We start from the raw sequence: 56,852 nt of genomic DNA on the forward strand, positions 1-56,852 counted from the left end.
GATTATTCCGTTGGCGGGACCTGCAAGTGCAGCGGTGGCTTACAAGTAGAGGCTTGGCACCCGCGCGCAGTTCGCCGGCTACTCGGAACCTGGCAGTCAGAATTGAAGGGCATGGAAGTATAAATCTTGATTGATCGTCGATATCGTTGACCGGTTAGAGGCTTGTTCTGACGAAGCGGTTGGCCTCGGCCGCCTCATTCATGTCCTTGCGCCGAAAATAGATCGCTCGCCCGCAGCGGATCGGGCTGTGGCCTTGGACGATGACAATCTGTTCATCCTTTCGCATCGACTGGGTGATCTCGTGCGGCATGATCAGCGGCCTTCGCTGAAAATTCACACTCTCCGATTGGCGCGACCCCATGGCAGAACTGCTCCAGCCGACATTGCGCGACCTGCCCTTTACCTCGACGGTCATTTCCCCGCATTGGGCCGAGACACTGCGAGCCGTGTCGAGTGCCTTGACTGCGGCATAGGAGGCAAAGGCGCAGCCGTCGATCCATGAGGTCGCACCGTCCTTGCCGAAATGCCGTTCCAACTGTCCGACCGACTGGTACATGAGCATCAGCGTGATCCCGTATTTGCGGCCGCGGTCGCGCGCCTCTTCCAGCATGCGCATGTAGCCGAGCAGCTCGACCTCATCGAGCATGAACAATGTGCGGCGTTCGAATGCGCCATCGGCCTGCACCATGGCCTTGATCAGGGAGCCGATGATCACTCTTCCGATGCCAGGATAGGAGCGCAGGATCGCGGCCGGGATGTTGAGGAACACATCCTTTTTGCCAGAAACAATATCGCGGGATCTGAAGGCGTTGCCACAGACGAGGCCAGCGTAACTGTCGAGCGACAGCCACTGCGTGTCCTTCGAGGCCGTCGAGTACACGCCGGAAAACGTTTGCTCCGTCATGTTGGTGAAAACGCCGAGGGTTTCGCGGATAAAGGCGGACCCTGAGTTCTCCTGAACATCGCGCAGCATGGCGAGCACTGACGGCTCCGGCTCGGAAACGATCTGGCGCAAACTGCGCAGAGTTCGCCTTCCGGCATATTCCGGCGAGAGCATCACATGCGCAAGCAGGCCGGTCAGCAGATTGTGCGCCTGGTTCTGAAAATAGGCACTGCTTGACGATTCGAAACGTGCGCTTTCCGACAACAGCATATGTGCGATGCCGACGATGTCCTCTTCTTTGCGGACGGATGTTTCAATGCCGTCGAGGACGTCGAAGCCAGTTGCCGGATCGGCGGGATCGAGCACCATCACGTCACGGCCGAGAACACGCCGGCGGTGTTCGACCACCATCGGTGCCACTTCTGTCGACGGGTCGAGGCAGATGAGCGGGCCGGTATATCGAAGCGCGGTCGGCACGACATTGCTGGTTGTCTTGAATCCACCGGAGCCGGCGAAGAACAGCATATGCGTGGAGTCAAAATCCAGCTTATAGGTCAGGAGCGGCGCCGTGCCACCCTGTCCCCACGTCGAACGATCGTTCGGGTCGAATGGAAGCTTATGCACGAGCTCGCGATCGACGCGATAACGTTCGCCAACGACGATTTCGCCATCCGGCGGGAAAAGCTTTGCGGCCGCAGGCATCGAGAGCCAGTCGGCGTCGCCAAAGGTTCCGCGCTTGGCGCGTTTGATCGGATCGGCAACGACGACGGAGATACGCGCCGACACCGCGACAATCAGAAAGCCGAGAGCCGATCCAGCGACGGCGAAAGCGTCGAGATACGAGAGCGCCACGTCCCAGGTGACGACGCCGCGCTCAACGGAGGGAGCGAGACGTCCATATTCCCGCAAGGCGTAGAAGCCGGCAGTGACGAGAAAGCCGAGAAGGCTTGCCACCGCGATCGGCCGGCGTCGATGCAACGGCAAGGGCCAGACCGTCAAAAGCCCCGCGAGCGGCCCGAACATAAGTGCTGGCACGGGTATTGACCGCAGGAACCAATATTGCGTTTTCGCCGACATGCCGGAGGCCAATTCTTGCCATCGCCAGCCAGTCACGTAGACGGCAAGGCCGGTAGCGGCGACAGGAACGAGAACAAGCAGAAGACCCGGATGCAATCGATGCGTCAGTGCCATTTCGCTTTCTCCTAAACAGTATCCAGCGAAGAGGCCTTGAACGCGTCGATGCCGATGTCGCGCAGCCTCTGATGTTCCGCAGAGCTCGGAACGATCCGTGCCAGTTCGAGCAGGCCGCCAAGCAGGAACGCCCGGTCGGCCTTCGATAGCCCGGCCTTGACGACGATTCCGCCAAGCAGAAATTTCTGCCGCGCCTCGCGCTTGCGTTCAGCTGCCATGCGAAACCGCCGCCGCCGTTCCAATCCGGCCAGCCTCCGGTCGATGCGGTTGAGGTGATGCGTCGGCTGCGTCCCTTGTTTTCTTTTGAAATCGCGCTGCGATCTCAGTGATGATCTGATCGAGCTCTTCGTCGGGTAAATCCATCTCCGCCAGGCCGGCCTTGGTCGCGGCGCGAGCAAACCGCTCGGCGGATTTAACTATCAAAACTCTTCGGCGTTCCTTCAGCTTCTCGATCTGCGCGTCGAGGTCGGAAATCGATGTTTTGGCGGCCATTGATGATCCTCCGCTTGTTTTGTTACTGTGATGCTCGCGCAGTTATACACTCTAGTATAAGTGAGTTAAATAAGCTAGTTTGCGCAGACGCTAAGAACAAAGGAATTCCCGCCGTTAGCCGTCTTCCGCGAAAACGGTATCACCCAGTCGGGCCGATCGGTTTGTGGGCGCAACGAGCGTCGCTTGCGCGACGTACCCGGAGGGTCAGGAGACAGTTGTGGCGATCATGTTCGTTAGAGCTCAGATGATCAGCAGGGGAGCCGGACGCAGCATTGTCTCGGCCGCCGCCTATCGTCATCGCACGAAAATGACCGATCAGCAGGTCGGAACGACGTTCGGCCGTCGCGGCGCTTTGTCGGAACTGGTGCACGAGGAATTGGCCTTGCCGGATGAGACGCCGGCGTGGCTGCGCGAGGCGGTTGACCGACGCTCGGTCGCCGGTGCCAGCGAGGTGCTTTGGAACGCCGTCGAAGCCTTCGAGAAGCGCGTCGACGCGCAGCTTGCCCGCGAACTGATCATTGCTCTGCCGGAAGAACTGACGCGAGCTGAGAACATCGCCCTGGTGCGCGAATTCGTCCGCGACAACCTCACGTCGAAAGGAATGGTCGTCGACTGGGTCTATCATGACAAGGACGGCAATCCTCACATCCACCTGCTGGTGACGCTGCGTCCTTTGACGGAGGAGGGATTCGGGCCGAAGTATGTGGCGGTAACAGGAGCAGACGGTGAGCCGCTGCGCGTCGTCACACCAGACCTGCCGAAGGGCAGGATTGTCTATCGGTTCTGGGCCGGCGACAAGGAAACGATGAAGGTGTGGAAGATCAGCTGGGCGGACACGGCCAATCGGCATCTGGCACTCGCCGGTCATGAGATCTGGCTCGACGGCCGCTCCTATGCCGAACAGGGTCTTGCCGAGATCGCACAGAAACCTGTCAGTCTGAAAAAAGTGGCATTGGCACGCATGGGCAAGGAGATGTTCTTCGCGCCGGCGGACCTTGCCCGCCGGCAGGGAATAGTAGATCGCCTGCTTGCAGGTCCCGAACTCCTGTTAAAGCAGCTTTCCAACGAGCGCTCGACCTTTGATGAGCGCGATATCGCCCGGGCGCTCCACCGCTATGTCGACGATCCGGTTGACTTTGCCAATCTCCGTGCGCGGCTAATGGCGTCGAACGATCTCGTCACGCTGAAGCCGCAGCTGTTCGATCCGCAAACAGGAAAAGCTGCAGAGCCGGCAATCTTCACCACGCGCGACATCCTGCGCACCGAATATGACATGGCGCAGTCGGCCCGGGTTCTCGCGGAGCGCGGCGGGCACGCCGTTGCCGATCGGCGGATCACTGAGGCGATCGGAAGCGTTGAGACACGTGATCCGCAAAGGCGCTTCCGGCTCGATGCGGAGCACGTGGACGCTGTCCGACATGTCACTGGTGACAGTGCCATTGCTGCCGTCGTCGGTCTGGCGGGTGCGGGCAAATCCACATTGCTCGATGCTGCGCGCGTCGCCTGGGAAAGCGAAGGTTGCCGAGTGATCGGTGCTGCGCTTGCTGGAAAGGCTGCCGAAGGTCTGGAAGGCAGTTCCGGCATCAAGTCGCGGACGCTCGCATCCTGGGAGCTCACCTGGGCCAACGGCCGCGCCAGGCTTGGGCGCGGGGACGTGCTGGTGGTCGATGAGGCCGGCATGGTGTCGTCGAAGCAAATGGCGCGCGTCCTGAAGGTTGTGGAAGAGGCCGGCGCAAAAATCGTCCTTGTAGGTGACGCCATGCAACTCCAGCCGATCCAGGCAGGTGCAGCGTTCCGCGCAATCACGGAGCGGATCGGCTTTGCCGAGCTTTCCGGCGTGCGCCGCCAGAGCGAGCAATGGGCACGCGACGCGTCCCGGCTGTTTGCGCGCCGCGAAGTCGAACAGGGTCTGCACGCCTATGTGGAGCGAGGCCATCTTGTCGAAGCGGAGACGCGGGAGGAAGCCATCGGACGCATCGTTTCCGACTGGACCGATGCTCGTCGTGAGTTGCTTCAGAAATCCGTCAATGAAGGAAGCCTGGGCGGTTTACGCGGCGACGAACTCCTCGTTCTTGCTCACACGAACGTGGATGTGAAGCGCCTGAACGAGGCATTAAGGACCGTGATGACGGCCGAGGGCGCGCTCGGTGATAGTCATGCCTTTCAGACCGAACGAGGGGCGCGCGAGTTTGCCATTGGCGACCGCATCATCTTCCTAAAAAACGCCCGTTTCTTCGAGCCGTACGCCGAGCATCCCGAGGCCCAATATGTCAAGAACGGCATGCTGGGCACAGTTGTTTCGACGACCGACAAAGGCAGTCGGACATTGCTCTCAGTGCGCCTCGACAATGGCCGCCATGTCAGCTTCAGTGAGGACAGCTACCGCGATGTCGATCACGGCTATGCCGCGACGATCCACAAATCGCAGGGTGCCACAGTCGACCGGACGTTCGTTCTCGCGACCGCCATGATGGATCAGCATCTGACCTATGTGTCGATGACCCGCCATCGCGATCGTGCCGATCTCTACGCGGCCAAGGAAGATTTTCAGGCAAAACCGGAATGGGGCGCGAAGAGCCGGGTCGATCATGCCGCCGGCGTCACCGGGGAACTTGTCGATGTGGGCGGGGCACAATTCCGCGAAGGAGGGGGCGCCGATCCAAGCCCCTACGCCGACGTCAAAACGGATGACGGGGTTACGCATAGGCTCTGGGGTGTGAGCTTACCGAAGGCACTACTGGAGGGTGGAGTCGACGTCGGGGACACGGTCACCCTGCGCAAAGACGGGGTTGAGAAAGTCAAGGTTCAAGTTCCTGTCATCGATGAGGAAACCGGGCAGAAACGTTTCGAGGAAAGGGAAGTGGATCGCAATGTCTGGAGGGCCAGACAGGTCGAGGCGGCGGTGGCCCGCCGGAGGCGGATCGAGCAGGAAAGTCACCGGCCCGAACTGTTCAATCAGCTTGTCGAACGGTTATCGCGGTCCGGCGCTAAGACGACCACGCTCGATTTCGAAGACGAGGCCGGCTACCAGACTTTTGCGGGTGATTTCGCGCGGCGTCGCGGGATTGATCATTTCGCGGAGATCGCAGCCGGGATAGAGGAGAACGTTGCCCGACAGCTGGCGCGACTTGCCGGAATGAGGAAGGAACTGGCGATGCTGTGGGAACGGGCAAACGTTGCCCTGGGCTTTGCGATCGAGCGCGAGCGGCGCACCGCTTATGATGACCGGGTCCCTGTACCATCCGTCGAGCGGACCAGTGCCGGGGAGATGCGGTATCTTCTGGCGCCTGTGACGTCCTTCTCGAGGAGTGTGGACGAGGATGCGCGCCTGGCGCAATTGGGTTCACCCGGCTGTCAGGAGCGTGAAGGGATCCTTCGCGCTCAGCTCGGAAAGATCTTTGTTGATCCGGGCGGGGCGCTTGCCTTGCTGAACGACCGGGCTTCACACACTGGTGTCACGCCTCGCCGGCTTGCCGACGACATCACGCGTGCGCCGGCCCAACTCGGACGTTTGCTGGGCTCGGACCGTTTGGTCGATGGGCGGGCGGCGCGTGACGAGCGCAATGCAGCGATTGCCGCTCTTGCTGAACTGAAGCCGCTGGTGCGCGCCCATGCCGCGGCCTTCCGCAAGAACGCAGAACGTTTCGCAGCGCGTGAGCGGACGCGCCGTATGCATATGTCTTTATCGGTTCCAGCGCTATCGAGAGGTGCCCGTGCGCGCCTCGACGAAATCGAAGCCGTTCGCGAAAGGGGTGGCGAGGAGGCCTATAAGACTGCCTTTGCGCTTGCCGCCGAGGATCGTTCCGTGGTGCAGGAAATCAAGGCCGTAAGCGAGGCGCTGACGGTCCGCTTCGGCAGGAGTGCCTTCACGGACAAGGCAAACGAGCATGTCGAGCGCGTCATTATGGAGCGCATGCCGGAGGATTTGGGGTCGAAAAAACGCGAGGAGTTGGTGAAGCACTTTACGGCCGTGAAGAGGTTTGCCGAAGCGCAGCATCAGACTGAATGCCGGGATCGCTCGCGGATTGTCGCTGCTGCAGCTTTTGATCCGACCCGGCAGAAAGCCTCGGCGCCGCCGCTGCTTGCCGCGGTTGCTGAATTCAAGGCGCCGATCGAGGAGGACGCGAAAGCGACGGCCTTATCGACGCAGCATTACCAGCAGCGTCGCGCAGCCCTTGCAGAAGCCGCGATCAGCATCTGGCGTGATCCTGCCGCAGCAGTGACGACGATCGAGGCGCTGGTCACAAAGGGTATTGTGGCGGATCGCATCGCTGCTGCGGTGGCCAGCGATCCTAAAGCTTACGGAGCGCTGCGCGGTTCGGACCGCCTGATCGACCGGCTGCTTGCTTCCGGGCGAGAGCGCAGGGATGCGCTCCAAGCCCTTCCGGAGGTTGCCATTCGCCTGACCGCCCTTGCTTCGGCCTACTCGAATGCGTTCGATGCGGCTCTGCGCACGCTCGGCGAAGAACGGCGACGTATGGGGATAGCCATTCCTGGGTTGAGCAGGAGCGCCCGCAATGATCTCGAGCGCCTCACCCTAGCGGTCGCGAAGAACCCGCGGGCGCTTTCCGGAATGATCAGCGCGCTTGATCCGAAGATACGCGACGAGTTCGCGGCAGTGAGCAAGGCACTCGATGCGCGCTTCGGGCCTGGTGCAATCGGGCGCGATGAGAAGGGCGCCGTCAACATGGTGCCACCGGCCGGCCGAAAGGCGTTCGAAGCGATGTGGGCATCGCTCAAGGTCTTGCAGCGGGCTGTTCGGATCGAAAGCACTCAAAAGATCCAGCGTGAGCGTCGGGCGCAAGCAATCGGTCGTGGGCGCGGCCTCAATCAATGAAGCGCGAAAAAGGATGGCCGCCAGCCAATGTTCCCATCGTCTTCATGGGCACCGGGCGCTTGCGGCCGCCATGACGCGCATTTGGCATCGTCGCTATCACCCGTCGCAAGTGGCTTCCAACGACTGCAAAGTCAAACTTACTGTTGCGTCGTGCCTGCAGGTGGCGTGACGGGAGCTGGCGCGGCATTATTGTCTGCCGGCGCGGGTGGGGCTGCTGGAGCCGGCGCAGGCTCGGAATTGCTCGTCGAACCAGTGGTCTGTGGATCGGTGCCGGGTGCGTTCGGCGACTGGATGAGAGCGAAAGCGCCAATCGCAATCAACCCAGCCGCTGCAATCCATGCGACCCAATTCGTGCGGCGATAATCAATCGGTGAGGTTCGACGGTCGGGATCACGGCTTGAGTTTTCAGGATCATACGTCATTTGCATCTCCTTGTTCCGTGGGAGGAGAATGTCGTGACACGTTATTGGTTCCAGGGATCTGGTCAGGGCGCCGTGCGGTCCTATCGGCGGCGTCCGGATCACCTAGTTCGTTCCCCAGAGATCATGACGGGTTGGAGGCTTATCGCAGGATGGCAAGGCTTCGGGTTCGATCAGCGATTGAATGCTTCGGGCTTCTGCCGGCGTGCGTTGAATGAGACCGCTTTTTCTAGTCGGGACCCCACTTCTGCTAAGCGGGCAAATCGGTCATTCCAGCTAACCCAAGTTTCTTGCCTCATCTAATGAAGCTATTGCACAGGGATTTGTAAGAACAGGGTCGTTGGTTCTAATCCCTTCAGGACCTGGGCTTGGCGGACGATTTTCTGGGTATGAGGGTCGGAGCCGAAATACGGACTCGATCGTCAGCTGAAATGGCGCCGCTTGTGAGCAGATCCAAAGCGTTTGACGCAATCTGCTCGAAGGGGACGCGCAGTGTCGTGAGCGGTGTCGGAAGATGACTGACGATCGGGATATCGTTGTATCCGACGACTGAAACATCGTTGGGTACGGATATTCCGAGGCGTGACAGGCCGGAAAGAGCACCGATTGCGGTGTTGTCGTTCACGGCAAAGATCGCCGTCGGACGATCTTCGAGGCGCATGAGCTGCAGGGCCGCATCCGCTCCGGCGTCGATCCCGAAGGTCGACGGCACAATGCAATCCGGGCGGACCGAGATAGCGGCCTCTTCCAGTGCCTGCCTGTAGCCTTCGACGCGCCCGCGCGAGCTGGAGGCATATGAAGGACCGGCAATTACTCCGATACGACGATGACCGAGGTCCAGGAGGTGGCGCGTCGCCAGATATCCGCCCAGCCTGTCGTCGCCCACCGAAGACAGGCTCCGTCCATCGGTACGCAACGCCAGGACAAAAGGTACACCTCGGGCCCCCAGCTCGTCAGGAAAATCGTCATCCTCGCGTGCAGTCGAAAGAATCAAGCCGTCGACGCCTCGCTTCAGAAGTGACTCGGCAGCAAGTCTGTCGGCCTGGGGTTTATCATCGGTTGTCGCGACAATGGCAAAGCGGCCACTTTTGCTGCACGCTTTTGCCAGGGACTCGTAGAGCATTGCCATGACGGTATCAGTCAGCCGGGGCACGATCACGCCAACCGTCATCGTGTTGCCGCGTCTGAGGCTCGCCGCGGAGACGTCTCTGACATAACCCATGTCTTCTGCGATTTTCCGGACGCGGCGCGAGGTTTCGTTGTCGGATCGGGGAAGTCGCTCATCGAGGATCCGCGACACTGTAGATTTTGAAACGCCAGCAGCCGACGCAACGTCGAGGATAGTCACCCGTGTCTGGCGGTTCGCTTCTTCGGGCTTTGAATCCATTTCACTTTTTTCCATTTACGGCGCTCTCGCGATCAATGCTCCCAAGCATGCATCAAAAAAAATGTTGACTCCAGCAAAATCGGAAACGATAGTGGGAACGTTCCCGTTAACGATCCCATCGCTGATCACGAAGGCGGACAGCGGCTATCAAGGAGGAGACAACCTATGCCAACGATGGATTTGAGGGGCCTGAGCCCGGCACCCGTTACCGCGTTTACCCGCGACGGAGAGGTCGATTATCCGGCCAATGCCCGTATCGCCAAATGGCTTGCCGGCATGGACGGCGTCAAGAGCTTAGTTATCCTTGGTCATGCCGGCGAAGGCACGTTCCTGACCGAGGAAGAGCGCCTGCAGCTCATCCGCACCTATGTCGAAGCCGTCGATGGCCAGGTTCCAATCATCGCTGGTATCACCGGCGAGGGCACTAAGGTCGCCGCTGAAGAAGCCAAGAAGTGCAAGTCTGCCGGCGCGACGGGTGCTCTTGTCTATCCGAACCATGGCTGGCTGCGTTTCGGGTTCCAGAAAGGCGCCCCGCAGGATCGCTACAAGGCCATCTGGCAGGAATCGGGCCTGCAGTGCATCCTGTTCCAGTACCCGGATGCCACCAAGGCTTCCTACGACCTGGACACCCAGCTTGCGATCGCGAGCCAAGATGGCGTCGTCGCCACCAAAAACGGCGTTCGAAACATGAAGCGCTGGTACGTCGAGATTCCGGAACTCAAGAAGGCCAACCCGAACCTGCAGATCCTGAGCTGTCATGACGAATGGCTGCTGCCGACCATGTTCGATGTCGACGGCCTGCTTGTGGGCTACGGCAATATCACACCGGAGCTGCTGATCGACCTGATCAAGGCAGGAAAGGCGCAGAACTATCCGGAAGCTCGCCGGATCTTTGAACGTCTCCTTCCGGTCACCCGTGCCGTCTACCACCGTGGTTCCCATATGGAAGGCACCGTCGCCCTCAAGCTTGGGCTTGTCCATCGTGGTGTGCTTGACCATGCCACTATCCGCGAGCCGCTGAAGAACCTCGGCGAAAAGGCCGAAGCGGAGATCTTTGCAGCCTTTGATGCTGCCGGCATCGGCCGGGTTGAGCAGCTTCTGGCAGCTGAGTGACTGAGGACGCCCTCGCCTCTCAAGCGGGGGCTTCTTACGGAGAGGGGATTGCGGGCGCATCGGGGAGTGATGCGCCGCGGTCGCACCGTCTGTCACGCTGGTGCCTGACTCGCCGATGAGACAGCCATGCCTTCCGGATCCACAGCGACACCATGCCAAAAGGGTCCCGAAGTTTAAGACATCCAACGCGTAGGTTCGATGCCGGGCCGGGAGAGAAGGCCAGGCAGAGGGAGGAAACATGAATATGGAACAACGGATGGCCGCGCCGTCGCCGGCCGTCGATACCCAAGCTGAAATCAGCGCCCGCCTAGAACGGCTACCAGTGACCCGGGAGATCTTCTGGGCTCGAAATATCGTCGGCGCAGCGACGTTCTTTGACGGTTACACTGTCATCGCCATAGCCTATGCCATGCCGGTTCTTGTCCGCGAGTGGGGTTTGACCCCGGGACAGACGGGAATGATCTTGTCGATGGGCTACCTAGGGCAGTTGATCGGCGCCATTTGCTTTGGCTGGCTTGCCGAACGGATCGGCCGTCTCAAAGTGCTGCTATTCACCATCCTGCTATTCGTCAGCATGGACGTCGCATGCCTCTTCGCGGCCGGTGCCGGCATGATGATGGCATTTCGTTTCGTCCAAGGTATCGGAACCGGCGGAGAAGTTCCGGTTGCAAGTGCCTATATCAACGAGTTGATCGGCTCGAAGGGGCGGGGCCGCTTCTTCCTGCTGTATGAGGTGTTGTTCTTGCTCGGCCTCGTCGGTGCGGGCTTGATCGGCTACTTCATGGTCCCGGTCTACGGCTGGAAGGCGATGTTCGTCGTCGGCCTGGTCCCTGCGATCCTCATGATCCCGCTGCGTTGGTTCCTCCATGAATCACCGCGCTGGCTGGCCGCCAACGGTCGCTATGAGGAAGCCGACCGCATCGTCACCAAGTTGGAGAACAGTGCCCGCGCTGCCGGCAAGGAACTGCCGGAGCCGAAAGTCGTGGCCGCCCCCGTCCGCCGCAAATCCGACTGGCGCGAACTTTTCCAGGGCATCTACCTCAAGCGCACACTGTCGATCTGGGCCATGTGGTTCTGCGCCTATATGGTCGCCAATGGAACGATCACCTGGCTTCCGACCCTCTATCGGCAGACGTTCAAACTGCCGCTTGAAACCAGCATCTTCTACGGCTTTGTCACTTCGATCGGCGGTGTGATCGCGGCCGTTATATGCGCACTGCTCATCGATAAAGTCGGCCGCAAGCGCTGGTACACTGGTGCACTTCTGATCGCGCCGATACCGCTTGTCATCCTCGCCTGGCTGGGTGCGACATCGCCGATCCAGGTTCTGATCCTCGCCGGTCTCGCCTACGCCATCGTCCAGACTGTAACCTTCTCGCTCTACCTCTATTCAGCAGAGATCTACCCGACCCGTCTTCGTGCCATTGGCACGGGTACAGGCAGTGCCTGGCTGCGTCTCGGATCCTCTGCGGGGCCTATCGCTGTGGGCTGGGTCATGTCATCGATGGGCATCCAGTATGTCTTTGGCGCTTTCGCAGCGATCCTTCTGGTTGGCGCCCTGGTCACGGTCCTCTTCGCGGTTGAGACCAAGGGCCAGGTCCTGGAGGAACTTTCGCCGTGACGACCTGAAACGTCAGCGATTAAAAAGACTTACGGATCAAAGGCTCGGCTTAAGATCGCCCGGGCCTTGATCTTCTTACTCCTTGGTGGGCGAACTCCGGCGGTCAAGCCGAGGGACATTCATTCCTGAAATTCAAAGCCGGAATACTAAAAATCCAGCGCGATTGGTCTTTGATGGGGGAATTGGTAGTGCGACCGATTCTCGCATACAGCAGGTCCTCCTTACAAAAGTATACTGTCAGAGGCCGCAGTTGTACCGGGTATGGATCAGCGGCTACGCCTTCGATGTCACCCTTGTCGAAAGGATTTGGTTGAGGGGATGGCGATCGTGCGGCAACACGCTGGTCAGGCGGTCGTCCGTGTTGGGCTGACTCAGTATCCCGCTGGCGTGGGAGTCAAGGAACCGGCGGATCTAAAGCAGGACCTCGTCGATGCCTGCCAAAACCTCCGCAAAGGCACGGCGATGTTCGCCAAGGTTCTGAGGATCGTTGCGAAATGTTCTGGCAACCCCACGAACAAAGATGTCTTTCCTCAGATCTGAGGATGCGGTGTATGCATGGAATACTGGCGAGTTCGACAGTGTCGGCGTGTTCTGGGCGGAGGATCCGGAAACAGTGTGACATTGGAGAATGCGACGTCGCCTTCCGATGATCCTGTCAATGGCGATGCCAGTCCGGGGAGAGAGCGCCCAAAGCTCTGAGCAAGGCCAAGGTGTTGGATCGGCAGAGATGCGGATCGATCTTTCAAGGATCGGCGGAAAATGAGCCTTCACTCGGGCAATGCATATCGCGTCAGAATGGCTTCATTTCCTTCAATGGTGACCTCGACCACTTCGTTTACGAGATCTTGTGCGTCTGCGAGTTCCTGGAGAATGAGCGTGAACAATTCCCGTTGTCGCACCGGCAGGACTTGCGGAACGATGATCAACAGGCCGGCATGCAGATCCTCTTTGCTATAGAGTTTTCTGAAGTCGCGGGCATTGTTCGTCACGAAGGTGAAATCTCCCGCAACGATCCGAGGCATCAGATCCCAATCGGTCTCGCCGCTTAAACCCAGCCAATTCACATGGAAGCAATCGTGGCCGTGATCTTGAGCCACGGCCACGAGCGACGTGTGCAGGCATTCATCGATGAGGAATTTCACGAAGCCCTGCCCGAGGGTTTTCGTGTACTAGCGACGCCGAGAGGCAAACGGTTTACCGACTTCACCTTCAAGCCCTGTTCTGACAGCTTGCGAGGCCGCCCCCTGGCAGGATGGGCGGCGACCCAGATTTCGGCGAGATCCACCATGCGCGCTGTGAGTGCCGGATAGCCCTCAACGAGCTCGTCGATGGTAGCGCCTTGCTGTTTCATCGCAGCGATTGTTCGCACTGGTATGCGGGTGCCCTTGAAGACGGGCTCGCCGCCAACCACGCCTTTGACGCTATGGATAATCTTGTCCGCTTCCCGAAGCGCCTCGCTCCGTGCCGCCAGTTGCTCCCTTGCTCGGGCAACATCAACGATCAGATAGTCGTCCGCTCGGACAGTGGCTGCATTGGGATTCTCGTCAATTGTATCGAACAGACGCTTGCGACGCTCCGCGGACAGGATCGAGCCGACGCCATACCAGAGCTTCAAACGAAGCAGATCATCATCTGTGAGCGCTCGGACGGAACTGTGCGACAGTCGGGTCGCGAGGATTCGCTTGTCGATGGCGTTATGGACCGATTTGATGCCGATCTCACTCACGGCTGCCGCCTCGGCGGGTGTGTATTCACGAACGGCGCTGGCCATAATCATTCTCCTTGTGCAGAATATATATAGCAAGTGACGCTTTGCGTAAAGGTCGAGCTCTGAAACTCTATTTGCGACGGCTCGGAAAATAGAATTGTGCTGGTAAAGGCGACTCGTCGAATGACGGGGTCTCAGGTTCTACTCATCAGACCTTTGCAAGTGGTGCGTTGCGGATGTTCGCGCTTGATGCGTTCAACGGCAGCTATGCGCCCCAAGTGGGTGGTCCTGCGAGTGCCTGGCCTGTCTCGGGGTCGCCGACATAGGCCAAGACCCGGTCACCATGGACGACATGGNTCCTGCGAGTGCCTGGCCTGTCTCGGGGTCGCCGACATAGGCCAAGACCCGGTCACCATGGACGACATGGTAGCCCCGCCGCTCCGGTTCGGTAGCGACAGACGTTTTTCCAGTGCCGGAACCGCCTACGATCAGATAGTTCTTAATTCCCATAAGCGCTTTCGTTTGTGAAGCGCATCGACGATCGCGGTGAGGCGATCGTCGGGGATTGGCTGGTAGTCTTTGTCATAGTCCCCCGGCACCTTGGCGGGCGGTGCACCGAGCGGTAAAACAGAAAGCGCTCCCGCGCAGTCCTTGCCCATGTGGAAAAGCAAACCTGCGACGTCATCGCGTGCAAGGTGCTCGCGAGCCATCACCTCTGTGAGCGCACCATCGCGCTCCTGCAAGAGACTGTCGAAGAAGGGGCGAGCGACGAGATCGTCGTAGGGTTCTGTATTCAGGGGCAGAGATAGCGAAAAGGGAATAGCATCTCTGGATGCCACGTAATCCGTGTTGTAGGCGAACGCCAATCCATTCCGCGCGTCACGGATAAGGGCGCCGATAGGATCCGGGTAGCCGTCGAGACTGTCGTCTTCAATAACCCTGCGCAGCTCTGCATCGACATGGCGAAAATGATCAATCCAGATCGAGTTGTCCGCTAGTATCACTTGACCCCTGCGCTCCGGCGGCGCGGGGCTGCCTCGGCATCGGGCGTGGTTCCTCCGAGCGCGACGAGGCGCTTTCCGGACTCCACACGGACAAGCGTCTCCAACGCTTGCCGCACGAGCGCCGCGGTTTCCTTAGTACCGGTTAAGGACCTGGCCTTTTCCATAAGCGTGTCGTCGAGGTTGATAGTCGATCGCATGATCTGGCTCCCTTATGTGGGCATGAAAAATAGACCATTTGTTGAATAAATGTACGCTCGGCTTCCACTGCCGTATATCCGACGCCATGGCAAGGAGCCCCTTCATGGTCGCTACTCCCTTGTGAAGCAGGCACACTTGACTCAGGGCAACGCTATATCGATTCCCTTGGTTTGACCGGGGATGGACAGCATTTGAAATTGAGGACCAGGACGCGCATCGGCTGGTTGCATCTTACGATCGTCTCGACTTTTAGACCAGAGAGAGCCTTCCACTATCACTCATAAATTGCCCTCACGGATCACGCATGATCACGAGAAAGTCAGTGTTCTCACTGTTTGTTGCATTGCATCAAAAAAACGAGCGGCCATTTTCGGCTGAGGCTGACAACTCGAGGATTTCTGATGGAGCATGTTTGTGATGACCGAAACGGGTATGGGCTTGTAACAAGGGTTTTCCACTGGACGATGGCAGCCTTGTTCGCCTGGCAATTCGTAGGCGCCACGCTTCATGCTCTTGCCAACGACACAGCGGTCGCCGATTTCTTCTGGGGCTTCCACCGCGATGTCGGTTTCGTCCTGTTCGTGATGGTGATTGCCCGTGGTGCCTGGGGGCTGATCAACATGCGCCGGCGTCCGCCGCATAAAGGTGTCCTCGGAACCTTCGCGCGCCTGGGCCACCTGGGGCTCTACGCGCTAATGATCCTCGTCCCCAGCGTGGCCTTAATTCGCCAGTTCGGCTCCGGACGCCCATTTGCTCCGTTTGGGATCGCGCTCATTGAGGGAGGCGGCGAGCGCGTCGAGTGGATGACCGCTCTGGGCAGCCTGGTCCACGCCAACGCCGGTTGGGCCCTTCTTGCACTGGTCTTCGGCCACGCCGCAATGGTCGTCATTCACCAGGTCATATGGAAGGACGACACGCTCGCGCGGATGGCGGGAAACGTCGACCGAAGGAATTCCGAGCTGCAAGCTGCCGAATGACTTCGCCGGCTCGAGCGACTGAAGCCGTCCCATTCATTCCGATTTCATTCCGGCCAACATTCCGATTCGAAGGCGGCCATTTATCTTAGAAACCTCGACATGCTTATGGAGCACTTGTGAAAGTGCAAGCATGGTCGTTGCCGCGATGCATCGCAGCAGCTCCTCGATCACGGCAAAGGGTTCGCCTGCATTGGATACCAGGAGATCTCCAGCCGCTTGTCCGACGTTGCGAGAAAGAGACCACTCTCAAGCAGCAGCATCACGTAGACCAATGGGCCAAGCCGCCTTTGGAAATGCCTGCGAGCTCACCCTTCTGTTCGCAATCCTCTCGTCCCGCCACCTCCAGGAAGCCATCCTCACAATGGTCCGATGTGCCGCCATGGGTAGTCCTTGCCCGCAAAGCGCGCTCCACACAGCGCCATAGGGCAAGGGCGGCAGGCCGGGCGACGACGGTGCGTACTCCCGGCATATAGGAAAGGGCCGCTTCACTACAGCGCTATGTGGGAGCGCGTTCCGAGGCCCTTTCCTATCTGCCTAGCCGATCAGGCGAACGCTGGATCGGGCGGCAGGAATGTGCCGGCAAAGCGTGGCTGGTGAAACGCCCAGCCGGCGGGGCCACGTCCTCCACGTTAATCTCAAGATCAGCCAGGAGCGCCTTAGCCGCCTTCAAATCAGCCGGCTTCAATTTCGGCGGCCGACCTCCCTTGCGTCCTCATGAGCGGGCCGCATCGAGGCCGGCGCGGATGCTCTTGCGGACCGCATCGCGCTCGAACTCCGCGAGCGCTCAGAAAATCTGAAATACGAGACGACCGCCGGCCGTCGTTGTGTCGATCGCCTCTGTGAGCGATCGGGGCCTCTGCGACCGCGTATCACAACGGCAGTTTCATGGGCGTTGGCGGTTGAAATCACGAGGCTATCGGCCTCGCGGATCGCGCGAGCGTAAAAGGTGGCATCGCGCTCTTTTTCAAGGATGGCGATGATTGCTGACGAGTCGACGATCATAGTTCGTTGAGATCGTCAGCGATCTCTTGGGGGGATCGCGGATCGAGCAGCGGTAGGGCCGTGACCTTGGCGCCAATGGCGAGCATTTATTCGACCGTCATTCGGGCGACGCTTGGGCTGTGGCTCGTCGGAGGCACCGAGCGCCGTCGCCTCGCGTTCGAGCGCGGCGCGGATCAAGTCTTCGGGTTTGCGACCGACGCGGGCCGCAAGCCTGCGGGCGAGCTGTTCAGTGTCGTGTGTGAGGTGCAACATGGCCTTTCTCTCAGAAATCGGTGTCATTAACCACATTTCGAGAGATTGAAACAAGCAAACAAGCGACTGTCTTGAGAGATGTAACGCTGGTGTCTGCGTGATCGATGCCGGCCGATCGGCTCTTGCAAACGGTCTTTTTTGCCCGTCTTGGACGTAACCACCGTCCTAGCCGTCCCTGACGGGTTTGCTGTAGATGAGATTCCGAAGCGTGACCACGGGCGGTTCGCCGTCACGAAATGGTTCCTCTCCATATCGGATAGCGCTGCGTGCTATGATGTCGATGGCGTCGTCGGGCAGTGCTAGGACGCCGCGCAGGACGAAACTCCGTCGCTTCGCCTTGTCGCGCCATAATTCGGACCAAGCCTCCGCGAGTTCGCTGGTGCGGCCGGCATGTTCGATGGCCCTTACCAGTTCGGCAGCCTGCATGCGGTCCTTGCTATCCTTGCCCGCCTCACCCGATAGGCCCCGCATCTGGCTGATGGTTACCTTGTGAAGCGCATATCGGACCGGATCGGGCACTACGACAGCCACACCGTCTTCGTATAAGAGCGCTGACCGGATCGGGTTCTTGATGAGGAACTCCATCAGGTCAAGCGGTTGAAGCGCGGCACCGGGCATGATCGGGATCGCTACTGGCGCTCTACGGTCCCGGTCTGAGTTCTTGTGAGCCGTCAGGAGGTCAACTTTGTACTTGCTGGCGTTCTCGTAGCGCGTCGGCCCAGCGTTCGGATAACTCGGATTGAGCTTCGGCGCGAATGACGCATCGACCGATTTGAGAATGTCCTGAAAGTCTTCCAGCTTTTGGCCGGTGTGGCCCACGTGAAGTGCGATTTCGCGGTCTTGGGCAAGGTCGATGTCCTGGGTGCGGTGGAGGGCGCCACTCAGCTTGACTCCGAGGATGCCGCCGTAGGCCTGGTATGCCACGGAGCCAACAAGGATAGAGCCGGCTTGAAACAAGCCGGCTCTCTGGAACGCCTGGGTCAGTTTGCCTTCCATGGGATCGGGTGCCGGAAGGCCCGATCGGCGCAGCATGGAAGCTGTCTCCTTTTGAAGCTTATGACGCGCGTGTTCGTGACCATGACGTTCGACCAGCGCGTCCACATCAGGATCGCCGACTAATCCGGCATAGCTCGTTCGTCGGCCGCTGGGCGCGGTCGAGTCACGCATGACGTGATACCAGTACTCCTTCCCCCCGCGCCTCAGCTTGTGAAAGGTCCCTTTCACGGGAAAGCGGGCGTTGAATGCTTTTTCATGCGCGCTTTCCACGAGATCGGCGAACGCGATACTCAACGAAGGAGCTAGAGGTTGCATGCTATTTCCTGCTAGTCAATTGCCATATGTTTAGCAACTCTATTGCTAGACGTTTGGCATATGTTTAGCAAGTCCAATCATTGCCTACCCGGAAAAGTTCCCGTCCGTCTCTTGGTTAAAGCGAGTCGTTTAGACACTGCCGGACGCGCACTATCGTTGACTGACGAAATGCAAAGGGCATGATCCGCTTTAAACGGCGGACTCGGCACTATTCTTGCTTGTTGTCCATGATCACTCACGACAAAAAGGATTTCGCCATGCAGCAGACTGCAACTGTCCAAAGCGCAACTGCCAAAAGCGTGGTGCTATCTGTCAGGGAATTGACGGTCAGCCTACCCAAAAACATGGAGCGGGCGCACGCTGTGCGCGACATCTCCTTTGACCTGAGACAGGGAGAAATTCTCTGCATCATCGGCGAATCCGGCTCCGGAAAATCCGTGACTGCCAATGCCATCATGGGATTGCTCCCATCGGCGATCGCCGTAACCAGTGGCAGCATTTTTTTCAAAGGGATGGATCTTGTACAAACGGAAGAAAAGGCCTTGCGTACACTGCGCGGCCGCGCCGTTTCGATTATCTTTCAAGATCCGCTCTCGGCGCTCAATCCGCTGATGACGATCGGCGATCAGATCGGCGAGGTGATGGAGGCCCACAAGATAGGGACGCAAGAAAGCCGTGCCATCAAGATCCTCGAGCTGCTCGATGAAGTCGGTCTGCCCGATCCGGCGCTGCTACAACATCAATATCCCTTCCGCCTATCAGGCGGTCAACGGCAGCGTGTCATGATCGCCATGGCGCTGGCGCTCGACCCGGACGTGCTGATTGCCGACGAGCCGACAACGGCGCTGGACGTCACCACACAGGCCCAGATCCTGGAGTTGATCCGCAAGATCCAGCGCCGCAAGAATATGAGCGTCATGTTTATCACCCATGATTTCGGTGTCGTCGCCGAGATTGCCGACCGCGTTGTCGTCATGGAAAAGGGCAGAGTCGTCGAAGAGGGGCCGGCGAATGCGGTGCTCAACACGCCGGAACATCCCTACACGAAACGCCTGATTGCTGCCGTGCCGCGCATGACGGCGAAGGACCGCGCAGGTGCCTCCGATACGCCGGTGGTGCTGGAAGTCACGAATCTGAGCAAAACCTACCACACGTCGGGCGGATTCTTTTCAAAGGGCCGGACAGTCAAAGCGGTCAACAAGGTCAGTTTTTCCATCCGCAAGGGCCGAACGCTCGGCGTCGTCGGGGAATCCGGCTCCGGCAAGTCCTCGCTCGGCCGCGTTCTGCTCAAGCTGATGGACTGTGATGACGGCAAGATGCTGTTCGACGGTCGTGATATCGCGCCCATGTCGAGCGATGCCTTCCGGTCGATGCGCCCTTATATCCAGATGATCTTCCAGGATCCATTCGCCTCGCTCAACCCCCGCCACACGATCGGCAAAGTTCTGACCGTCGGACCGATCGCTCATGGTGTCTCGGTGCATGAGGCCAAGGCAAAAGCGCTTCGCACGCTCACGCTGGTAGGGCTGGACGAAGGTGCCTATGACCGCTTCCCGCATGAGTTCTCCGGTGGCCAGCGCCAGCGGATCGGTATTGCCCGGGCGCTGATGTTCGACCCGCTTCTGCTGGTGGCCGACGAAGCGGTGTCGGCCCTCGACGTGTCGATCCAGGCGCAGATTCTGCAGCTGCTGACGAAGATCCAGAAGGAGACCAAGGTGGCGATGGTCTTCATCACGCATGATCTTCGGGTCGCGAGCCAGATCTGCGACGAAGTTGCCGTCATGTACAAGGGCGAGATCGTCGAATACGGCCCGCCCTCACAGATCTTCCGCGCACCTCATCACGATTACACCCGCAAGCTCGTCTCGGCGATCCCCGGCAGCGAGTGGGAGCCGGCTGCCTGACATATCAATTTCGGAGCGTGACTAAACCGTCCTGCTGAAAAGCAAGGCAGTTTTTGTCGTTTCTGCCTCCCCTTCATGGTCTCTTCGCCTATCTGATAGGCATTCTTTTGTCGTGAACAAATTAGCGCCGAAGCCTCAGAAAAAATAGTTGCATTTGTCCACTATCTAGCAAATCATCACCGTCGAAACGACGCCTGACACTGCTGGAGCTGAGACTGAAACACCTGTTTCCTTACCGGAAAACAGGACGCTATCCTTTTGTTTTTCGGAGCGTTAGTGCCGTGCTTGAGCCAAAGAAAACACCACCCATATCGATCGGCGACATCGACCTCGATGTGCTGGAAGATACACTCAGCTTCTATATCCGTACCGTCAATCTGGCGGTGTCACGCGATCTCGACGAGCGGCTGGAGGGCTTAGATGTCGCCCGCGGTACGGGGAAAATCACCACTCTGCTGATGGTCGATAGCCACCCGGGGATCCGCCCGTCTGTCCTTGCGCAGCTCATTCTCAAGGATCGATCCGCAATGGGCCGGCTTGTCGATCAGATGGAAAATCATGGGCTTTTAACGCGCGAAACGTCGGTCGACGATAACCGTGCGCAAGAGCTCTATATCACTGAGAAGGGCGCGCAATTGGCGGTACAGGTGCGAGCCCTCGTCACCCAACAATCGAAGGATTTTTTCGCCTTCATTCCCGAGGACGAGCAACGCCTGCTGATGGATATCCTGCGCAGAGCCTACCGGCGGATCGCCGGCCTGCCGTAAACGACTTCCGGAGATCGTGCCATGCCGGCAAAACGTGTCGTATTAATCTCGGGAGCCAATCGTGGCATTGGTGCGGAGACGGCCCGGCTGCTGAACAGTCAGGGATGGTGCGTGTCGCTCGGCATGCGCAAGCCGATTCAGCCGGATTGGGCAGATTCCGCCTCGGCAGCCGTCTTTCCCTACGATGCCGATGATCCTGAAGGTGAGAAAGCCTGGGTCGAAGCCTCTATCGCCGCGTTCGGCCGCGTCGACGCCATCATCGCGAATGCGGGCATCATGATCCCAAAAACAGTCATCGAGGCAGACGAGGACGACTTCGACCGAACGATGACGGTCAACGTCAAGGCACCGCGCCGACTTGCCAAGGCGGCTTGGGAACAGCTGACAGCTAGCGGTCGGGGCCGGGTCATCATTCTCGGCTCCCTCTCCGGCAAGCGGGTGAAGAGTGCCAATGCTGGACTCTACTCGATGTCCAAGTTCGCCGCAGTTGCACTTGCGCATGGCATCCGCCACGCGGGCTGGGATTTCGGCATTCGCGCCACCGCTGTCTGTCCGGGGTTTGTTGCCACGGATATGGCCCGCGGCATCACCAGTCGCGCCGACGACCAGATGACCGACCCGCGTGATCTCGCCCGTATCATTGCCATGCTGCTGGACCTGCCGAATGAAGCGAGCGTCGCCGAATTCACCATCAATTGCCAGCTTGAGGAGTCCTACTGAATGCCGGGACCTTACGTTGTTCCTGTCCACGGGGACGCTGACCTGCCCAAGGAAGTGGATGTCGTCGTCATCGGCGGTGGCATCATCGGCACCTCGACGGCACTCGAACTGGCCGAACGTGGCCTGCGGGTCGCGCTGTGCGAAAAGGGGGGCATCGGGCATGAGCAGTCCAGCCGCAACTGGGGCTGGGTGCGCATTTCTCGGCGAGATCCGCGCGAAGTGCCGCTGATGGCGGAGGCGCTGCGGATCTGGAGCAGCCTAGATCAAAGAACCGGCCGCGCCACCGGCTATATCCGCGCCGGCATCATGTTCACCTGCGCCAATGATCAGGAACTTGCAGATCATGAACGCTGGAAGCGCAACCTCGAGGGCTATCAGCTCGATTCACGGATGCTCAGCCGCACCGAGTTCGACGCGATGTTCCCGAACGCGAACATGGACATCAAGGGCGCCCTCTACACCACCGCAGACGGTCGTGCCGAGCCGCAGAAAGCGGCTCCAGCGGTCGCTGAAGCTGCGCGCGACAAGGGCGCCACTATTTTGACGGAATGCGCGGTCCGCGGCATTGAAACATCGGGCGGCAAGATATCCGGTGTCATCACCGAGCGTGGTCCAATTGCCTGCTCGGCCGTTGTGCTGGCCGGCGGCGCCTGGTCGAGCCTGTTTTCCGGCAATCTCGGTATCGATCTGCCGCAATTGAAAGTGATGAATTCGGTGCTGCGCACCAAGCCCCTGGAAGGAGGGCCGGAACAGGCCATTTGGTCCAAGGGGTTTGCTGTGCGCAAACGCCAGGATGGCGGCTACACGATCGCATCGGGTCATGAGAATGTCGTCGATATCGTCCCGAAATCCTTCCGCTATGCCAAGGATTTCATGCCGGCGCTCGGCAAAGAGTGGCGCTCGCTGAGGTTCCGTCTGGGAGGCCGCTTCTTCGACGAGGCGCGCATCGCCAACCGCTGGGCGATGGATGAGGCAAGCCCGTTCGAATACAACCGCGTGCTCGACCCGAAGCCGGCAACCAAGCTTTCCGACCTGGCACTCGCCAACCTGAAGAAGGCCTTTCCGGCCTTCGAGAAGGCGGAGATCGCCCAGCGTTGGGCCGGCTACATCGACGTGACGCCGGATGCCGTGCCGGTCATTTCAGCGATTGATAGGATCCCGGGCTTCCATATAGCAACCGGGTTTTCCGGTCATGGCTTCGGCATCGGGCCGGCCGCCGGACGGCTGATGGCCGACATCGTTACCGGCAGGCCGCCGGTCGTCGACCCTAAGGATTTCCGTTTTTCACGCTTCTCCGATGGCTCGAAGATCGAGCTGATCAGCGGCTTCTAGTCTGCCCGGGTAAAGAAGGCAGATCGCATAACGTGCAGAAAACGAAGTGGAACAGTGACTGAGCAACAGCAAAGGGAGCAGACCGATGTCTGACGAAACCAAGAATGCGATTCTCAATCCTACGCGCCGTCAGGCGCTGACCATGATGGCGCTGGCCGGCGCATCCGGCCTAGTCATACCCGATCTTCTCGGCCGCGACAGGGCATTCGCAGCCGCGCCTCCTGCCAAGCCGACCGGACAGATGATTGTAGGCTTTTCGCAGGAGCCAACCGTCTTCAACCCGCATATGCCGCATATTGAAGTCGATGAAGGCATTCATTTCAGCCTTTTCGATCCGCTCTTTGCCATTTCCCCCGAAGGCAAATTTACGCCGGCGCTGGCGCTGGAGGTGCCGAGTGTCGAGAATGGCGGCATCTCGGCTGACGGCCTTTCCTGGAAAGTTAAACTTCGAGAGGACGTCAAATGGCATGACGGAACGCCATTCACGGCCGATGACGTCAAGTTCACGTTGGAGCTGCTGGTCGATCCGGATTTCCGCAGCTGGCGCAAGACGGGGCATGAACTGGTACGCGAGTTGACAGTGGTTTCACCGACCGAACTCACCTGGAAAATGGAAAAGCCATTTGCACCCTATCCCTCGATCCTGGCGTCGACCTTCATCGTGCCGAAACACGCCTTTGGCGCTGAAAAGGACAAGAACACGGCGCCCTTCAACGCGGCTCCGATCGGAACAGGTCCGTTCAAATGGGTGGAGCGGGTCGCCGGCGATCACATCACGCTCGAAGCCAATGCCGACTATTTCGGCGACGGTCCATATCTTGAGCGCGTGATCTACAAGTATATTCCGGATCTCACGGTTCTCTATACACAGTTCAAGACAGGGGACATCGACGTGGTGGGCCTGCAGTGGATCACGCCCGACCACTATGAAGAAGCCAAAGCGCTTGAAGGCAAGGCCGTTCTCGTCGTGCCGGGCTCTACAGTCGAATCCGTCACCTTCAATATGGAGAAGCCACAGTTCAAGGATCTCGCAGTTCGTCAGGCGCTTTATCATGCGCTCGACAAGGCAACGATCATCGACGCCCTCTATTATGGCCTGCCGACGCCGACCGAAAGCTACATGCCGCAGCAGTCCTTTTATGCAAATCCAGACCTGCCGAAGCACGAATACGATCCAGAAAAGGCCAAGAAGATCCTTGATGATGCCGGATGGGTATTAGGTAGCGACGGCATTCGCGCCAAGGATGGCGTCAAGCTCTCCTTCTCCAACTCGACGACGGCCGGCAACCATATCCGCGAACAGGTGCAGCAGTTCATGCAGCAGTCGTTCAAGGATATCGGTGTCGAAATGACCATTTCCAACCTACCCCCCGCCGTCATGTGGGGCGAATACTGGATGATGTCGCAGTTCGATTCCGTCGTCGTCGGCATCGACTTTTTGACCGGCGCCGATCCCGACACATCCGACTATTTCAAATCGACGTCGATCGGCGCCAAGGGCGGCGCCGGACAGAATACATGGCAGTATTCGAATCCCGAGGTCGACAAACTCCTTACCGAAGGCGGCCAGATCTTCGTGCCGGAGGAGCGCAAGAAGATCTATCTCAAGATTCAGGAGATTATGCGCGCCGATCTGCCCTTCATGCCCGTCTTCCAATACGCGCAGGTGCGCGGCCACAAGACGGGTGCCGAAAGCGTCGTTCCGAATGTCAATACGCGCATCGACAGCTGGAACGTCGGAAGCTGGTATTGGGCTTCCTAAGCCGCTTGCCTTTGAGCAACCCTCTCCCGTTTCGGGGGAGGGGCCAACGAAGCGTCTCGACGTCCCTGACCTGATGTCCAATAGCAATCGGAGAGACTGCGATGCTGCGCTATCTTCTCGGCCGTTTATGGCAAAGCCTGATCCTACTGTTTCTGGTGTCCATGATCGGATTTGCGGTTCTCAATCTGGCGCCCGGTGGTCCGCTGTCGCAGTATGCGCTGACACCGGGAATGACCCAAGAAGCGCTGGACCGAATTGCCAGGCAGATGGGCCTCGACCGGCCATTGCCGATACAATATCTCGACTGGCTGCGGCACCTTTTGCAAGGCGACTGGGGCCGCTCCTACCGCGACAGCCAGCCGGTTCTCGGCATCATAATGGGTCACCTCTTTGCCACGCTACTGTTGATGGGGTCCTCGACCGTGCTTTCGATCGCTGTCGGCACCTGGGTCGGGATCAAGGGGGCGACAAAGCGCTATTCCATCTTCGATTATACCGCCACCATTGGCGCAATGGTGGCGCTGTCAATCCCGACCTTCTGGTTCGGGCTTATCGCCATCTACCTGTTTTCCCTCAAGCTGAAATGGCTGCCGGCCGGTAACATGTACACGATCGGCGACGGCTCCGTCGCCGATTATGCCATTCACCTGATCATGCCGACCGTGGTTCTGGCGTTCGTCAACGTGGCGGTCTGGAGCCGTTACATGCGCACTGCGACGCTCGACGTCATCAATCAGGATTTCGTGCGCACGGCAAAGGCCAAGGGGCTTTCGGAGCGACGGGTGCTGATGAAACACGTGATCGGCAATGCGCTGCTGCCGATGATCACCCTTGCGGGCTTGCAGCTGCCAACCATACTCGGCGGCGCGCTGGTCACAGAAACGGTGTTTACCTGGCCGGGCATGGGCCGGCTGTTCCTCGATAGTCTCGGCTATAACGACTATCCCGTCGTCATGGGTCTTTTGATGTTTTCCGCCATCCTCGTCTTGATCGGCAGTCTCATTGCCGATCTTCTCGTCGCTTTCGTCGATCCCCGCATTCGGCTCGGTTAGGGAGAAAAATCCATGTCCGTAACCCTGTCCATTTCCCGCTCCGCGAAATCGCATTGGTGGCAAAGCCGGACCTTCCGCCGGTTCGCCCGTCACCGGCTAGCGATGCTCGGACTGCTGATGATCACCGTTCTGGCGCTCGCCTGCATTGTCGGTCCCTCTATCCTGCCCTACGACGAGCTTTACATCGATCTGCGCGCCCGCTTTGCGCCGCCCCTGACAGGCTATCATATTTTCGGCACAGATCCGCTGGGCCGCGATATCGCAGCGCGCCTGTTCATGGCCGGCCGTATTTCGCTTCTGGTCGGTTTCTTTGCCATGTTGCTCAGCACCTTCATCGGTACTGTCATCGGCGTCTGTGCAGGCTATTACGGCGGGCGCGTCGGCGCAGCGCTGATGCGCTTCGTCGACGCCTTCCTGTCCTTTCCCAGTATCTTTCTGCTTCTGGCGTTGGCGGCCTTCATCAAGCCGAGCCCTTTCATGATCACGGTCATCATCGCGGTGACGAGTTGGATGGAGATTTCCCGCATCGTCGAGGCTGAGGTGCGCTCGTTGCGCGAGCGCGACTTCGTGCTCGCTGCGCGCATGCTCGGCCTTTCCAACAGCTGGATCATGTTCCGTGAACTGTTGCCAAATGCCATCGGCCCGATCATCGTCGCCGCGACCCTAACGGTCGCCCGTGCGATCCTGCTTGAAGCCTATGTCAGCTTCCTCGGCTATGGCATACAGCCGCCGCTACCAAGCTGGGGCAACATGCTGAACGGCGCGCAGCAATATCTCGACAGGGCGCCATGGCTGGCGATCGTCCCCGGCATTGCCATTACGCTCGCCGTCACCAGCTTCAACTTCATCGGCGACGGCCTGCGCGACGCACTCGACGCCCGCAGCGATCTTAGTTGAGAGGAGGCGATGCGCACGTTTTCTCCTTTCAAGACGACATTGTGGTATGCGACCGCCACGCCAGCTCCCGACACGACAAGGCTGCAAGGTACGGTCGACGCGGATGTTTGCATTGTCGGTGGTGGTTATACCGGGCTGACGACGGCACTAGAACTTTCCCAGGATGGCTTTCGTGTCGTGCTTCTGGAAAAGGAAGAGATCGGCTTTGGGGGATCCGGCCGCAATGCCGGACACTGCACCCCGACCTTTACCCATTACAGCCTGCCGGAATTGCGCAAGATGCTCGGCGAGCCCTGGGCCGAGCGATTAATTGTCCGCCAAACCCGTGCCAACGACCGCGTTTCCGAAATGATAGAGCGCTACCAGATACAGTGCGAATGGCAGCAGAACGGCTACGTCATGGGGGCGTCCTATCCCGGCATGATGAAGACAATCGAGGAGAAGGTTCGGACCTACAACGCTGTGGGTGCCCGAACGCGCGTTCTTGATCGAGGCGAGGTCGAAACTGTAACGGGCACCCGACGTTTTTACGGCGGTTGGCTGCATGAAGAAGCAGGGCATCTCAACCCGCTCAGCTATTCGCGCGGCCTTGCTCGCGCGCTGATCCAGGAAGGAGGCGTAATCCACACGAATTCGCCTGTCACCGGGTGCCAACGACAAGGCAGCGGTTGGGTGATCAGCACGGACAGGGGCAAGGTCTTGGCCGATAAGGTGATTTTTGCTACCGGCGCCTACACGGTCGGCGGTTGGCCGAAGCTTGACCAGACATTCAAGATCCAGAAGGTATTTGTCGCAGCGACACAGCCGCTTTCCGATGATGAGCGCCGGTCTGTCCTACCACAGAATACGACCATTCATGACGGACGCGGCGATATCTTTGTCTACAAATACAATGCCGAGGGACGGATCGTCGCCTCGATGTTTCCCATGGGCCGGCGCGGCCGCGACATGGATTATACCCGCACGGTCATGAGCGACCGGCTGAAATGGCTGCACCCGCAGATCCAACAGGATATCTGCTGGGAATATTTCTGGTTTGGTGAGTTGGATATGCAATACCAAACTGTCCCGCGCCTCTATGACCTGGCGCCTGGTGTCGTGGCTGTCACCGGGCTTTCCGGCCGCGGCGTGCCCACCGGTAGTATGCTGGGCGGCATACTTTCGGAATGGGCAAAAGGCGTGCCCAGGCACGACCTGGCGCTGAAGCTTGAGCCGTTGAGCGTCGCGCCCTTCTATATGAGTTATGGCCCGCAATTGGCGCTGCGCTACTATCGCGTCTCAGACTGGATCAAGACCAAACTCGCAGGCGCGCCCCTTCCTCCGCACGCCTGATCCGGGCCATAAACTGCCCGCTTTGCGCAGTGGCAACTCCTGAAATCGAGATGGTTCGCGGAGTGCGAACTACTGGCCGTGACAACACGTTGGCGCATGTCTCGACGCCGAGAAACCCCTGAGCGATGTCGTCGTCGCAGCCAAGCAGGCGGGCGAGAAAATCGTCCACGACGACAGCTACTTCACTGTCTCCTAATGCGCGTCGATGTGGTGCGAGCGCCGATCGCCACCCTGCGTTGGGACGGACGGAGCCTGTTTCACTGAGTTGCTTCTGCCACCGAACTGCACTGGCAGCGCTAACGCCGAACCGCTCTGCAGCCTCACGACGCGACATTCGGGCAAGTTTGGAGAAGTTCGTGGGGATCGTGCCATCGAGGTCCGAATTCACGAATTTGCGGTATAGTTCCGAAGAATTGCCTTTCGTCACAGACAGTTCGATGTCGGGATACCGTCCTAGCGCGGCAACACCGGGCCATGGTCAAAGCACTCGATCAGCATTTCGGTCAGCACCCGGACTTTTCTTGCAGGATGCTGCCCGGGCGGTCTGACGACATATATTCCCGCCGGCGGCGGTGGATGGCGTTTCATGACCGGAACCAACTCGCCTGAGTCGAGATAATCTTTGATAAGGTCGTCAGGCAGCGCGGCGATGCCCAATCCGGCTGCTGCGGCGACCGCGAGAGCCGCCCCGTTATCGGCCTTGAAGCGCCCCTGCGGGCGAACGGTTATAATCTTGTCCCCATCCATCACCTGCCAGGTTTCCGTGCCTTGCATGAGAGCCTGATGGGTTACGAGTTCCTCCGGTGTCTCCGGAGAGCCATGGACCTTAATGTAGTCCGGGCTTGCGACGAAATTCCCGTAGAGGGGACCGACGCGTCTTGCGATCAGGCTTGAGTCCTGAAGAGTGCCGACCCTGATCCCACAATCATATCCTTCTGCGATCAGATCTACGAAGCGATCGCTGTAACAGGTCTGGATCTGGAGATGAGGATGGCGACGCGCCATTTGTGCAAGTACTTGCGCGAAATGCGTCGGCCCGAAGGAAATCGGCGCGGCTACACGCAAGCGACCGCGAAGCTCACCAGCCGGCAGGATGGTCTCCCTCGCCACATCTATCTCGGCGGAAACCCTGGCTGCGTAGTCCCGGAAGGTTGCGCCTGCCTCTGTGAGAGAAGCCCCGCGTGTGGATCGGGCTAGGAGCTGGACACCAAGCTCCGCTTCAAGCCGCACAAGCCGTCGGCTGACCATCGACTTGGAGATGCCAAGCCGCAGCGCGGCCGAGGTGACGCCTCCCGCATCAGCAACTTCGACGAATGTCCGGAGATCTTCGATATCCACTCAGTGTTCCTCATTCTGCGACACAGCTTAGCAAAGGCAAGGACTACCGCATCACAAACGGGAATGACAAGTTTCGTCCCGCGGCAGCGCCTCGGAGGGCACATGTCTTTTGAGCAAACGCGCTTCGATAAACCGTCAACATAGGATGAAACCATGACCTTTCGTAACGGCCTTGACTCACTTCTCCGCCCCGAAGATTCCGTCCTCGTCCTGATCGATCATCAGCCTTACCAGCTGGCGAACCTGAACAGCCATGATCCTCAAATGGTGGTCAACAACACGACCGCGCTGGCGAAGCTGGCAAAAGCCTTCAATGTTCCGACCATTCTCACCAGCGTGATCGCGGCGCGCGGTGGACTTCTCTTTAAGCAGATCACCGACGTGTTCCCTGGCCAGGAAGTCATCGATCGCACCTGGGTGAACACCTGGCAGGACGAGAATGTGGTGAACGTCGTCAAGGCGACCGGCCGCAAGCAGCTGATCATCGCCGGCCTGTGGACCGAGGTCTGCGTCGCAATGCCTGTCATCCAGGCCGCCGGCGAAGGCTGGGACGTGACCGTGATCACCGACGCGTCGGGCGGGATTTCGAAGGAGTCTCATGAAGTTGCCATCCAGCGAATGATCGCGGCCGGCGCAAACGTGATGACCGTGATGGCGCTCACTGGCGAATGGCAACGCGATTGGGCCCGCACCGAGCATGCAGAGGAGCTGACCGAGATTCTCATCCAGCACTTCGGCGGCAGCGGCATCGCGTATCTTTGGGAGCAGCAGCTTCTCAACACGCCGGTGCCGAGCACCCAAAGCGGGCACTAAAAACATAACGGGGATGACGGGTTTCTCGATGAACGTGTCGCAAAAGCCCGGACGGTGCATTGTACCTCGTCGTCCCTTTTTCGTGACAGGTCGAAGTATCTGAAGCACCGGCTTGATTGTGCGCATGATGCATTTCCAGGGTCAGTCGCCGGCCTAGACAGACAAATATCCAAGGACCAAAAATGGAATTCGGTATCGACAGTTTTGCAGCCATCCTCCCGGATCCGACCACAGGCAAGCTTCCTTCGGCGACCGAGCGAATGGCCGAACTCATTGAGGAGGTCGTCGTCGCGGACCGCGTCGGGCTCGATGTCTTCGGCATAGGCGAGCATCATCGCGGCGAGTTTCTCGATTCGGCCCCGACCGTCATTCTGGCCGCGGCAGCGGCCCGGACCCGCCGGATCAGATTGACAAGCGCGGTGACCGTTCTGAGCGCCGCTGACCCGGTGCGGGTTTTTCAGGAGTTCGCAACTCTCGATCTGATTTCCAAAGGCCGTGCGGAAGTCGTTGTCGGGCGAGGTTCCTTCGTGGAAGCCTATCCGCTATTCGGTCTGGACACACGCGACTATGACGACCTTTTTGCTGAAAAGCTTGAGCTGTTTCTCAAGCTTGGCGAGGCGACCAATGTTACATGGGAAGGTCGCTTCCGTCCGGCCCTCAAAGGGCAAGGTGTTTTTCCGCGTCCCCATCAACCACAGCTACCATTATGGATCGGGGTCGGCGGCACGCCGCAATCCTTCGCTCGTGCCGGTTCGCTTGGCCTTCCGCTCATGATCGCAATCATCGGCGGGAGCTTCGAGCGCTTCCGTCCGCTTGTCGATCTCTATCGCGAAGCTGGCAGTCGCGCGGGACATAGCCCCGAGACGCTTAAGGTCGGCGTCCACGCGATGGGATTCTTGGGCGAGACCAACGCCGCAGCGAAGGACGCCTTCTTTCCGGGATGGGCGCATCTGACGACGAAGATCGGTCGCGAACGCGGCTGGTCACCGCCGACGCGCCAGCAGTTCGAAGCCATGGCAGGTCCGCAGGGCGCATTCCTGATCGGTGACCCGAAGACGGTCGCAGCCAAGATGCTGCAGGCCAGTGAGACGCTTGGCGGCGTTTCGCGCATCACCTTCCAGATGAGCACAGCCTCTCTCGACACGGCAGCGATGAAGAGATCGATCGAACTTCTCGGCACTGAAGTCGCGCCAATCGTGAGGGCAGCGCGATAGGCATGGACGCCAGGCTGTATTGCAAAGCGGGGAACGCCAATTGGACATCGAGGATCTGCGGACATTTGTCGAAGTTGCCGATGCCGGGGGCGTTTCTCCCGCGGCACGTCGACTGGGGATCTCCAAGTCAATGGTCAGTCGGCGCCTCATCAGGCTTGAGGAAGCGCTCAGTATCCAGCTTCTTGCACGAACGACCCGTGGTGCTGGGCTGACGGAAGCCGGGGGCACGTTTCGAGAACATGCCGCCAGGATTTGTGCCGAGATCGACCTTGCGCGGGAAACGATCTTGCCTGCCGGTGATCTTCGCGGGCGCTTGCGCGTGGCCGTCCCTCTCACATCAGGCCCGCTACATTTCGCGCCCGTGCTTGCAGAGATGGCACGCCACCACCCGCAGCTTCAGATCCATGCCGAGTATGCCGATCGGTTCGTCGATCTGATTGCGGACGGGTTCGATTGCGCGATCCGGGTCGGCGCCCTGCGCAACTCGAACTTGATTGCAAGGCGGGTTGGTCAGATCTACGGCAAGCTGGTGGCGAGCCCGGACTATATCAGGATACATGGTTCACCTGAAAAGCCGGATGAAATCGCCGCTCATCAAGCCCTCGTGGGCGCCGAAACGTGGCGTTTCATGGATGGCGACAAGATCATCACTGTGCAGCCCCAGGGGCGCTTCAGTTCCGACAATGGCGCGGCGCTCGCCAGCGCGGCCGCAGCAGGGCTTGGTATAGCGTGGCTTCCCGATTGCGTTACCCATGAATATCTTGCGTCCGGCGCGCTCGTTCCAGTCATGACCCGTTTTCCGCTACCGGTCGGTGGGGTCTACGTCGTGCGGCCACCCAGCCCGCACCCGGCGCGAAAAGTCCGCATCCTCTCGGAGTTCCTGACCGAAGCATTCGAAAGAAATCCGCATTTGTAGGATCTGCGTGTTGACGCATCGACTGCGCGTTCCGCTTTTTGCGACACAGCTTACCGCGCCGCGCAGCTAGTCGCGGGCGCGCTCACCCGTTAGTCACTTGGGGCCATGCAACGGCTCCTGCACTCTACGCGGGTACGGGATCGTCAGACAGAGAGGAGAAGTGAACGCGCATGAGTTGGAACCCTGCAATCGAACCAGGCTGCCCTGACGAGGTCGGCATCGACGCGATCGAGACGCTCATCGTTCCTCGGGCCCGTGATCTTGGCGGCTTCGAGGTTCGCCGCGCCTTGCCGGCACCGAAGCGGCAGATGGTGGGACCCTTCATCTTCTTCGACCAGGCCGGCCCGGCCGAGCTGTTGACCAGCCAGGGCATCGATGTTCGGCCGCACCCCCATATCGGTCTTGGCACGGTCACCTATCTGTATCGCGGTGACTTTCACCACCGTGACAGTACCGGAGCTGACCAGATCATCCGTCCCGGTGAGTTGAACTGGATGGTCGCAGGGCGAGGTGTTTCCCATTCCGAGCGGACATCCGCAGCCGCGCGGACAGGGCCGAACGGCTTGTTCGGGATCCAGACCTGGCTGGCTTTGCCGGAAGCCCACGAGGACATGGCGCCGATGTTCGAACACCACGGCAAGGAGACGCTGCCGATGATCGAGGACGATGGTGTGTCGGTGAGGCTCATTCTCGGGAACGCCTATGGCAAGTTCGCTCCCGCGACCATGTTTTCCGAGACATTCTATGCCGATGTTAGGCTCGAAGCAGGTGCTCGCCTGCCGATGCCGGACGATCATGAGGACCGGGGCATCTACATTGTCGAAGGCTCGATCTCGATCGCCGGCCGGGAGTTCGAAGCACCCCAGATGATGGTGTTTCGTCCTGGCGACAGGATCACGGTCGCAGCCGGGGAAAGAGGCGCGCGACTGATGATCTTAGGCGGGGCGACACTTTCCGGCCCACGCTACATCTGGTGGAACTTCGTCGCCTCATCCAGGGAGCGTATCGAGGAAGCCAAGGCTGAATGGCGGGCACAGAACTGGGGCGAGGGGCGCTTCGATCTTCCGGTCGACGACCGGGATGAGCACATCCCGCTTCCAGAGTGATGAGGGCGACCTTTCATCGGATGATAAATTGCAGAAGATTGCCCAACCCGTTACCGAGCGCATCGATGTTGCAGATGCCTTATTTTGGCGGGACGGTCGTGATTGATCTCGATGGTTTGAGTACAATGCGGCCAGCCGTAGAGGAAGAGTGGTCCTTGGGTCCGGCGTATAGTCCGCATTCGGCGAAACGGTATGAGCGCCGATGCGCCGCAAAGCTTGAGAGGTTGAGCCCTCGGTTGGCGCGCAGAGGTCATGAGGTGCGCTCGTCCAGTTGATCGTGCTGCAGCGGGAAACCCGGAAAGCGATTTCCCGAATTTTTTACTTTTCTTCTTTCTCGGCCAGAGACACGTTGGTCGACGATGTGTTTGCATGGTCCCCACGTCGGCTTCTGCGACCATTCTCAGCCCCACATGCTGGACAGCGGCGCTGCGGCCAGTTTGTCGCCGAACGGCACCACATCAGTGTTGTCATAGAGGACGACGCCGAAGGCAAAACGATCGCCGCAGGCTTCAGCAAGTGCGCGGAGGCCTCCAAAATCGCCGGCCTTGACCGTGGCGCTCGCCTTGATCTCGATGCCGGCGATCATCCCGTCGTCGCGTTCCAGCACTATGTCCACCTCGCGCATGTCCCGATCCCGGAAATGGTATGGTGTCAGCCATAGATCTGAGGCTGTCATCAGTTTCAGCACTTCAGAGAACACGAAGCTCTCCAGCAGCGCGCCGAATGTTCCGCGATCCGCCTTCACCCGGTCGAAGGTGATGCCGCGTACGCTGGCCAGCAGACCGGAATCGAGGAAATGCAGCTTGGGTGTCTTGACGATGCGCTTCAGTGTATTGGTGAACCAGGGTTGCAGCGTCGTGACCAGGAACACCTGTTCGAGCAGCCCGACATAACGCTGCCCGGTCTTGTGGCTGACGTTGATGCTGCCGCCGAACTGCGAATAGTTGACCAATTGGCCTGCATGCTCGGCCAACAGCCGCACGAACTTTGGCAGCTCGGTCAGCTTTTCCACATCGGCAATGTCCCGCAGATCTCGGGTCAGGATCGAAGTTAGATAAGAACGAGCCCAGTCCCGCCGTCGCCGTTCGCTGTCGCGGCTGATCGCTTCAGGAAATCCGCCGAGCAGGACGAGCTGAACGAAATCATCCCCAATGACCGAACGCCGCGGGTTCTTTAGCCTCCCGTCAAAAAGGCGCTCCAGAAAAGTTGGCGTCCGGCCTTCGATCTCGGCCCGCGCCAGCGGCAGCATTCGAATGGTCTCCATCCGTCCGGCCAGACTGTCCGCAATCCGCGGCAAAGTCAGCACGTTCGCCGATCCGGTAAGCAGAAACCTGCCTGGACGATAGTCCTCATCGACTGTCTTTTTGATCGCCAGCAGCAGGTCTGGTGCGCGCTGAATCTCGTCGATGATGGCTCGATCCAGGCCCCGAATGAAGCCGGCAGGATCGGATTGGGCGGCTTCGAGAACCGTCTGATCGTCGAGGGTGATATAGGTTCGGCCGGCTTCCCCCATCTTTCGGACAAGCGTAGTCTTGCCGGCTCGGCGCGGTCCCACGATGAGGACCACTGGAGTATCCGAAAGGGCTTCCTCCGCTCGCTTCTCTACAAACCTCTCGAACATGCCTTCCCTCGAATCTCGGACGATTGGAACTATCGGTCTCGGCTGATTGGAAGTCAATGTCCCGCCAATTGGAACTTACAAAGTCGCAATCTGGAAGGGGAATGCCTTTTGAACGGCGGTTCGTTGCCGGCGCACCCCTGCGCTGGAGACCCCACCACGCCCCCCCTCAGAATTGGAGCGTGGGTTCGTCGTGAGGGGTTGATGGCTCGAAGAGAGGCTTCTGGCACCTGCTGTGTCCCGATAAAAGCGGAAACCGCATCTGGGTTTCAGTTTGCGCTTAACGCTCGGCTTCTAAGGGAGCGGCAGCGCCCTTGGCCTTTGCGCGGCTACCGCCGCAACTTAGGCCTTGATTAATGATGGGAGGTCCGCAACCAGGCTACAGCACGCCAAAGCGCGCTGTGCTGATCGGACTACGATCCGGAGCAGACGAACCCTGAGCGAGCGATGGAACGGCCTGCTCCCCCGTTTCCTGGACACCGAGATAAGGTGCTTCTTCCCGAAACCGGAGAGCGTGAATCCAAAGACGGAAGTTCAGCTGCGAATAGAAAGCTTGAAGCGGAGAAGTTAATAAGAAGCGCAGCGTCAATCTGAGCATCGTCTTGATCCTCATCTCCTGAATAGCTCGCAGATATCGGCGATGGCGGTCGATGTGGCCGATGAAAAATCCGGGTTCATCGCAATCGGCTGGCCCAGATAGGCCCAATAAAGGAAGGATGCCCGATAGGCCGCCTTTTCGCTTTCCACCCCGGATTCCACCAGCAACCTTGCGATATAGGCCACCCGGTCGGCATCGACGGAGGCAACGACCGCCGCAACTTCGTCACTATCTATGGCCCAGGCACGCACAGCCTTGTCCAGTGATCTTATTGTTCGACCGTTCCCCGGCTCGCCGGCAAATGCACTGCTCACCAACGATCTCAGACGGTCCGGCTCATCGAGATCAGCCTCCAGTTCCCGGATGACCCGCTGCGTTGTCCAGTCTCTCCAATGCTGCAGGAGTTGTGTCCGGAAATCGGCTACGTCCCGAAAATGCCAATAAAAGCTGCCGCGGGAAACGTTCAGCCCCTCCGCCATGGCGCCGATTTTCAGGGCATTGGGGCCGCGCTCGGCAAGGGTGCGCAGGCCATGGTCGATCCAGTCGGACTTCGCAAGACGATCATTCATGGGCCGACCATACACAGATGTATTGACTCTTGGCAACAAGCGTTCCATCTTGACCATACAGATGTGTATGGAGAAGGTTCGAGATGATGGATTTGCATGGCGCAGCCCTGATAGCAGCCGGGGTCATCGGCGGCGGAACAGCGGTGCCTCACGGTATCCTGTTGCAAAGGCTCGTAGTCTCTCGGGTCGACGCATCGCTTACCGCTGCAGCGACACCATCCGCACCAATGCGAAGACTGATACCGCTGCTGCTGCATTTCACCACGTTCAACTGGTTGCTGAGCGGCGTTGCTTTGATCGCGGCTGTCATCTGGTACGGACGTGAGGCGCAACTTGCTGCCAGTTTTTTCGCGGGCAGCTCGTTTCTCTTTGGCGCTCTCGGCGCCTTATGGGGCGTGCGCCGACTTCATCCGGGCTGGGTGCTGATGGCTGTTGCCTTCGCTTTGATCGTCTGGGCAAACATGCCGGCGATCGGTTCTGCCAACTGAATGCCTTCGGACGCAGCCGCCACTCGACGCAATGCAAGCAGATCGAAAGGAGCATTCCGTGCGGCCATTTCCTGTATCCGTCCCCGAAAACTGCGGACAAATCCTGCCGTCCGCCGATTTCGGCGACGCTTTTGCTGTCGACGTGATCGATACGGCGATGAGCGCGCCTCAGGCCGCACAGTTGGCATTCAGTCAGCCGCCGGGCTGGATCGCGAAACTTCTGGCCCTTCGCAATCTCGTCGTCGCTCCTTTTGGGTTGAAGTCCGGCGACGAACTGGACTTGTCGTCCCAGCACAGCGGTCTTCCGGTCTTTTCATCGTCTCCCGAGCGCATCGTTCTTGGCCTTGATGACAGGCACCTCAACTTTCGGCTCATTGTCGACGTGGCAGATTTGAACGACGCCACGCTCCGGGTTACCGCCACGACGCTGGTTCAGCGAAACAACCTGCTCGGCCGCGTTTATCTCGCAGCCGTCCTGCCGTTCCACAAAATCCTCGTTCCCGCACTCCTGTCGCGCCTCATCAGGCCTGTTTGACTGATCGATACGGACGCAACTTCCCGTCTGTTTCGCAAAGCCGAGAGGGAACCATTTTTATGACAGCGCGGACGTGCCCATGTTCACGAACGATATACACCTTGAGCAAGCAAATGAGGTGAAGCATGACGAGCAAACCGATAACAGGGCGGTGTTTTTGCGGAGCGGCCCAGTTCGAAGTATCCAGCGTACCGATCCTCAAACGCGCCTGCTGGTGCAGGGACTGCCAATATCTCTCCTGTGGCAATGCTTCCATCAATGTCGTCTTCGCCAGCGGAGATATTGCCATCAATGGCGAGCTTGCAGAATACGCAAGCGTCGCCGACAGCGGCCAGATTATCCGACGCCGCTTCTGCCCGACCTGCGGAACCCAGATGTTCAGCGAAGCCATGTCTCAGCCGGGCTATATTGTGGTTCGCGTGGGCACACTCGATCAGCCGAACATCGCGGAGCCGACGAGTGTGATCTGGACGGCATCAGCTCCAGACTGGGCCTGGATTAATCCTCATATTCCTCGCTTCGAAAAGCACGTTGAGGCCGTTCCGGAATAGCCTTCTCATGCAGGCTCGTCGCCGCACGTCAGCCCCGTCAAGCATCTGTTCCCTTTTGAGGGGAGGGGAACGGCGAGCGCGAACATCAACGCTGTTCCCCTCAGAGGTAATGCCAGCCGATTGACTTATTCGGCCACGCGCTGCGGAGTGTTCTCGGTTACCGAGATAGCCGGCCGCTCGCGTCCATCAGCCCGTGCTAACGCCCGGCGCACGCCATTGCCGTAATCCAGATGGACCTTGTCAAAATGGGCCAGTTGGCGTTCCTCTATCTCCTCGGGAATGCCTCCCATGGCCGCCGCGATGTTGGAAAACAGGCGCTCCTTTTCGCTTCCATTGAACAGGTTGAACAACGCGCGAGGCTGCGAATAATCGTCATTGCCAACACGGTGGTTATAACGATCGGCATCGCCCGAGATCTTCAGGGGCGGCTCTTTGGCCGAGGATTGCTCGACTGGGCCATTGAAGGAGTTCGGTTCGTAATAGGCGTCTGGATTGCCGGTGCGGATGCCCCCATAGGTGTTCATCTGTCCATCACGGTGATAATGGTGTACCGGGCATCTCGGTTGGTTGACCGGGATGGTCTCAGATACGAGTTAGAGTGCACTCTAAGTCAAGGGCATTTTTTCTATGAAGAATGAAGGGGGACTGCTACCTCCCTTTCCAGCGCCGCCGCGACCGAGGGGCGAACCTCTATCCGCCGCATACAGGCTGCGACTTTCGGCCAGCGGCCGAGGTCGCGATACCCAAGTCCTTCATCCACCCGAGGACCGTGGTAAACATCCGCCACCGTGACGCAGTTGCCCATCAGATAGTCTTGCGCCCGCGAGACCGGTTTCTCGCGCATCTGAAGGCGACCCAGAAAGAGGCGGCGGTTGCACTTGCTGCATTACAAGCCGGCAGCGCGAATTGTCGACCGCTGGCGATCAATTGCCAAGCTACGAGCTACAATCGAGAGGGCATCAAGCCGAACCCGGGCATCCGGGTTTGCGAATGCAGTGTCGAGTGTGTTGGTATATTCATCAAACCTAGACAGTTCCTGGTCGAAAACATCGGCCTGCAGTGGTTCGCCGTAATACGTTTCGGCGACCTCCTGCGCCGCGAGACCCAGTATAAAATAGCCGACGGTGCGATCCGGATCGGCAATGGCGGCTTCCTGCGCGGCGGCAGCAGCGGCGCGATAGGCGCGCACCGCATTGCCCTTCTGGCGGATGATGTCTGTGATCTTGGAGAACATGGGCCCGGTTTCCTTCGCTGGTTGGCTGCCGACCGGCGTTTCGTGAGGGTTGCTGAGGAACTCGTAGAGGATGGATGTGGCGATCTCGAAATCGGCGATCTCCATCGCCTCTTGCGGATTGTGNGGTTGCTGAGGAACTCGTAGAGGATGGATGTGGCGATCTCGAAATCGGCGATCTCCATCGCCTCTTGCGGATTGTGCGACCCGTTGCGGTTGCGGATGAAAATCATGCCGGATGGAATGCCGGCTTCGGAGAACACGGCCGCATCGTGGCCGCCGCCTGAGGGAACGAGCGCGGGTTCGAGGCCTAGCGCTTCCGCCGCACGGGAGAGCTGACCGATCAGCGGTTTGCTGCAGAGCGCGGGGCTGGTCCAATGCGCTTTGCCGAGATCGAAGCGGACATTGCGTTCGCGCTCGATCCGCTCGACATGCCTGCGCACCAGACCATGCATGATTTCGAGCATCTCGCGATCCTGGCTGCGGATGTCGAGACTGAACTCGACGCTATCCGGGATACGGGAAAGGGCATGTTTTTGCTGGTCGGTCGAGACCATGCCGCTTGTCACCACAAGATCGCGGCCTTTGGCGACGAAATCGTGCCAGGTGGCATCGAGGATATGGAGCAGTTCCGCCATCGCGAGTACAGGATCGTGCCGATAGGCGAGCGGAACGGCGCCCGAATGACCCGCCTCACCGAAACAGGCGATCTTCTTGTAGCGGAAATTGCCCCGGATGCCGGAGACGATCGCCGCCGGAAGATTGCGCTCGATCAGCACCGGCCCCTGTTCGATATGGACTTCGAGATAGGCTTTGACGGCATTGTGATCCAGTAGAGGTTTGCCCGTCCGCACATCGGTCATGTCGATGCCGATAGCTTCCATATGGGTGTCGAGCGTTCTGCCGTCCGTTTTGTGGAGGGCGGCAAGTTCCGTTTCGCACAGCGCGCCGAGCAGCGCCTTGGAGCCGATATAACAGGGGCCGAACCAGGCGCTTTCCTCACCGCGCATGGCGATGACCTTGACCGGCTCCGCGAAGCTGACGCCTGCACACTTTGCCCGGATGAGGCATAAAAGTCCGGCGAGCACGCCCGCCAGGCCGTCAAAATTGCCGCCGCGCGGAACGCTGTCGACGTGCGAACCGGTTAGGATGTAGCGCTCAGCATCCTGATGCTCGGGCAGTGAGAACACGACGTTGCGCCCGGCATCCCAATGGGCGGTGAGCCCTTCCGAGCGGGCGAAGTCGATCAGGAATTCGAGCGTCTCCGTTTCGATTGCCGAGAAGGCCGGGCGGCTGATGCCCTCGCCATCGGCGGTGCGCGCAGCGATCTCACTGAACAATTTCGAAGTGACATCGGCGGAACCGGAAAATGCCGGTCTTTCGAGAATGACGGCATTCATCATGCGTACTCCGCAATTGCGATGGCTTCATCGGCGACGTCGACCGTGCCGATCAGCGCGTTGACGGTGGAAAGGCCGCGCTCGGCAAGTTTCCGATCGAGCTCGCGAATGAGGCGCGGCATGGTGGTGGGGCTGATGAATGTGGCGGTGCCGACCTGCACGGCGCGGGCGCCGGCGATCAGGTATTCGAGCACGTCGTCGATCGTGGCGATGCCGCCGCAGCCGATGACCGGAATGGAGACGGCGCGGGCGCATTGATAGGTCATGCGCATCGTAATCGGTTTCAGAGCCGGGCCGGAAAGCCCGCCCATGATATTGCCGAGCCTGACGCGGCCGGTGCTGCTGTCAATCGCCATCGCGAGCATGGTGTTGGCGGTGACCAGCGCATCGGCGCCGGCTTCTTCGGCGGCAAGTGCCACCTCCACCACTTCACCGGTATTGGGTGAGAGCTTGGCCCAGAGCGGCAGACCGGTGGCCGAGCGCATGCGGCGGATTACGTCGGCCGTCGCACCTGGCTTCATGGCGAACGCTTTGCCGTCGTCCTCAATGTTCGGGCAGGAGATGTTGACCTCGATCGCCGCCACGCCCGGCACGCTTACCTCTTCGGCGAAACGGGCAAACTCGTCGGCCGTACTGGCGGAGATGCTGATCACGAGTGGCGCGTCATAGTCCCGGTAGAAGGGCACGGTGTTCTTCAGGAACCATTCGGCACCCTTGCTCGGAATGCCGATCGAATTCAGCATCGCGCCGTTGACCTCGCAGACGCGAGGAACGGGGTTGCCCGCCCGTTTGCCGCGGGTGATCGTCTTCGTCACATGCGCGCCGATGCAATCGAGATCGAAGACTTCGGCCAGCTCCTCCGAGAAGGTGCCGGAAGCAGGCATGATCGGGTTCTTCAGCGTCAGCGCGCCGATCCGGGTGGTGAGGTCCGCCATCACAGCACGTCCTGAAGATCGAAGACCGGTCCTTCGCGGCAGACCCTGAGGTTCACCGCGCCATCATCGCGCCGGAAGGGCCGGACGCAGGCCTGGCACATACCGATGCCGCAGGCCATGTGCTGTTCGAGCGCCACCTGTCCACCGATGCCGTGGCGGGCGCCGATCTCCTGTAGCATACGCAAAAGGCGGGCCGAGCCGCAGGTGAAGAAGGCATCGATGCCGCGGCTGCGAATCAGGCTCTCGATCAGCGGCGTCAGACTCTCGACATCGGAATTTCCTTCCGCATCCGTGACGGTGATGACCTCAGCGCCGAAGGAGCGGAAGAGGTCGGTCGACATCAGGAGATCGGGCGAGCGGGCGCTGGAGATCGCCGTCAGCGGCCGCCCGAGACGGGCGCATTCCAGTGCGAGCGGCGCCAGCGTTGCTAGCCCGACGCCGCGGGCAAGCAGCAGCGACCGGTGCCATGCGGGCCTGATCTCGAACCCTCGTCCAAGCGGACCGACGATATTGAGAACGTCACCGGCTTTGCGGCCTGCCAGTGAGCCCGTGCCTGCGCCCGCGACCTTGTAGAGGAACGCAAGTTCACACTTTGCGCGGTCATAGGAATAGATACTCATCGGCCGGCGCAGATAGGGTTGAAAACGATCGGTCTGCGGGCAGAGCAGGTGGAAGAACTGTCCCGGCTTGCAATCCAGCACCGAACGCGGCACCGAGAGCACAAGCAGGCGATACTGGCCGTTCACCCATTCATGCGCTTTGACCAGGCACTCCACCTCGTGGATGGAAGGGCGCCTGGGAGCGGAGTTGGCAACGGAATCAGGAATGACGCAAGGGCTTGCTGGCATGACAGTGTCCGGAATCAAGAAAAGAATGCCCTTTCGGCGGATTGGCCGCCGGTCGGATCTAAATGTCGGTGAGATGCGACTTCGGGCTTCAGCACATCGCTGAGGCCGTCGCGCGGCCTTCGCGACGATCAGCGTCGGAGAGGGCGGCGGTCGGACGTCATAGGGTGCTCCCTGCGTTCGGGGTCCAAAAACAGAGCCTATGGTGGAAATGCAAAAGCTGTCAAGACGATTCTCAAAAATGAGAATTTTTACTTAAAACTATCTTCGTTGCGATTTTTCCATTTTTTGTTTAAAGAGTCGAAGATTTAACAACAGGATGACGGGAGGAATCACCTTGGACTTCATGAGTTCCACACAGGATGTCGGGCGTCGCCTTCGCGCATTCCGCATGGGGGCGGGGCTTACACCGGAGGAGCTCGCCGCCAAGGCCGGCGTTTCGCGCGCTGCGATCTATCGCTACGAGTCCGGCAAGCCGCCAAAGGTCGACACGCTGGGCAAGATTGCCGATTTGCTCGGCGTCTCGCTGCCGACATTGCTCGGCGTCGGTGTCGAGTACATTGCGTCCGCCGTCAGTTTCTTCGAGCGGATGCGCCAGCTCGAAGAGGATGTCGACCAGATCACTGTGATGTTCGGGCCGATCTCCTATCTGTTGACCACTGACCGTTATGACGAACTGCTGCCGAAGGTTCTCGATGAGAGCATTCCGCAGGACGTTAGCGACCGGAAGACTGCGATCCGGGAGATCGGGGCTCTGATGGATATACTGAAAGCTCGCAAGGAGACGTTCCGTAGGCGCAGCCCGAGTATCGTCAGCCTGGTTTCGGCCGCTGAACTGGAGGAATTCGGCCGGGTGGGGTTCGTCGGCGCCCACAATCACCCGGGCGTCAAATTGCTGGAACGGCAGGCGGCCGCACGTGCCGAAATCGAGAACATCGTGCACATGCTGCGCGAGCAGCCGATCGGGGTGCAGATCGGTGTGGTGATCGATTCCATGCCGGGCGCAAGCTTCCAGATCTTCAAGCGGGCGGACAGGGCGCAGGTTGCGGTCAGCCCCTTCCGGCTCGGTTCGTTCGCCAACATCCGCGTCGGCGTCGCGACCATCACTCCTGCGGCGGACGCGGTTCAACTCTATGGTAGCATCACCGATAAGCTTTGGCGGCGCAGTCTCAAGGGCGACCAAGCCGCCGATTTCATCGAAAAAACTATTCTCAAGAGACGGGCCGCCGCCTGACTGCTATCAGGGCGCGAGACCGCGTCTCAGAAGCAATTTTGATACAAATCTCATCTTTGAGATTTTTGTTGCGCCCATGAAAGTTTTGTGAAAGCTTGGCCTCTTTCCGGGGTCGGACAGGCGGTCGAAGGGGATTTTATCCGCTCGATAACCAATTGCTCCCCCAGCAAGGAAGGGAGTTCTTGGTGGCGCAGTCGGAGCGAATGATCGATATCGCCGGTGTTCACAAGACATTCGTGGCTGACCATGGGACGGTAACGGCGCTGGAGCCGGTCAGCATTACCATCAAGGAAGGCGAGTTCATATCGATCGTCGGGCCGTCCGGCTGTGGCAAGTCCACCCTGCTGCGGCTGATTTCCGGTCTCGACCAGGCGACCGGCGGCTTGATCACGCTTGATGTTTCCGGACGCAAGCGCCCCGTGGGTTTCGTCTTCCAGGAGCCGGTGCTTTTGCCGTGGAAGACCATTATCGACAACGTCCGTTTTCCGCTCGATACTGCCGGCGTCAGCCGCGCCGAGGGGGACAGGGTCGCGCTCGATCTCATCAAGATGGTCGGGCTCGCGGGCTTCGAAAAGGCGCTGCCGCGCCAACTTTCCGGCGGCATGCGCCAGCGCGCGGCGATCGCCCGCGCGCTCTCCGACGACCCGCCAATTCTTCTGATGGACGAACCCTTCTCCGCCGTCGACCTTCTGACCCGAGACAACTTGAACGACGAACTGCTGCGGATCTGGCAGTCGACCGGCAAGACGATCCTGCTCGTCACGCACAGCGTCGATGAAGCCGCCTACCTCGCCGATCGGGTCATGGTGATGACGGCGCGTCCCGGCAAGCTGAAATGCGTCCACAATGTCGAGCTTGCCCGTCCGCGGGGCGAGGAGACCAAGCTTGATCCGGCCTATCACGCGCTTGTTGCTCAGCTTCGGCGGGACCTCCGGACCCCGGGCGGGGAGGGGCATTGATGAACAGGCGGTTTTCCGCGGCGGTCGATTATACGCTGGCGCTCGCCGTGCTCCTGTTCGTCTGGTGGTTCGCCACAGGTCCGATGGCCCTGCCGACCTTTCTTCTGCCTTCTCCGCTTCGGACCTGGAACGCCCTGGTCACCATCGCGCTGACCGGCGAACTCTGGCTGCATCTCGGTTTCACGCTGCAGAATATCATCCTTGGCCTCGTCCTTGGCTGCATCGCCGGCATCGCGCTCGCCTATGTCATGACCCGCTTTCCGAAGCTTGCGGTCTGGCTCGATGGCCCGTTGGTCATCCTGCAGACGGCGCCGAAGATCGCGCTTGCGCCGCTCTTCATCGTCTGGTTCGGCTTCGGCGTGCTCTCCAAGATCATCCTGATCTTTTCGCTGGTCTTCTTTCCCGTCTTCGTCGGCGCGGCCGCCGGTTTTCGGACGCTCGATCCGAAGATGAAGGATCTTTCGAAGCTTCTCGGTCTCGGCGCAGTGCAGCGCTTTCTCCAGATCGAGCTGCCGGCGGCAATGCCGGAGATTTTCGTCGGCCTGAAAATCGGTGCGGTACAGGCGCTGGTCGGCGCGGTTCTGGCGGAGTGGATGTCCGGCAAGGTTGGGCTTGGTTACCTGATGACCTTCGCCTCGGCGACCTATAAGACGCCGCTTCTGTTTGCCGCCGTATTGATGACCGTCGTGCTCGGCCTCGTTCTGCATGTCGCGCTGACCATTCTCGAACGCCGTCTTCTCTCCTGGAAGGGTGCAAAGAATGGCTAAGACCAGCGCTGCCTTTCCCTGGAAAAACGGCCGCCCGCCGCATCTCCCCTGCGGCCCCGGCGACATCGCCGAGAACGTGCTGACACCCGGCGATCCGGATCGCGTCTGGCTGCTCGCCGACATGCTGGAAGACGTCACGGATTTTGGTCGCAAGCGCGAATTCGCCGTCATCACCGGCACATATGAAGGCAAGCGGCTGACGATCTGTTCGACAGGCATCGGCGGTCCGTCGACCGAAATCACACTCGTGGAACTCGCCATGCTTGGCGCCAAACGCGTCGTGAGGATCGGCGGCATGTCCGCGCTCGTCGCGGAATACACGGTCGGCAGCTTCATTGCGGTCGACAAGGCCATCGGCGATACGGGCACCGCTCGAACCTACCGCGCAGCTGGGGGCGAGGCGAAGGCGTCGCCGCAGATAACCCAGGGCCTCATAACCGCAGCGGCCGAGCTCGGCCTCACCTGCCGGCCGGGCATGGTCGCTTCGACCGACAGCTATTACCTCGGCCAGGACCGCCGCTACCGCCCGGCCGACGGCGGCACGGACGTCTCCGGCAATTTCATCGACCGCTTCCAGGCTCAAGGCGCCATCGGCGTCGAGATGGAAAGCGAAATCACTCTGACCGTCGGCGGGGCGATCGGCCTCGAAACCGGCTGCCTACTTGGTGTTCATGGAAATCGTGCCACCGACGATTGGCTCGACGACTATGAGGCAACCCAGCGAAACCTTCTGCGCATTGCAGGAAGGGCATTTTCCTCCACAGAATGGGAACTCAGGAGCCAACCATGATCCAGTTTCGCGTGACAACTGCAGCAAGCCTGCTCGCCTCGCTCACCTCGCCTCTCTTCGCCTCGATCACTGAGGCGGCCGACACGGTCGTGTTGCAAATCGACGGCGCTGCCGCTCCCTTCTATGCGCCGCTCTATGCCGGCGTCGACAAGGGGATCTTCGAGAAGAACGGCATCGAAGTCGAATTCATCTATGCGGCTGCCGCCGATATCCTGACGAATATCGCCGCCGGCAATGTCGACTTCGGTTTCCCGAACGGTGACGCGGTGGTTGCCGCCGCCGCCAACGGCCTGCCGGTCAAGGTCGTCCACACGACCTATCAGCGCGGCATCGGCGCGCTTCTCGCCAAGGCAGACAGGGGCATCAAGGCCTACAAGGACCTGAAGGGAAAGAAGATCGCCGTCACCAGCCTTGCAAGCCCGAACTATCTTCAGCTGCAGGTCGGCTTGAAGCAGGCTGGCCTGAGCCTCGATGACGTCAGCGTCGAAGTCGTCGCAACCGGCGCCATCGTCCAGTCGCTGCAGGCCGGCCAGGTCGATGCAATCGTCTTCTCGGAACTTCGCAAGTACAATCTCGAAGCCGACGGCACGAAGGTCACGATGATCCTGTCGAACGATTTCCTGCCGTCCTTCGGCAACGTCGTCGTAACCAGCGACACGAAGCTCTCGGCAAACCCGGACCTCGTGAAGCGCTTCACGACTGCGGTCACCCAGTCCTATGAATGGGTGATCGACGGACATATCGGCGACGCGCTCGATATCTCGCTCGAAAAATACACGCCCACCTGGCCGAAGGACCAGAAGGGCATCTTGACGACCGCCTTCGAACAGACCTTCGTGCCGTCCGTCTGGCAGAGCGCGCTCACCAAGCAGAAGGGCCTCGGCGCTGCCGACTTCGCCGCCTGGCAGAAGAACGCCGACATCCTTGCGCAGTACAAGGTGATCGATAGCGCTCCCAAGGCGGCCGACTTCGTCGTCGATCCGTCCACCATCGGGAAGTAAGCGCATGATCTTGCGTGGCATAGCGGGTCTGATCGCGACCCTCGTCCTGTGGACGGCGATCGTAGTCATCTTCAACATCCCAACCTTTCTGCTGCCGGGGCCGATTGAGGTTTTTGGCCGTCTCCTATTCCTGTTCGAGAACGCCAAGCTCATCCGGCATATCGGCGTTACGCTCTTGGAGATCGTCGCGGGCTTCGTGATCGGAACGGTGGTCGGCATTCTTGCCGGCGTCGTTTTTGCGCGGCTGCCCCGCGTCGAACGCTTTGCCACGCCGCTCATCCTGCTTCTGCAGACCGCGCCGAAGATCGCGATCGCCCCCCTACTGCTACTGTGGCTGGGGATCGGGCCGACGCCGAAGATCGTGCTGATCGCGATCGTCACCTTCTTCCCCGTGATGGCCGGCATGGTCACCGGCTTGCGTTACGGGGAGGGCAGTTTCCGCGATCTCGCGGCGGTGCTGAAGCTCAGCCCGTGGCAGAGTTTCTGGCATATCGAGCTGCCGTCCGCACTTCCGGCGGTTCTTGCTGGCATGGCGGTTGCCACGACGCTCGCGATGACCGCTGCGGTCATCGGCGAACTGATGGGCGCCAACGAGGGCATTGGTTATCTGTTGTCCTCCGGCCAGGAGAACAGTGATACGGCCGTCGTCATCGGCATGGTCCTGCTGCTATCGCTGATCGGCTGGGCCTTCTATGAGGTTATCGAATTCGTCCGCCGCCGCTCGCTCGGCCGCTTCCAGCTTTCCTGAGCCGGAAACGATGGCGCGCGTCTTCCTCTGCGTTCTCGATTCCGTCGGCTGCGGCGGCGCACCGGATGCGGCGCGTTACGGCGACGAAGGGTCAAATACCCTGCTGCATATCGCCGAGGCTTGCGCCGCCGGTCGCGCGGACGAGGGACGCAGCGGGCTGCTCAAAGTTCCGAACCTCGACGTATTGGGATTGGGCGCTGCGATTCAACTTGCATCGGGCAAACCGGCGCCCGGTCTCGGCGCCGTGCCGACCGGCCGCTGGGGAGCGGCTGAGGAAATCTCCGCCGGCAAGGACACCCAATCCGGCCACTGGGAACTGGCCGGCGTGCCTGTCATCCGCGACTGGCACTATTTTTCGCGTATCATCCCGGCCTTTCCGGCGGACCTGATGGCGGATCTGATCGCCCGCTCGGGTATTGACGGCACGCTCGCCGATTGCCATGCCTCCGGTACGGAGGTGCTCGACCGGTTCGGTGCCGAACACATCGCGACCGGCAGGCCGATCGTTTACACTTCGGCCGACAGCGTCGTGCAGATCGCCGCCCATGAAACCCATTTCGGGCTCGATCGACTGCTTGAAACATGCCGCGTCGCCGCCGACATCTTTCACCCGCTGAATGTCGGCCGGATCATCGCAAGGCCGTTCATCGGTGAGAAGCCGGGGGAGTTCATCCGCACAGCCAATCGCCGGGATTTCGCCATCGCCCCGCCGGACGGCACGATCTGTGACCGGGTCGTCGCGGCAGGCGGTGCCGTTCATGCGGTTGGCAAGATCGGCGATATCTTTGCCTATAAGGGTATCACCGATGTTTCCAAGGGCAAGGACGACATGGCGCTGTTCGATCATGTCCTCGCGGGGTGCGACCGGGCGCGGCCAGGCGACCTCGTCTTCGCGAATTTCATCGAGTTCGACAGTCTCTGGGGCCATCGCCGCGACGTTTCGGGCTATGCCCGCGCGCTCGAAACCTTCGACACTCGCCTGCCGGAACTGACAGGGCGCCTGCGTAGCGATGATCTCTTGATCATCACTGCCGACCATGGCAACGACCCGACCTGGGCGGGCACAGATCACACCCGTGAGCGGGTGCCGGTGCTGGCGACCGGGCCAGGCATAGAACCCGCAGAGCTGGGTATCTGCGGGTTTGATCATGTGGCGGAGATGGTCGCGGCGCATCTCGCGCTGCCTGAGTGCCGGTGAAAATCCGAAGGACTGACTCCGGCGCCACGCGGTGATCCAGTATCTTTTGCTAGGCGACGGGATGCGGAGAGTCGTGGCGCCCCTGCGCGAGCAGCCAGCGCCCAAATTCCCTTGCGAGGGCGTTTTCGACTCGACCGGGTCGGACATAGGTAAATCGCGCGCTCAGAGGCTGGAACCCCCATGGCGCCACAAGCTTTCCGTCGGCGATCTCCGACTGTACGAATGCCCAGGCGGTCACAGCGGCGCCAAGACCCGCCGTGACAGCCTCAATAAGATAGAAGTTACGTTCGAATGCGAGCTCTCGCCGTGCGGTAGGCAGGAGGATACCCTTATCAGAAGCCCATTTTGTCCAACCAGCGGCGAATGTCTCGCTATATAGCCGAGGCAGAAGCAGAAGCTCGGGCAGGCTCTCTTCCACGCTGGCCCATAGCTTTGGACTGAGGACCGGGCCATAGCAATGCTTCAGAAAAGCTTGCGATAGTGTACCGGCATCAGATCTGCCGCTTTCCAGCCGGATCGCCGCATGGACACCTGTCAGTCCGAAATCTGCCGTCGTGCGCTCTCCCACGATCCGGACGTCAGTGCCCGGACGGCTATCGAGGAAATTGGGCAGGCGGGGAATAAGCCACTTCATGGCGAATGTACCAGGACAGGAGATGAGAAGCTGCTGGCAGCTTTCTGCGCCGGGAAGCGAAGCGCCGATTAGGTCGAATGCCGAAGTCAGGGAGGTCGCCAGGCGCTGGCCGCCCTCCGTCAGTACCAAATGGTGTTTGGGACCGCTCAACAGTGAGGTTCCCAAAAACAGCTCCAGCGACTTGATTTGGCGGCTGACTGCACCGTGTGTGACATTGAGTTCATTGGCCGCCTGCGTCATCCGCCCCATTCTTGCGAAGGCTTCAAACGCCAGAAGGCTCTTGAACGGTGGCAAGTTCCGCCTCGTCATGTGCTCTCCACTCACATTGCTTACCTGCTTAATCGATTGCCGAAGGCCCCGGAATCTCATTGTCTAACCGCGTTGAGTGACAGGCAAACCCCGGAGCACCTATGGCGACCTTTGTTGATAAATTCTTTATGCTGGCGGATCAGAGATCGCCGCTTTGTCTCGGTCTGGACCCGTCGTCGGACCTGCTTCACAGCTGGGGTCTCGACGATACTGTCGATGGGCTTCGCCAGTTCTGCGACGTCGTCCTGGAGGCCGCGGGCGACCGCGTCGCGGTGGTCAAACCACAATCCGGCTTCTTCGAGCGGTTTGGTCCAGTGGGAATGACGGTGATGATGGATGTCATCAAGGCCTGGCGGGAGAGAGGTACGCTGTGCCTGATCGATTGCAAGCGCGGCGATGTTGCCACCACCATGGAAGGGTATGCAACGGCGATGCTGGGCCGAGACAGCGCCTTTGGCGGCGACGCAATGACTGTCACGGCCTATCTTGGTTTCAACGCTTTGCGCCCGGTGTTCAAGAGGGCTTTTTCGAGCGATACATCCATTTTTGTCGTCGTGCATTCGTCAAATCCCGAAGGGCGCTTCCTTCAACATGCGCGCCATGAGGATGGCACAGCAGTTGCGGATAGGCTGGCTGATGAAATCACTCGGGCCAACGCTGATTATGGTCAACCTATTGGCCCTATATGCGCCGTGGTAGGGGCCACCATCGACGGCTCGGACACCGGCCTTCTTGACCGCCTCCCGACATCGCTTCTGCTCGCTCCGGGAGTTGGGGTTCAGGGAGCCGCGCTCGCCGAAACGAAGCAGAGGTTTGGCTCCGCCTATCGACGGGCACTTCCCTCGGTCTCTCGTGCCATCCTGCAGAAAGGGCCCGATGTGTCCCGGTTGCGGTCAGAAATCAACCGTTTCCTCGCCGACGCCCGGCATGGCACCCCATAAGCGCGCACGGCCCAGAGGGGACGCCTAGCCGCCGATGCCGAAGGTGGCTCCCCGCGTCGCCCAGCCCGTCATGCGGCTTTCTATGAAGGCGAAGATCATATACATGAGGACGCCCATGAGGGCGATGACGATGAGGCCTGCAAACACAAGCGGGATCCGGAAATTGGCGGACGCCTGGGTCATCAGTGTTCCGATACCCCGGTTGGAGGCGAGCGTTTCCGAGATGACGGATCCGACAAATGCAAGCGTGATCGAGATCTTCAGCGACGCAAACAGGTAAGGCATCGAACGTGGAATGCCGACCTTGCGGACGATATCGAGTTGACTTGCGCCCAGCGAGCGCAAGACGTCGCGCAAGTCTGCCTCGATTGTCGCGAGACCTGTCGCGACGTTTACCGCAATCGGGAAGAAGCTCAGCATGAACGCGGTGATCACGGCGGGTATGGTGCCTATACCGAACCACACTACAAGGATGGGTACGATCGCCACCTTCGGCACAGAGTTGAAGCCGACGAGCAGCGGGTAAAGGCTCGTATAGGCGAGCCTGGATGATCCCACCAGCACGCCGAGAACCGCCCCGAACCCCACCGCGACGGCGAAGCCGATGACCGTCGTCAGCAGCGTCTGGCTCGAATGAAACCAGATGATATAGGCGTTCTCGTAAAGGGCCGCTGCGATCATCGTGGGTGATGGCAGGACGAAAGGCGGGATGTCAAAAGCCTTGCAGCCGACCTCCCACAGGACAAGCAGGATAACCGGCAAAGCCACAGGACCGACACGTTCCAACATGCTCATCATGCCTTTCCTGCTGGTTTTGCGGGTGCGATTTCAATCGGCATTCTTTGCGAGCGGATATCTGAGCGCAGGTCCATGACGCTTTCGTTGAACTCGGGATCCAGGAAGGTCTGCTCGCCTCTCGGCCGGCTGAACGCCGACGTGTTGACCGTCCGAACAATTCGGCCCGGCCTGTTGGACATGACATGGACGCTGTCCGCGAGATAAAGCGCCTCTCTGAGATCGTGCGTCACCAGAATGGCCGTGAAGTGCCGTTCCAGCCAAATCGCCTGCAGCACATCCCACAATTCCTCGCGTGTAAATGCATCGAGCGCACCGAAGGGCTCGTCGAGCATCAGTAGGCGCGGCTGGTGGATCAACGATCGGCAGAGAGATACGCGTTGCTGCATGCCGCCAGAAAGCTGCCACGGATAATGACTTGCGAAACTCTCAAGTCCCACGATCCGCAGAAGATCCATCGCCCGATCAACGAATTCCTGTTTCTTCGCACGGAACTGATGGCGCTCGGGACGAACGACCTCGAGAGGGAGCAGGACGTTTTCCAATGTCGTCCGCCAGGGCAAAAGATTCGGATTCTGAAACGCCATTCCGACGATGCTGACCGGGCCTGAGATTTCGTGCTGATCGACCAGAACGGCGCCGGTGGTGACGGGCATCAAGCCCGTCACCAATTTCATCAGCGAGGATTTCCCGCACCCGGACGGTCCGACCACCGCCGCGAAGGACCCTTCTTTGACCTTCATATTAAGGCCCGATACTGCCGGCGTCTTCCCGTAGGAAAGGCTGACGTCAATCAATTCGACGAGATTCTTCATCCAGGCCGCCAGGAATGTCGTTTCGGAACGATTGCGAGATGCTGGGAAATGCTTACTTGGGCGGCATCCGTTCAGCTGACGGCGGGAGGTATTCGGTCGTGTAGATCTTATCGGCAGCGGGCGCAGCGATTTTGTAGACGTCGCTGTTCGTCTTGATCGTCAACGCCATGCGGGCTGGGTCTACGTAGCCGAGGCCATTCGTTTCGAAGGAAGGGGATTTCAGAACGCCCTTGTCCATCAGGAATTTCAGGCGTGCCGCCTCGAGTTTGACGTCATAGAGTGGCTCGATTTCCTTCATCGCCTGCATGCCGGCTTCCGGGTTTTTCAGGAGAGCGATGGTGCCGGCGATCGAGGCCTTGACGAAACCTTTGATGACGTCCGGGTGCTTGGCGATATAGTCCGGGGTTGCAACCAGCGCGCTGCCGTAAAGGTCGAGCCCATTGTCAGCATAACCGAGCACGGTGATGTCCTCTTCCGGCACGCCAGCCGAAATGAGGTTGAAGACCGACGTCGAGGAGAAGCCAGAGATCGCATCCACCTGGCCCTGCACCAGCATCGTCTCACGCAGGTTCGGCGCCATGGTGACCCAGTTGATCGAGGCCGGGTCGATCTTGTTTGCCTTGGCAAACGCACTGAACATCAGGCGGCTTGAATCGGCTTCCGGAGCGCCGAGCTTCTTGCCTGCAAGATCTGCCGGCGACTTGATGCCGCTCTTGGCAAGAGCAATGATCGAGTTGGGGGTTTTGTCGAACACCTGATAAAACGCAATCAGATGACGATCGGGGTTTTCGGCATTGAACCTGATGAGCGCGTTGATGTCAGTGAACCCGATGTCGTAGGCGCCCGCGGCGACCTTAACGATGGTGTCGCCCGAGCCGTAGCCGCGGTCCATCGTGACGTTCAGCCCATTGGCCTCGAAATCTTTATTTTTAAGTGCCAGGCCCCAGATGGCATGGTTCCCCTGCAAGGTCCAATCCAGCGAGAACTTCACCGGGGTCAAGTTCTGTGCGATACCGGAAACGGCGGAGCTGACCAGTGTCCCTGCGGCAAGCAGGAGTGCTGCAATTGCTTTCATCATCATCACGTTCCCCTTTTTTCGATGTTGCAGAACGATTATCTCAATATTTAGACGCTGTCTATAAAATTTAGACAGCGTCTATAAAATGAAGTATCGTCGTCTCGAGTGGGGAGAATCGCGCATGTCGGAAAAGCGAGCGATGCCGGCGGAGGAGACCAACATACTGAAGGATATCGGCCAACGGCTGAACGCGTATCGCGTGGGGCACGGTCTGTCTCCTGAAACGCTGGCCGACAAGCTCGGCCTTTCCCGTGCCGCACTTTACCGGGCGGAAAAAGGTGAGATCCTCAAGATTGAAACCCTCGTTCGCATCAGCCGCGTGCTGGACGTCTCTCTTCCCAATCTCCTGGGAGTCGGTATCGAATATGTCGATACCGCCTTGGGTTTTTTTGAGCGAATGCGTCAGATTGAGGCCGAGAGCGAGCAGATCATCGGCTTCTTCGGTCCTCTTTCGTATCTCCTAACCTCACCCGCATATGACGAGATGCTCGCGCTTGCGATGGATGACCTAAGGTCCAAGGACGACGAGACCACGACTGCTATCGACAGGCTTCTTTCTGTCCTCCGGCAGCGTAAGGAAGCCTATCAACGCCGTCGCCCCCTCCTGGTCAACCTGATCGCAGCCTCCGAGCTGCGGCGGTTTCTGTCGAATGGGCTGATTGGGCGCGATGATCTCTCAGCTTCGGACCGGCGAAATCGACAGTCCATGGCCAGATCCGAGGTAAAACACATCATCGAGCTCGTCAAAAAGCCGTCGATCGGCGTTCAGATAGCGGTTGTGCCCGGCCTTGTTCCGGCAACGAATTTTCAGATCTTTAGGCAGGGGGGGCGCTCTGTCCTTGCGATCAGTCCGTTTCGCCTTGGAGAGCAACCAAACGTCAGGGTCGGGGTCGGGATCATCACGGCATCGCTCGAAGGCGTGAAACTGCACGAGGAAATTGCCCGGAGGATGTGGGAGAGCGCACTGAAGGGCGAGGATGCGATCAATCTCATCGCAAGCATGATGGCTGAAACCCGACATTGAAATGTTGCATAGGAGCCGGTTTCTGCAGCTCGCGCGTGAACTTGAACAGTTCCTCGTCGTCTAGGGTACTCAGGTGGGGGTCGAAGGCCTCATTGTCAAAAGGCCGAACCACGTCGACCTCCTGTTTTCTGCCGTCAGCTAGCTCTGGCGGTTGCGGCATTATTTAAGCCGATTATCGGTTCCGCTCTTCAAGTATCTCGTCGTTGATGTCGCGGCCACGCGCGAACACACCTAAAATGACGACGTCATCGCCCCGGACCGAAAATGCCACGCTGACGCTTCGCCGGTAGCCGATAATCCGCAGCCCCGGGATCCGGCTATTCCGCACCGTGCCCCGCTCCGGAAACGTCCCCAGAGCTTCGATGAAGGTGATCACACCCTCAACGAAGTCGCCGGCGATACGGGTCCCGGCTTCCACTGCGATGTCAGCATAGAGTTTGTCGAGTTCGGCTTCCGTCTTCGGATGATAGATGACGCGATAAGCCATGCCCTACTTGGCTTTCGCCGCATCGTTCCGGCGCTTCGCCTCGAAATGGGCGCGAACGGTTTCGGCTGGGATGCCAAGGGCAGGGTTATTCGCCAGGTCGTCATAGCGCGCCGGGATCTCCTCGTTGAGCCAGCGTTCGCGGGCCGCCTCGCGATCCTCCAGCAGCCGCAGGCCGGCGCGGACGACCTCGCTGGCGTTGTTGTAGCGGCCGGATTCCAGCTGCTTCTTGACAAATTCCTCATAGTGATTTCCGAGTGCGACGTTCGGCATGGGCTTCCCTTTCGTTGCTGCCCAGTATGGGACAGGGGTTCCTATATGGCAATAGATGTCAATGTTGGACTGACACGGCGCCGGCCGCATTGTAGTTTTGCTGGTAGGTCGGCCATGTCTTCGCGTCTGTCGGGTCGAAGGTAGCCCCCGGCCATAGAAGACAGCTCGTCCAAAGGTAGCCACATCCAACATTTTACTGCACGTATTGCGCGCAGCCAGATCCTCCCCTTGCCGGTGGCTCCGACGAGCCTAGATCACCACAAGACTGGGTTGCATTCGCATCGCCTTAACCCCGCCATGAATGCCTTGCAGTTGATAATTTTCGGAAACGCTAATGATTTGGAATCACCGCATCACCCGTATTCTGGTCGGCGTATCACTGCTTGCGCTTGTGATCGTTCTTATGCTGCCCAGCCTCACTGGCTTCACAAGCCTCGATGGTACGGTGAATGCGCGATTTGCGATCGTGAACGCTCCGATCGATGGTGAGGTCGCAGAAACGCTCCCCAAAGTTGGTGCGCGCGTGTTGGCAGGAGAGCCGCTCGCCTTAATTCGCAATGCCCGCGTGAACCGCGCAATACTGACTTCGCTGCAGGCCGACCACATGACAGCCGTCGAACATGCTGCGGCGCTGAAGCGGGAACGCGATGAGCTCGTACGGCTTCGTGATCAGCTGGCTGCACGCATGGAAGTCTTTACGCGGACAACCATTGCCGACCTGGAGCGAGAAGTTGAGATTCTAAACAAGCGGGTCAAGGTTTCCAAGGCGCAGGACAATGTCGCGCAAGTCGACTTTGACCGGCGGCTGGCGCTCGAAGCGAAGGGTATCCTCTCGACCAAGATGGTCGAGTCCGCCCGAGCGGCCTGGGAAGCCGCGGGGGGCGAACTCGAAATCAGTGGCTTGACCGTTGCCCAGCTCGAACAAAAGCTGGAGGCGGTTCGCCAAGGAGTTTTCGTTCTCGGTGACGGCCAGAACGATGTGCCCTATTCCCGCCAGCGGCAGGATGAGGTGATTGTTCGTATCAACGATCTCAACACGCGCATCGCCGAAAACGAAACACGGGCCGCACAGGTGCAAAAGCAGCTGATTGAGGAGGAAAACCGCGTCCGCAGTCTCACTTCGGCATCAGTTCCATCGCCTTTCGATGGAGTCGTATGGAGTAGCAACGTCGTCAACGGCTCGAACGTCATTCTCAATAACGAGCTGATGCGTATCCTCGACTGCAGCGATCTTTTCGTCGATATCCTGGTTCCGGAGGTCGATTACCAAGAGATTTATCCTGGCCTTGCTGCAGAGGTGCGCTTGTTAGGCGCTGGCGACGTCTTCAAAGGCGTGGTCCTGTCGGTAAGAGGCAGCGCCGCGGTCGCCGAGAAGGATACGCTGGCAGCAAATCAGCCCGAAACAGCCAAACGCAACGATCGAATCCGCGTGGGCATGACTCCTTCCGCTCTCAATACGGATTTTGCGAACTTTTGCCAGGTGG

The 56,852-nt window shown here is 59.6% G+C and carries 52 protein-coding genes and 4 pseudogenes (1 of these 56 running past the window's edge); 30 read left to right on the plus strand and 26 right to left on the minus strand.

The window, feature by feature from the left end; translation table 11 throughout:
• Positions 1-154: 154 nt before the first annotated feature.
• From traG to BN1800_RS33140, 3 genes are read right to left on the minus strand one after another with little or no spacing between them, the layout of a single operon-like run.
• Positions 155-2,074: a Ti-type conjugative transfer system protein TraG gene (traG, locus tag BN1800_RS33130; protein WP_087004028.1), complete on the minus strand. Its 1,920-nt coding sequence runs from the start codon at positions 2,072-2,074 to the stop codon at positions 155-157.
• An 11-nt stretch (positions 2,075-2,085) separates the two neighbouring features.
• Positions 2,086-2,292: a conjugal transfer protein TraD gene (locus BN1800_RS33135; protein ID WP_087004031.1), complete on the minus strand. Its 207-nt coding sequence runs from the start codon at positions 2,290-2,292 to the stop codon at positions 2,086-2,088.
• Positions 2,282-2,566 (minus strand): TraC family protein, encoded by a 285-nt coding sequence (locus tag BN1800_RS33140; RefSeq protein WP_087004034.1) that lies wholly within the window; start codon positions 2,564-2,566, stop codon positions 2,282-2,284. The genes BN1800_RS33135 and BN1800_RS33140 overlap by 11 nt, the downstream gene beginning before the upstream one ends.
• 217 nt (positions 2,567-2,783) lie before the next feature.
• On the opposite strand from BN1800_RS33140, the gene traA reads away from it, so the two are divergent.
• Positions 2,784-7,403 carry a Ti-type conjugative transfer relaxase TraA gene (gene traA, locus BN1800_RS33145; protein WP_087004037.1) on the plus strand — a complete coding sequence of 1,540 codons (4,620 nt, stop codon included), beginning with the start codon at positions 2,784-2,786 and terminating at the stop codon, positions 7,401-7,403.
• A gap of 137 nt (positions 7,404-7,540) precedes the next feature.
• Here the strand turns inward: traA and BN1800_RS33150 are convergent, their stop codons facing one another.
• The gene (locus BN1800_RS33150) at positions 7,541-7,825 is read right to left on the minus strand and encodes a hypothetical protein (protein ID WP_087004239.1); all 285 of its coding nucleotides are present in this window, start codon (positions 7,823-7,825) and stop codon (positions 7,541-7,543) included.
• A gap of 352 nt (positions 7,826-8,177) precedes the next feature.
• Positions 8,178-9,209 (minus strand): LacI family DNA-binding transcriptional regulator, encoded by a 1,032-nt coding sequence (locus BN1800_RS33155; RefSeq protein WP_087004040.1) that lies wholly within the window; start codon positions 9,207-9,209, stop codon positions 8,178-8,180.
• 165 nt (positions 9,210-9,374) lie between these two features.
• Here BN1800_RS33155 and BN1800_RS33160 point away from each other — a divergent pair, with 165 nt between their 5' ends.
• The 3 genes and pseudogenes from BN1800_RS33160 to BN1800_RS33170 form a co-directional block, all read left to right on the plus strand.
• Positions 9,375-10,322, plus strand: a complete 948-nt coding sequence (locus tag BN1800_RS33160) for a dihydrodipicolinate synthase family protein (RefSeq protein WP_179213959.1) — start codon at positions 9,375-9,377, stop codon at positions 10,320-10,322.
• A gap of 238 nt (positions 10,323-10,560) precedes the next feature.
• On the plus strand, positions 10,561-11,943 hold the full coding sequence (locus BN1800_RS33165) for an MFS transporter (protein ID WP_087004044.1): 1,383 nt from the start codon (positions 10,561-10,563) through the stop codon (positions 11,941-11,943).
• Between the two features lie 312 nt (positions 11,944-12,255).
• Positions 12,256-12,559 (plus strand): annotated as a pseudogene (locus BN1800_RS33170) (lysozyme family protein); the annotation flags it as partial.
• A 151-nt stretch (positions 12,560-12,710) separates the two neighbouring features.
• Here the strand turns inward: BN1800_RS33170 and BN1800_RS33175 are convergent.
• From BN1800_RS33175 to BN1800_RS33195, 5 genes and pseudogenes are all read right to left on the minus strand, one after another.
• Positions 12,711-13,085, minus strand: coding sequence for a DUF5615 family PIN-like protein (locus tag BN1800_RS33175; protein WP_087004047.1), 375 nt, complete (start codon positions 13,083-13,085; stop codon positions 12,711-12,713).
• Entirely contained in the window at positions 13,082-13,714 is a 633-nt protein-coding gene (locus BN1800_RS33180) for a DUF433 domain-containing protein (RefSeq protein WP_087004050.1), read from the minus strand. Before BN1800_RS33180 ends, BN1800_RS33175 begins: the two co-directional genes overlap by 4 nt.
• A 294-nt stretch (positions 13,715-14,008) precedes the next feature.
• A pseudogene (locus tag BN1800_RS33185) lies at positions 14,009-14,161 on the minus strand (nucleoside kinase); the annotation flags it as partial.
• Positions 14,140-14,655, minus strand: coding sequence for a HipA N-terminal domain-containing protein (locus BN1800_RS33190; RefSeq protein WP_087004053.1), 516 nt, complete (start codon positions 14,653-14,655; stop codon positions 14,140-14,142). The gene BN1800_RS33190 and the pseudogene BN1800_RS33185, both read right to left, overlap by 22 nt.
• Complete coding sequence (locus BN1800_RS33195; RefSeq protein ID WP_087004056.1) at positions 14,652-14,852, minus strand: type II toxin-antitoxin system VapB family antitoxin; 201 nt, start codon at positions 14,850-14,852, stop codon at positions 14,652-14,654. The genes BN1800_RS33190 and BN1800_RS33195 overlap by 4 nt, the downstream gene beginning before the upstream one ends.
• 402 nt (positions 14,853-15,254) lie before the next feature.
• Here BN1800_RS33195 and BN1800_RS33200 point away from each other — a divergent pair, with 402 nt between their 5' ends.
• Complete coding sequence (locus tag BN1800_RS33200) at positions 15,255-15,830, plus strand: cytochrome b (RefSeq protein WP_087004059.1); 576 nt, start codon at positions 15,255-15,257, stop codon at positions 15,828-15,830.
• 681 nt (positions 15,831-16,511) lie between these two features.
• Here the strand turns inward: BN1800_RS33200 and BN1800_RS44170 are convergent.
• Together BN1800_RS44170 and BN1800_RS33215 are read right to left on the minus strand one after the other, a co-directional pair.
• Positions 16,512-16,832, minus strand: a complete 321-nt coding sequence (locus BN1800_RS44170; RefSeq protein WP_087004064.1) for a type II toxin-antitoxin system VapC family toxin — start codon at positions 16,830-16,832, stop codon at positions 16,512-16,514.
• 417 nt (positions 16,833-17,249) lie between these two features.
• Positions 17,250-18,116 (minus strand): GSU2403 family nucleotidyltransferase fold protein, encoded by an 867-nt coding sequence (locus BN1800_RS33215; RefSeq protein ID WP_179213960.1) that lies wholly within the window; start codon positions 18,114-18,116, stop codon positions 17,250-17,252.
• A gap of 536 nt (positions 18,117-18,652) precedes the next feature.
• Between BN1800_RS33215 and BN1800_RS33220 the strand changes: the two genes are divergently transcribed.
• The 8 genes from BN1800_RS33220 (at position 18,653) to BN1800_RS33255 (ending at position 28,161) form a co-directional block, all read left to right on the plus strand.
• Positions 18,653-20,299, plus strand: coding sequence for an ABC transporter ATP-binding protein (locus tag BN1800_RS33220; RefSeq protein ID WP_087004245.1), 1,647 nt, complete (start codon positions 18,653-18,655; stop codon positions 20,297-20,299).
• A gap of 281 nt (positions 20,300-20,580) precedes the next feature.
• Positions 20,581-21,066 carry a MarR family winged helix-turn-helix transcriptional regulator gene (locus tag BN1800_RS33225; RefSeq protein WP_087004070.1) on the plus strand — a complete coding sequence of 162 codons (486 nt, stop codon included), beginning with the start codon at positions 20,581-20,583 and terminating at the stop codon, positions 21,064-21,066.
• Between the two features lie 21 nt (positions 21,067-21,087).
• A complete protein-coding gene (locus BN1800_RS33230; protein ID WP_027509772.1) occupies positions 21,088-21,786 on the plus strand; it encodes an SDR family NAD(P)-dependent oxidoreductase in 699 nt (232 codons plus the stop codon).
• Positions 21,787-23,118 carry an NAD(P)/FAD-dependent oxidoreductase gene (locus tag BN1800_RS33235; RefSeq protein ID WP_087004073.1) on the plus strand — a complete coding sequence of 444 codons (1,332 nt, stop codon included), beginning with the start codon at positions 21,787-21,789 and terminating at the stop codon, positions 23,116-23,118.
• Positions 23,119-23,203: 85 nt separating this feature from the next.
• A complete protein-coding gene (locus BN1800_RS33240; RefSeq protein WP_087004076.1) occupies positions 23,204-24,880 on the plus strand; it encodes a peptide ABC transporter substrate-binding protein in 1,677 nt (558 codons plus the stop codon).
• Between the two features lie 101 nt (positions 24,881-24,981).
• A complete protein-coding gene (locus tag BN1800_RS33245; RefSeq protein WP_027509774.1) occupies positions 24,982-25,932 on the plus strand; it encodes an ABC transporter permease in 951 nt (316 codons plus the stop codon).
• A 12-nt stretch (positions 25,933-25,944) separates the two neighbouring features.
• Entirely contained in the window at positions 25,945-26,829 is an 885-nt protein-coding gene (locus BN1800_RS33250) for an ABC transporter permease (protein WP_087004079.1), read from the plus strand.
• A 9-nt stretch (positions 26,830-26,838) separates the two neighbouring features.
• The gene (locus BN1800_RS33255; RefSeq protein WP_087004082.1) at positions 26,839-28,161 is read left to right on the plus strand and encodes an NAD(P)/FAD-dependent oxidoreductase; all 1,323 of its coding nucleotides are present in this window, start codon (positions 26,839-26,841) and stop codon (positions 28,159-28,161) included.
• Between the two features lie 195 nt (positions 28,162-28,356).
• Here BN1800_RS33255 and BN1800_RS43010 read toward each other — a convergent pair.
• Positions 28,357-28,495, minus strand: a pseudogene (locus tag BN1800_RS43010) (IS630 family transposase); the annotation flags it as partial.
• A gap of 119 nt (positions 28,496-28,614) precedes the next feature.
• Entirely contained in the window at positions 28,615-29,499 is an 885-nt protein-coding gene (locus BN1800_RS33260) for a LysR family transcriptional regulator (RefSeq protein WP_087004085.1), read from the minus strand.
• 153 nt (positions 29,500-29,652) lie between these two features.
• Between BN1800_RS33260 and BN1800_RS33265 the strand changes: the two genes are divergently transcribed.
• The 4 genes from BN1800_RS33265 to BN1800_RS33280 all read left to right on the plus strand — a co-directional run bounded on the left by BN1800_RS33265 (position 29,653) and on the right by BN1800_RS33280 (position 33,548).
• Positions 29,653-30,312, plus strand: coding sequence for a hydrolase (locus BN1800_RS33265; RefSeq protein WP_027509777.1), 660 nt, complete (start codon positions 29,653-29,655; stop codon positions 30,310-30,312).
• Positions 30,313-30,494: 182 nt separating this feature from the next.
• Positions 30,495-31,526: an LLM class flavin-dependent oxidoreductase gene (locus tag BN1800_RS33270; protein WP_087004088.1), complete on the plus strand. Its 1,032-nt coding sequence runs from the start codon at positions 30,495-30,497 to the stop codon at positions 31,524-31,526.
• Between the two features lie 40 nt (positions 31,527-31,566).
• Positions 31,567-32,442, plus strand: coding sequence for a LysR family transcriptional regulator (locus tag BN1800_RS33275; protein WP_087004091.1), 876 nt, complete (start codon positions 31,567-31,569; stop codon positions 32,440-32,442).
• Between the two features lie 170 nt (positions 32,443-32,612).
• The gene (locus BN1800_RS33280; RefSeq protein ID WP_087004094.1) at positions 32,613-33,548 is read left to right on the plus strand and encodes a pirin family protein; all 936 of its coding nucleotides are present in this window, start codon (positions 32,613-32,615) and stop codon (positions 33,546-33,548) included.
• A gap of 400 nt (positions 33,549-33,948) precedes the next feature.
• Here BN1800_RS33280 and BN1800_RS33285 read toward each other — a convergent pair whose 3' ends face one another.
• Positions 33,949-35,169, minus strand: coding sequence for an ATP-binding protein (locus tag BN1800_RS33285; RefSeq protein WP_087004097.1), 1,221 nt, complete (start codon positions 35,167-35,169; stop codon positions 33,949-33,951).
• Between the two features lie 606 nt (positions 35,170-35,775).
• Positions 35,776-36,333 (minus strand): TetR/AcrR family transcriptional regulator, encoded by a 558-nt coding sequence (locus tag BN1800_RS33295; RefSeq protein WP_087004103.1) that lies wholly within the window; start codon positions 36,331-36,333, stop codon positions 35,776-35,778.
• 83 nt (positions 36,334-36,416) lie between these two features.
• Between BN1800_RS33295 and BN1800_RS33300 the strand changes: the two genes are divergently transcribed.
• The 3 genes from BN1800_RS33300 (at position 36,417) to BN1800_RS33310 (ending at position 37,907) form a co-directional block, all read left to right on the plus strand.
• Entirely contained in the window at positions 36,417-36,821 is a 405-nt protein-coding gene (locus BN1800_RS33300; RefSeq protein ID WP_210191305.1) for a hypothetical protein, read from the plus strand.
• Positions 36,822-36,879: 58 nt separating this feature from the next.
• Positions 36,880-37,356, plus strand: coding sequence for a DUF2867 domain-containing protein (locus BN1800_RS33305; RefSeq protein ID WP_244564745.1), 477 nt, complete (start codon positions 36,880-36,882; stop codon positions 37,354-37,356).
• Positions 37,357-37,481: 125 nt separating this feature from the next.
• On the plus strand, positions 37,482-37,907 hold the full coding sequence (locus BN1800_RS33310; RefSeq protein WP_087004109.1) for a GFA family protein: 426 nt from the start codon (positions 37,482-37,484) through the stop codon (positions 37,905-37,907).
• A gap of 125 nt (positions 37,908-38,032) precedes the next feature.
• Here BN1800_RS33310 and BN1800_RS33315 read toward each other — a convergent pair.
• From BN1800_RS33315 to BN1800_RS33330, 4 genes and pseudogenes are all read right to left on the minus strand, one after another.
• Positions 38,033-38,491 (minus strand): annotated as a pseudogene (locus tag BN1800_RS33315) (catalase-related domain-containing protein); the annotation flags it as partial.
• 358 nt (positions 38,492-38,849) lie between these two features.
• Complete coding sequence (locus BN1800_RS33320; RefSeq protein WP_087004112.1) at positions 38,850-40,541, minus strand: hydantoinase/carbamoylase family amidase; 1,692 nt, start codon at positions 40,539-40,541, stop codon at positions 38,850-38,852.
• Positions 40,538-41,473 carry a dihydroorotate dehydrogenase gene (locus BN1800_RS33325; protein WP_087004115.1) on the minus strand — a complete coding sequence of 312 codons (936 nt, stop codon included), beginning with the start codon at positions 41,471-41,473 and terminating at the stop codon, positions 40,538-40,540. Before BN1800_RS33325 ends, BN1800_RS33320 begins: the two co-directional genes overlap by 4 nt.
• On the minus strand, positions 41,473-42,321 hold the full coding sequence (locus tag BN1800_RS33330) for a dihydroorotate dehydrogenase electron transfer subunit (protein WP_087004118.1): 849 nt from the start codon (positions 42,319-42,321) through the stop codon (positions 41,473-41,475). The genes BN1800_RS33325 and BN1800_RS33330 overlap by 1 nt, the downstream gene beginning before the upstream one ends.
• Positions 42,322-42,664: 343 nt before the next feature.
• On the opposite strand from BN1800_RS33330, the gene BN1800_RS33335 reads away from it, so the two are divergent.
• The 7 genes from BN1800_RS33335 to BN1800_RS33365 all read left to right on the plus strand — a co-directional run bounded on the left by BN1800_RS33335 (position 42,665) and on the right by BN1800_RS33365 (position 49,015).
• A complete protein-coding gene (locus BN1800_RS33335; RefSeq protein WP_244564746.1) occupies positions 42,665-43,552 on the plus strand; it encodes a helix-turn-helix domain-containing protein in 888 nt (295 codons plus the stop codon).
• Between the two features lie 185 nt (positions 43,553-43,737).
• Positions 43,738-44,511 carry an ABC transporter ATP-binding protein gene (locus tag BN1800_RS33340; RefSeq protein WP_210191306.1) on the plus strand — a complete coding sequence of 258 codons (774 nt, stop codon included), beginning with the start codon at positions 43,738-43,740 and terminating at the stop codon, positions 44,509-44,511.
• Positions 44,511-45,278, plus strand: coding sequence for an ABC transporter permease (locus tag BN1800_RS33345; RefSeq protein WP_087004126.1), 768 nt, complete (start codon positions 44,511-44,513; stop codon positions 45,276-45,278). Before BN1800_RS33340 ends, BN1800_RS33345 begins: the two co-directional genes overlap by 1 nt.
• Positions 45,271-46,068 (plus strand): nucleoside phosphorylase, encoded by a 798-nt coding sequence (locus BN1800_RS33350; RefSeq protein ID WP_087004128.1) that lies wholly within the window; start codon positions 45,271-45,273, stop codon positions 46,066-46,068. The genes BN1800_RS33345 and BN1800_RS33350 overlap by 8 nt, the downstream gene beginning before the upstream one ends.
• Positions 46,065-47,069, plus strand: coding sequence for an ABC transporter substrate-binding protein (locus tag BN1800_RS33355; protein WP_087004131.1), 1,005 nt, complete (start codon positions 46,065-46,067; stop codon positions 47,067-47,069). The genes BN1800_RS33350 and BN1800_RS33355 overlap by 4 nt, the downstream gene beginning before the upstream one ends.
• Positions 47,070-47,073: 4 nt before the next feature.
• Positions 47,074-47,817 (plus strand): ABC transporter permease, encoded by a 744-nt coding sequence (locus BN1800_RS33360; protein ID WP_087004134.1) that lies wholly within the window; start codon positions 47,074-47,076, stop codon positions 47,815-47,817.
• Positions 47,818-47,827: 10 nt separating this feature from the next.
• On the plus strand, positions 47,828-49,015 hold the full coding sequence (locus BN1800_RS33365) for a phosphopentomutase (RefSeq protein ID WP_087004137.1): 1,188 nt from the start codon (positions 47,828-47,830) through the stop codon (positions 49,013-49,015).
• A gap of 49 nt (positions 49,016-49,064) precedes the next feature.
• Here BN1800_RS33365 and BN1800_RS33370 read toward each other — a convergent pair whose 3' ends face one another.
• A complete protein-coding gene (locus tag BN1800_RS33370; protein WP_179213961.1) occupies positions 49,065-49,958 on the minus strand; it encodes a LysR substrate-binding domain-containing protein in 894 nt (297 codons plus the stop codon).
• Between the two features lie 101 nt (positions 49,959-50,059).
• Between BN1800_RS33370 and pyrF the strand changes: the two genes are divergently transcribed.
• A complete protein-coding gene (gene pyrF, locus BN1800_RS33375; RefSeq protein ID WP_087004142.1) occupies positions 50,060-50,899 on the plus strand; it encodes an orotidine-5'-phosphate decarboxylase in 840 nt (279 codons plus the stop codon).
• A gap of 24 nt (positions 50,900-50,923) precedes the next feature.
• Here pyrF and BN1800_RS33380 read toward each other — a convergent pair whose 3' ends face one another.
• Genes BN1800_RS33380 through BN1800_RS33390 form a run of 3 tightly spaced genes read right to left on the minus strand, consistent with a single transcriptional unit; the run spans position 50,924 to position 53,590 of the window.
• On the minus strand, positions 50,924-51,697 hold the full coding sequence (locus BN1800_RS33380) for an ABC transporter permease (RefSeq protein WP_087004145.1): 774 nt from the start codon (positions 51,695-51,697) through the stop codon (positions 50,924-50,926).
• Entirely contained in the window at positions 51,694-52,509 is an 816-nt protein-coding gene (locus BN1800_RS33385) for an ABC transporter ATP-binding protein (RefSeq protein WP_087004148.1), read from the minus strand. Before BN1800_RS33385 ends, BN1800_RS33380 begins: the two co-directional genes overlap by 4 nt.
• A gap of 52 nt (positions 52,510-52,561) precedes the next feature.
• Positions 52,562-53,590, minus strand: coding sequence for an ABC transporter substrate-binding protein (locus tag BN1800_RS33390; protein WP_087004150.1), 1,029 nt, complete (start codon positions 53,588-53,590; stop codon positions 52,562-52,564).
• Positions 53,591-53,708: 118 nt separating this feature from the next.
• On the opposite strand from BN1800_RS33390, the gene BN1800_RS33395 reads away from it, so the two are divergent.
• A complete protein-coding gene (locus tag BN1800_RS33395; protein WP_244564747.1) occupies positions 53,709-54,611 on the plus strand; it encodes a helix-turn-helix domain-containing protein in 903 nt (300 codons plus the stop codon).
• Positions 54,612-54,783: 172 nt separating this feature from the next.
• On the opposite strand, the gene BN1800_RS33400 is transcribed toward BN1800_RS33395, so the two are convergent.
• Both BN1800_RS33400 and BN1800_RS33405 read right to left on the minus strand, forming a co-directional pair.
• Positions 54,784-55,098, minus strand: coding sequence for a type II toxin-antitoxin system RelE/ParE family toxin (locus BN1800_RS33400; protein ID WP_087004155.1), 315 nt, complete (start codon positions 55,096-55,098; stop codon positions 54,784-54,786).
• A gap of 3 nt (positions 55,099-55,101) precedes the next feature.
• Entirely contained in the window at positions 55,102-55,368 is a 267-nt protein-coding gene (locus BN1800_RS33405; protein ID WP_087004158.1) for a type II toxin-antitoxin system ParD family antitoxin, read from the minus strand.
• Between the two features lie 334 nt (positions 55,369-55,702).
• Here BN1800_RS33405 and BN1800_RS33410 point away from each other — a divergent pair, with 334 nt between their 5' ends.
• Positions 55,703-56,852, plus strand: the 5' portion of a protein-coding gene (locus tag BN1800_RS33410; protein WP_087004161.1) for an HlyD family secretion protein. 83 nt of this gene lie beyond the right edge of the window; only the first 1,150 of its 1,233 coding nucleotides appear in the window; the start codon lies at positions 55,703-55,705; its stop codon lies off the right edge, out of view.

Source organism: Rhizobium sullae (genome assembly GCF_900169785.1).
GTDB lineage: Bacteria > Pseudomonadota > Alphaproteobacteria > Rhizobiales > Rhizobiaceae > Rhizobium > Rhizobium sullae.

Excerpts from the sequence above, each read along its gene's own strand:
- BN1800_RS33370 (WP_179213961.1), bottom strand. The coding sequence starts at position 49,958 with ATGACGAGGCGGAACTTGCCACCGTTCAAGAGCCTTCTGGCGTTTGAA.
- BN1800_RS33235 (WP_087004073.1), top strand. The coding sequence starts at position 21,787 with ATGCCGGGACCTTACGTTGTTCCTGTCCACGGGGACGCTGACCTGCCC.
- BN1800_RS33365 (WP_087004137.1), top strand. The coding sequence starts at position 47,828 with ATGGCGCGCGTCTTCCTCTGCGTTCTCGATTCCGTCGGCTGCGGCGGC.
- BN1800_RS33395 (WP_244564747.1), top strand. The coding sequence starts at position 53,709 with ATGTCGGAAAAGCGAGCGATGCCGGCGGAGGAGACCAACATACTGAAG.
- BN1800_RS33240 (WP_087004076.1), top strand. The coding sequence starts at position 23,204 with ATGTCTGACGAAACCAAGAATGCGATTCTCAATCCTACGCGCCGTCAG.
- BN1800_RS33265 (WP_027509777.1), top strand. The coding sequence starts at position 29,653 with ATGACCTTTCGTAACGGCCTTGACTCACTTCTCCGCCCCGAAGATTCC.
- BN1800_RS33405 (WP_087004158.1), bottom strand. The coding sequence starts at position 55,368 with ATGCCGAACGTCGCACTCGGAAATCACTATGAGGAATTTGTCAAGAAG.
- BN1800_RS33285 (WP_087004097.1), bottom strand. The coding sequence starts at position 35,169 with ATGTTCGAGAGGTTTGTAGAGAAGCGAGCGGAGGAAGCCCTTTCGGAT.
- BN1800_RS33330 (WP_087004118.1), bottom strand. The coding sequence starts at position 42,321 with ATGCCAGCAAGCCCTTGCGTCATTCCTGATTCCGTTGCCAACTCCGCT.
- BN1800_RS33180 (WP_087004050.1), bottom strand. The coding sequence starts at position 13,714 with ATGGCCAGCGCCGTTCGTGAATACACACCCGCCGAGGCGGCAGCCGTG.
- BN1800_RS33220 (WP_087004245.1), top strand. The coding sequence starts at position 18,653 with ATGCAGCAGACTGCAACTGTCCAAAGCGCAACTGCCAAAAGCGTGGTG.
- BN1800_RS44170 (WP_087004064.1), bottom strand. The coding sequence starts at position 16,832 with ATGATCGTCGACTCGTCAGCAATCATCGCCATCCTTGAAAAAGAGCGC.
- BN1800_RS33195 (WP_087004056.1), bottom strand. The coding sequence starts at position 14,852 with ATGCGATCGACTATCAACCTCGACGACACGCTTATGGAAAAGGCCAGG.
- BN1800_RS33300 (WP_210191305.1), top strand. The coding sequence starts at position 36,417 with ATGATGGATTTGCATGGCGCAGCCCTGATAGCAGCCGGGGTCATCGGC.
- BN1800_RS33255 (WP_087004082.1), top strand. The coding sequence starts at position 26,839 with ATGCGCACGTTTTCTCCTTTCAAGACGACATTGTGGTATGCGACCGCC.
- BN1800_RS33150 (WP_087004239.1), bottom strand. The coding sequence starts at position 7,825 with ATGACGTATGATCCTGAAAACTCAAGCCGTGATCCCGACCGTCGAACC.
- BN1800_RS33135 (WP_087004031.1), bottom strand. The coding sequence starts at position 2,292 with ATGGCAGCTGAACGCAAGCGCGAGGCGCGGCAGAAATTTCTGCTTGGC.
- BN1800_RS33390 (WP_087004150.1), bottom strand. The coding sequence starts at position 53,590 with ATGATGATGAAAGCAATTGCAGCACTCCTGCTTGCCGCAGGGACACTG.
- BN1800_RS33345 (WP_087004126.1), top strand. The coding sequence starts at position 44,511 with ATGAACAGGCGGTTTTCCGCGGCGGTCGATTATACGCTGGCGCTCGCC.
- BN1800_RS33360 (WP_087004134.1), top strand. The coding sequence starts at position 47,074 with ATGATCTTGCGTGGCATAGCGGGTCTGATCGCGACCCTCGTCCTGTGG.
- BN1800_RS33245 (WP_027509774.1), top strand. The coding sequence starts at position 24,982 with ATGCTGCGCTATCTTCTCGGCCGTTTATGGCAAAGCCTGATCCTACTG.
- BN1800_RS33310 (WP_087004109.1), top strand. The coding sequence starts at position 37,482 with ATGACGAGCAAACCGATAACAGGGCGGTGTTTTTGCGGAGCGGCCCAG.
- BN1800_RS33295 (WP_087004103.1), bottom strand. The coding sequence starts at position 36,333 with ATGAATGATCGTCTTGCGAAGTCCGACTGGATCGACCATGGCCTGCGC.
- traG (WP_087004028.1), bottom strand. The coding sequence starts at position 2,074 with ATGGCACTGACGCATCGATTGCATCCGGGTCTTCTGCTTGTTCTCGTT.
- BN1800_RS33140 (WP_087004034.1), bottom strand. The coding sequence starts at position 2,566 with ATGGCCGCCAAAACATCGATTTCCGACCTCGACGCGCAGATCGAGAAG.
- BN1800_RS33350 (WP_087004128.1), top strand. The coding sequence starts at position 45,271 with ATGGCTAAGACCAGCGCTGCCTTTCCCTGGAAAAACGGCCGCCCGCCG.
- BN1800_RS33280 (WP_087004094.1), top strand. The coding sequence starts at position 32,613 with ATGAGTTGGAACCCTGCAATCGAACCAGGCTGCCCTGACGAGGTCGGC.
- BN1800_RS33385 (WP_087004148.1), bottom strand. The coding sequence starts at position 52,509 with ATGAAGAATCTCGTCGAATTGATTGACGTCAGCCTTTCCTACGGGAAG.
- BN1800_RS33355 (WP_087004131.1), top strand. The coding sequence starts at position 46,065 with ATGATCCAGTTTCGCGTGACAACTGCAGCAAGCCTGCTCGCCTCGCTC.
- BN1800_RS33215 (WP_179213960.1), bottom strand. The coding sequence starts at position 18,116 with ATGCTGCGCCGATCGGGCCTTCCGGCACCCGATCCCATGGAAGGCAAA.
- BN1800_RS33270 (WP_087004088.1), top strand. The coding sequence starts at position 30,495 with ATGGAATTCGGTATCGACAGTTTTGCAGCCATCCTCCCGGATCCGACC.
- pyrF (WP_087004142.1), top strand. The coding sequence starts at position 50,060 with ATGGCGACCTTTGTTGATAAATTCTTTATGCTGGCGGATCAGAGATCG.
- BN1800_RS33200 (WP_087004059.1), top strand. The coding sequence starts at position 15,255 with ATGGAGCATGTTTGTGATGACCGAAACGGGTATGGGCTTGTAACAAGG.
- BN1800_RS33160 (WP_179213959.1), top strand. The coding sequence starts at position 9,375 with ATGCCAACGATGGATTTGAGGGGCCTGAGCCCGGCACCCGTTACCGCG.
- BN1800_RS33400 (WP_087004155.1), bottom strand. The coding sequence starts at position 55,098 with ATGGCTTATCGCGTCATCTATCATCCGAAGACGGAAGCCGAACTCGAC.
- BN1800_RS33335 (WP_244564746.1), top strand. The coding sequence starts at position 42,665 with ATGAGTTCCACACAGGATGTCGGGCGTCGCCTTCGCGCATTCCGCATG.
- BN1800_RS33155 (WP_087004040.1), bottom strand. The coding sequence starts at position 9,209 with ATGGATTCAAAGCCCGAAGAAGCGAACCGCCAGACACGGGTGACTATC.
- BN1800_RS33250 (WP_087004079.1), top strand. The coding sequence starts at position 25,945 with ATGTCCGTAACCCTGTCCATTTCCCGCTCCGCGAAATCGCATTGGTGG.
- BN1800_RS33380 (WP_087004145.1), bottom strand. The coding sequence starts at position 51,697 with ATGATGAGCATGTTGGAACGTGTCGGTCCTGTGGCTTTGCCGGTTATC.
- BN1800_RS33230 (WP_027509772.1), top strand. The coding sequence starts at position 21,088 with ATGCCGGCAAAACGTGTCGTATTAATCTCGGGAGCCAATCGTGGCATT.
- BN1800_RS33165 (WP_087004044.1), top strand. The coding sequence starts at position 10,561 with ATGAATATGGAACAACGGATGGCCGCGCCGTCGCCGGCCGTCGATACC.
- BN1800_RS33325 (WP_087004115.1), bottom strand. The coding sequence starts at position 41,473 with ATGGCGGACCTCACCACCCGGATCGGCGCGCTGACGCTGAAGAACCCG.